The organism is Rhodanobacter sp. C06 (assembly GCF_002001105.1).
GTDB lineage: Bacteria > Pseudomonadota > Gammaproteobacteria > Xanthomonadales > Rhodanobacteraceae > Rhodanobacter_A.
Genome location: NZ_MUNP01000035.1, coordinates 1 through 51,542, shown reverse-complemented (window position 1 = coordinate 51,542; position 51,542 = coordinate 1). Strand labels below are relative to the sequence as shown.

The following is a 51,542-nucleotide window of genomic DNA, read 5'->3' as shown; positions in this document are numbered from 1 at the left end:
CTGTTTGCGCTGGTCAACCTATGGATGGCGCGCGGGATACTGCTGCAACCGAGATAGGGTTGCTGCGTCCGCCGTGGCCTGAAAAGGCTGGCGGCGGCACGAAGAACATGGAATGGGGCTCGCGGGCGGGAGCATCTTGCCTGCCGCTGGCTCAAATACGCGCCGAGAGCATGAGGCGGTGATTGATCAGACCATCCTTAGGGTGACACGGCAACATCACTGAGGGGATCAAGCGATGCGTATCGCCAGCACAGGACATGCCGTGTTTGCCGCGACCCTGGTCGCCCTCGGTATCCTGGGCCTGATCGAGGGCGGATTCACCGTGATATGGCAGCCGGTGTTCGATCACGTGCCGGCCGCGAAGCTTCTGGCCGGTCTCTGCGCCGTGGTTTCGCTGGCATGTGGCCTCGGCCTGTGCTGGCCGCGCTCGACTGCGCTGGCCGCGCGCGTGCTGTTTTTCTATGCGCTGTTGTGGCTGCTGGTGTTCAAGCTGCCGCTGATCGCGCAGGCACCGCTCACGGAAGGTTCGTACCAATATTGCGGCGAGATGGCGGTGATCGTGGCGGCCGCATGGGTACTGCATGCATGGTTCGCCACCGACACAGACCGGCGGCGGCTGGCTTTCGCCGTCGGCGACCGGGGCCTGCGCATGGCGCGCGTGCTCTACGGCCTGGCGTTGATCGCCTTCGGCTTCTCGCACTTCGTCTATCTCAACCTCACCGCTCCACTGATTCCCCACTGGCTGCACGCACCGGTGTTCTGGGCTTACTTCACCGGTGGCGCCTACCTTGCCGCCGGTGCGGCGATCCTCTCCAACGTGCTCGCCCGGCTGGCCGCCAATCTCTCGGCCTTGATGATGGGCTTGTTCCTGCTGCTGATCTGGCTGCCCATGGTCGCCGCCGGCCATATCAGCGCCTTCAACTGGGGCGAGACGTATGCGACCTGGGTGCTGACGGCGGCGGCATGGGTGGTGGCGGACTCGTATCGCGGAATGCGCTGGCCTGGACCTGGCAAGTGAACCTGTCACCCTTCCCCAAGACATCTGGATCGACGCCTCCGCCCATGCCGCCAATCGATTCGACGCAACGCAAGCTGTTCATCGGCATCGCCGCGGCGACGCTGCTGGCCCTGGTCATCGTGATCGCCGACCTGGCGAGCGGCGGTCGTCCCGATCCGCCGGCGCTGCGCGCCGCCGCCACCTTGCTCGATGGCACCTGGCGCTTCCACATCGGCGACGACCCGCGCTGGGCGAACGCCGCTGCCGACGACAGCGCTTGGGAGATGGTCGACATGACCGCCCTGCCGGGCAGCCACGATGGCGACGTGGGCCTGCCCGATTACGTGGGCGGCTGGATGGCGCACGGCCATCCCGGCTACCACGGCTACGCCTGGTACCGGCGCGCGGTGACGGTGCCGGCCGGGCACGCGTCGTGGGACATCCTCGGGCCTACCCTCGTCGAGGACGGCTACGAGCTGTACTGGAACGGCCGGTTGCTGGGTGGTTCGGGCCGGCTCGGGGCGCACCCGCGCGTCGTCGGCACGCGGCCGCTGCAGTTCGCGCTGCCCACCGATGCAGCGGGCAGCCGTGGCGTGCTCGCCGTCCGCACCTACATGGATCCGGGCTCGACGGGCAGCGCCGACGGCGGCGGCATGCACACCGCGCCCATCCTCGCGCCGCGGCCGACCAGCGACGCGCTGCACCACGTGCAATGGCAGCGCACCATCGCCGGCTACATCGTCGAGGTGATCGAACCGCTCGCGATGCTGGCCGTCATGGCCCTGGCGCTCGGCTACCGGTCACGCAGCAGCCGCAAGGGTTTCCTGGTCTTCGCCAGCATCGCGCTCGCGCTCATGGCCGCCCGGCGCCTCAACAATGCCATCACCGCATGGACCGACCTGATGGACCTGACCACCTATGCGTGGCTGGCGTCGGTGATGTGGATACCGACGGTGGCCGCCTGGACATGGGCATGGAACCGCTGGTGCCCGCGTCCGTGGCGCAGCATCGATGTGGCGGCGCTGGCACTGGCGGTCGCCGCGTGCGTCGGCGCCGCAATCCATTCGGCGAGCTGGACCAGCGCCAGCCGGCTGGCATCGATCGCGCTGTTCGTCGTGATCGGCGTGCGCATGGTCCGCAGCGGTCCGATGCGAATCCTCGCGCTCGTCACGCTGGCCGCGGTTGCAGCCGCGCTGTTCGGCGGCGAGCTGCTCGATCCGCTGGCCGTGCCGGGCATCTGGTTTCCGTTCGGCATCGGCGTGTCGCGGACGCAGTACGTCTACGCGATCGCCACTCCGCTGCTGGCCGTGCTGGTCGTGCGGACCTTGTCCTTGCAGAAGGCGCGGCGCTGAGCCCGGAAATCGCCCCCGGCACCTATCCCGCGGGACTCACGGATAGCCGCGGGTGTCGTCCACCTTGATGATCTTCCAGCTTCCACCACTGCGCTGGAGGAAGACCAGCACGCCGACCTTGTCCGTCGAACCCAGCATCACCGGGACGACAGCCACCGTGCCGAGCATGATCGCGGGTTGCGTCACGATGTGCGCCAGCCAGTCGCGCGTGTCGTAGTCCTGCACCTTCAGGAAATAATCGACGCCGCCCGGCGGTCCGCCGCGGCGATAGTCCTCGCGCAACCTGTCCACGGTCTCCTTCGCCACGTAGCGGTAGATATCGGGACTGGCCAGCGGATAGCCGGCATCCGTGTCGTGGCCGATGAACCAGGCGTAGAAGGCGCGCGTCTGCGCCGCCGGATCATTGGCCTTGCCGGCAGCCAGCACGGGCATCGGCAGCAAGGTCGCCGCCAGCATCAGCCATGCGACGAACGCCACGAATAGACGCTTGTTCACTCCGGACCTCACGGGTGGCGATAGACAATGTACGCCGGTCGGGCACTTCGGTACGCGGGGCCGGGATAAAGGCCGTGCAGCTGCTTGAAGTCGGAGACCCAGTTCGCCCCGTCGAAAATGGCCATGTGCCCGGCAGGATGCCCGGGAGCCGGCTGGATCACGACGACATCCCCCTTCTGCGGTACGCCGTGGATCGGCTGGAACCCCGACGCGGCCAGGACGGGGCCATAGTTCTTCGCATAGTGCGTATGCCCCAGCACGACGCCGCCGGCGTCGATCGCCTCCCGGACATATCGCGCGCAATTGCCCGTGCTGTGGCGCCGCGCGTGGTCGTCGGCATGGGTGACGGCTGCGTTCTTGTTCCATGGCATCGGGCGTCCTCCACCAGGCAAGTCTCGAAGAGCTGAGCGTCGAAATCAATTCGTGGGTGAGCAGCAGGACAGTAGCAGCACTACGCTTGAATTGCCCCTGACACCATCTTCGCTTTTTTCTTACTAATTGGAGTTTCGACGAGCTCCGTTAATCCGAGCCGGAGGCCAGGATTGCCCTTAAGCTTTTTGTGGAAATTCCTTATGTATTTATCGAGAATACCAGAGTTACCCACGCAACCTTCGGCTTGCGCCATAATGCCGACCTGCAAAGGCAGGGGAATCTCAGGACCATAACTGCTAATCAATGTATCGAAAGCCTTACCATCAGAGGACGCCGCCAGCGCACTGTTCACGAAAAAAATTTCTAGCATCCGATCTTTAAGATCAGGAGATGAATATAGGTCGACTGAAATTTCGTACAGAGCCGGCTTGAAATAATCATAACCGTAGGCGTTACAAAGTGTACAGGTAATAATACACAACAGCTGAATTTCGCTAAACTCCGCAAGAGGGCTATTTGCGTTTGAATATGCCTCACGCAAAAGCGCGGCAGCTTGACCGATAGCTATTTTGAGCGAAGATTGAATAACAGCATACGGAGTGAGATAAGCGGCAAGCAAGAACCCCGCGTGATTATTGATCTTAAACAGCCTACCAATCTCATTAGGTAACCGGACTTTGTCGAGCTCCTCGATTAACTCAGGCGCATCCCTGCGAAGACCGAACACAAAAAAATATGTCGCTGTCCAATATGGATCGTAGACCTTATCACCAATCTCAAACTTACCTACTCTTTCCAAACCCAAAGCATAAAGATACTCCGCAAAAGTTCGGTGATTAAAAGTCACAGTCTCGTCAAAAGGTGAAACGAAGTACAGTTCGCGCTTTCCAAGCATTTTTTTCGAGACAGAGTTGCAGTCGACCTTGAGGTTCCTTCCCTTAATATAGTTCTCACACATCGACCGCACTTCCGAAGCGGCAATGCGATCCAACGAGTTGTCAATCATCATTCTTGCCACTTGGATGGAAACATTAAGAATTACGTCATACTCCATCTGGGACTGGAGAGACTTGCTCATATCCCATCGACCGAGCACTAGTTCCATGTACTTCGAATACAGCTCTGTCATCGTTGATGGAATCTCTTGGACGTTTTCATCCAAGATTTTCGCCAACAAAATTGCTGAAATCGGCGTTTTTGGCAACGACCTAAACAACTGCGACTTGTCCAAATCTTTACGCAGCTTTTCTGAGGTTGACCTATTTTGACAGACCAGATCGACAAGCTTTACCACCTGCGGAATAGTAAGCTGGGTCATCTCGTATCTATCGAAGCGCTTTTCCACTTCCCGTTCCAGCAATGGGTCCATCAAGGGGCGGGAGGTAACAATAACCCGACACCCCTGTGTTTGAGCCGTGACTTGGACTCTTATTAGCAACTCGAGCCGATCTTCCGGCGAAAGGTCTAGCTCATCCAGCGCATCCAACATGACAACAAAACCAGTAGACGCAGTACATTGACCCAGCCGCGTTCTAACTCGACTCACAATTTTCTCTAAGTCAGCGCCAAACTCGGTGAAAGCCTCTTTCATAGGCATAAGGATGGGCACGAGACCATCTGTATTGAAAACTTCAGGCGAAGCAAGGAGACGAGCAAACTGCCCCAAGGCGGTAGACTTCCCCATACCCATCATGCCTTCGATCAAAAGAAACTGATGAGCTGTAGACAGCGGCCGTAAATCCCGCTTAATCTCTTTCTTCTTTTGGCGCCTAAAATTCTTCCCGACCGACTCGACACGGATAAAGTTGTAGCCAATATCGGCTACATTTTTCGTCGCCACAAGCCCTGTGCCAAAAGCCATCCCCCTGGATTTTTGCTCCACCTCCTCCAAGTATTCCCCAATTTTAACATCGACTTGAGCCCAAAATTGTGGGAAGTACTTATCAATGAGTTCCGATATCTTCTCTCCGCTAAGAAATTTTATGTTTTTATTAGCGTACTTGTGATGTATCACATCCTGGGCATTCGCCGTTATCCCTTCATTGCAAACGACCCATATTTCGTTCAATATAATTGTTTTCTTTCCACCCTCAACTTTCCTCCCCAGCTCACACTCGCCAATTTGACGCTCTATCTCCTGATGTCCTTGTTTGATGGTCCCCGTTTTAACTATAACTCCTATGTAATCGTTGCTTGTCAACGTTTCGTCGAATTTGGTAAGCACGAAATCCGCCCCCATCTCGTGCGGCCCCTGGCGATATTCAACCGAAATGATACTCGGGAGCTTATTAAATAGCGCAGCCAGCACCGGGTGAAAATCTTTAACCTCATCCTTCAGGCTCGCAACTCTCTCGATCTTTTGCTTTTCCATAGCCTTCCCCCAGCGAAGATATTCTCAATAAAAAAGCGGCAGAGCTAAGCCGCCGCTTTTATATCGAATCGTTAGTGAACAACGCTCACCCGCACTTCGAATACCCACAATTCAAGCAAGTCTGGCACCCATCCATCAGCACCAGCGCCTGCGTGTTGCACTTATGGCACAGCGTGGCGCCGGGCGGGAAGCTGCCTGCTTCGGATTCGGCCGGGGTGATCGCGGCTGAAGCCGCTCCTACGGGAGCGGAGGTGCCGGCATCAGAGTTTTTTTTTGCGCTGGCCGCCTCGTAGGCGGCGCGCTTCTCGGCGATCAGCGCACGCTGCGAATCGCTCATCTCCGGGTCGTGGATCAGCCCGATGTTCTTCATGTGCTGCTCGATCACACCGCCGATCTCGGCGACGATGCTGGGCATGTAGACGCCGCCGGCCTTGAAGTAGCCGCCGCGGGGGTCGAACACGGCCTTCAGCTCTTCCACGATGAAGGTGACGTCGCCGCCCTTGCGGAACACGGCGGAGAGGATGCGGGTGAGCGCCACGATCCACTGGAAGTGGTCCATGTTCTTCGAGTTGATGAAAATCTCGAAGGGGCGGCGCTGCTCGTGCTTGGTGCCGGCGTTGAGCACGATGTCGTTGATGGTCACGTACAGCGCGTGCTCGAACAGCGGCGACTTGATCTTGAAGGTGGAGCCGATCAGCGTTTCGGGACGCTCCAGGCTCTCGTGCATCTGGATGACTTCGGCCTGGCGCGGCTCGGCGGCCTTGGCCTTTTCGGGTGCGGCGGCCGGCGCGGCCTTGTCCTCGGGCTTGACGACGTTGTAGCCCTTGATCTTCTTTTCGATCTTGATCGCCATGGTGTGGTGTTCTTCCTGGATGGATGGCGGCGCGCGGCGCGGAGAAAGCACGGCCGGCCCGGCACGAGGCCGGGCCGGCCGTGGCGGGACTTACTTCTTCTTGCGGGCGGCCTTCTTGGCGGCGGGTTTCTTCGCCGACTTGACGCTCGCCTTCTTGCTGGCAGTGGACCTCTTGACCGCCTTGGCGGCCTTCTTCACGGCAGCCTTCTTGGCTGTCTTCTTGGGAGCGGCTTTCTTCGCCGTCTTCTTGCTGCTGACCTTCTTTGCGGCTTTCTTGGCGACTTTCTTCGCCTTGCCGGCAACCTTCTTCGCGGCCTTCTTCACCGCCTTCTTCGCGGTGGCGGCCTTCTTCACGACTTTCTTCGCGGCCTTCTTGACGGCCTTCTTCGCCGTCTTCTTGGCGGCGGCCTTCTTCACGGCCTTCTTCGCCGTCTTCTTGGCGGCGGCCTTCTTCACGGTCTTCTTCGCCGCGGCCTTCTTCTTGGCCGGAGCCTTCTTCGCTGCCGCCTTCTTCGCGGCGGGCTTCTTGGCCGCGGCCTTCTTCGGCGCAGCCTTCTTCTTGGCGGCCTTCTTCGCTGCCTTCTTCGGCGCGGCGGCCGGCATGGCCGGCGCGGGTGCGGCGACCGGAGCGGCGACGACCGGCGCCGCAGGGGCGTCCGGCGTGACGGTGTCTTTCACTTCGAAATCGATATCGATGGACATGCAGGTGTTCCCCTCGGGCAGTGGTCGTTGCTTCGTGGATTCGGGTCAGAACTTGCCGTAATACCCTTCCTTCAAGGCATCGAACAGGTTCGCCGCGGTATGCAGCTCGCCGTCGTATTCCACTTCTTCATTGCCTCGAAGTTCGATAACACTACCGTCCTCCAGTTCGAAGTGGTAGAGGGTGCTCGCAAGGTCGGCCTCCTTCACCAGCACGCCCTGGAAGGCAGCAGGGTTGAAGCGGAAGGTGGTGCAGCCTTTCAGGCCCTGCTTGTAGGCGTAGAAGTAGATGTCCTTGAAGTCTTCGTAGGGGTAGTCGGTGGGCACGTTCGCGGTCTTGGAGATCGACGAATCGATCCACTTCTGCGAGGCCGCCTGGATGTCGACATGCTGCTTCGGGCCGATGTCGTCGGCGGCCACGAAGTAGTCCGGCAGCTTGGTCAGAGGATCGTCGGAGAACGGCAGCGCGTTCGCGTTGATCAGTGCGCGGTAGGCCAAGAGCTCGTAGCTGTAGACCTCGACCTTCTCCTTCGATTTCTTGCCTTCGCGGATCACGTTGCGCGAGTAGTGGTGGGCGAAGCTGGGCTCGATGCCGTTGGAGGCGTTGTTGGCCAGCGACAGCGAGATGGTGCCGGTGGGCGCGATCGAGCTGTGGTGGGTGAAGCGCGCGCCGGTCTCGGCAAGCTCGGCCACCAGGTTCGGCGCCACCTCGGCGACGCGCTGCATGTAGCGGCTGTACTTCGCATGCAGCACGCGGCCGGGGATCGCATCGCCGACCTTCCAGCCGTCGCGCACCATTTCCGGGCGGCGGCGCAGCATGTCGCCGGTGATGACGTAGTCCTTCGCGAGGATGGGCGCGGGGCCCTTCTCCTTCGCCAGATCCAGCGCCACTTCCCAGCCGGCCACGGCCATCTCGCGCGAGACGTCCTCGGTGAACGCCACCGCCTCGGCGCTGCCGTAGCGGTGCTTGAGCATGGTGATCGTGCTGCCCAGGCCCAGGAAGCCCATGCCGTGGCGGCGCTTGCCCATGATCTCGTCGCGCTGCTGCTGCAGCGGCAGGCCGTTGATCTCCACCACGTTGTCGAGCATGCGGGTGAAGATCTTCACCACCTCGCGGTACTCGTCCCAGTCGAAGCGCGCCTTAGGCCCGAACGGATCGCGCACGAAGGTGGTGAGGTTGACCGAGCCGAGCAGGCAGGAGCCGTAGGGCGGCAAGGGCTGCTCGCCGCACGGGTTGGTGGCGCGGATGTGCTCGCACCACCAGTTGTTGTTCATCTCGTTGACCTTGTCGATCAGGATGAAGCCGGGCTCCGCGTAGTCGTACGTGGAGACCATGATCATGTCCCACAGGTGCCGCGCGCGGATGTGGCCGTAGATCTTGCAGGCGACCAGGCCGTCTTCGCGGTCGACGTAGTTCTCGTGGGTGGGCCACTCGCGCCACACCACCTTGGCGGGATCGTCGAGATCGACTTCGTCCTGTTCCTTGACGTGCACCGGGAACACCAGCGGCCAGTCGTGGTCGTGCTCCACCGCCTGCATGAAGCCGTCGGTGACCAGCAGGCTGAGGTTGAACTGGCGCAGGCGGCCATCCTCGCGCTTGGCGCGGATGAATTCCTTCACGTCCGGATGCGACACGTCGAACGTGCCCATCTGCGCGCCGCGGCGACCGCCGGCGGACGAGACGGTGAAACACATCTTGTCGTAGATGTCCATGAAGGACAGCGGGCCGGAAGTGTAGGCACCGGCGCCCGACACGTACGCGCCGCGCGGACGCAGCGTGGAGAACTCGTAGCCGATGCCGCAGCCGGCCTTCAGCGTGAGGCCGGCTTCGTGCACCTTCTCCAGGATGTCGTCCATCGAGTCGCGGATGGTGCCGGACACGGTGCAGTTGATCGTGGAGGTGGCGGGCTTGTGTTCCAGCGCGCCGGCGTTGGAGGTGATGCGGCCGGCCGGGATCGCGCCGCGACGCAGCGCCCACAGAAAGCGTTCGTTCCAGTGCTCGCGCAGCTCGGGCGTGGTTTCCACTTCGGACAGTGCACGCGCGACGCGCTGCCAGGTGCCGTCGATGTCGGCGTCGACCGGTTCGCCGGCCTTGGTACGCAGGCGGTATTTCTTGTCCCAGATGTCCTGCGAGGCGGGCTGCAGCGGGATCGCCGTGGCGGCGTCGCGTTGCAGTTCCGAACCCGTGACTGGCGCACGCGCTGTGCTCATCGGCTTCCTGACCTCCCAGTGCGGCCTTGCGGCCTTGTCTTTTTGACTGCTGTTGTTGAATGGGTCCGCACCATCGGCTGCGGCGCGTGGCGGGCTGGACGCCGCGGCAACGCCATGTTGACCGACTGCCGGACCCGCCCCCTCGAAAGGCGCCACCCCACCAGTGCTTGGCCGATCGCTCGAGAGCGGACACAAGATGTTGTGGTTGCGAATAGATGGCAAGTTACCCCCGGGGAAGCCCGATGTAAAGTGGCGCGAGCGTCGCGACGGCCACGCCGGTTGCGGGGAACCGCGGCGCCTCGCCAGCAGTCGAAGGCGCGCCGATCTTGCATCCGACAGGAGGAGTCCGATGGCATCCCGTCACCCGCGTTTTTCACCCTGGCTGAGCGCCTCGCTGGCGCTGCTGCTCGGCATCGCCCTGCCCGGAGCTAGCCGCGCCGCGATGCCGCCCGCGGTGGATGGCCAGGCGATGCCGTCGCTGGCGCCGATGCTGGAGCACGTGACGCCGGCGGTAGTGAACATCTCCAGCAAGACGCGGGTGCAGGTGCGCAACCCGTACTTCGACGATCCGGTGTTCCGCCAGTTCTTCGGCCTGCCCGCGGTGCCGCGCGAGCGGGTGGAGCAGAGCCTGGGCTCGGGCGTGGTCGTGGACGCGGCGAAGGGTTACATCCTCACCAACAACCACGTGGTGGGCGGCGCCGACGACATCACGGTGACGCTGCAGGGCGGCCGCACGTACAAGGCGAAGCTGGTCGGCACCGACCCCGACACCGACGTGGCGGTGATCCAGATCCATGCGCCGGGCCTGCAGGCGCTGCCGCTGGCCGACTCCTCGAAGCTGCGCGTGGGCGACTTCGTGGTGGCGGTGGGCGAGCCGTTCGGGCTCAGCGAGACGGTGACCTCGGGCATCGTTTCCGCGCTGGGCCGCTCGGGGCTTGGCCAGAACTCGTCGGGCACGGGGGGCTTCCAGAACTTCATCCAGACCGACGCCTCGATCAACCCCGGCAATTCCGGCGGCGCGCTGGTGAACCTGCGCGGCCAGCTGGTGGGCATCAACACCATGATCTTCTCGCCCTCGGGCGGCAACGTGGGCATCGGCTTCGCGATTCCCAGCAACCTCGCCGCCGAGGTGATGCAGCAGCTGATCGCGCACGGCAAGGTACAGCGCGGCACGCTGGGCCTGCAGTCGCAGGACATCACCCCGCGCATCGCGCGCCTGCTGAACCTGGCGCAGGACCAGGGCGTGGTGGTCACCGGCGTGAACGCGGGCTCGCCCGCCGAGCAGGCCGGCCTGCAGCCCGGCGACGTGCTCACCGCGATCGACGGCAAGCCGCTGCGCGACGTGAACGAGCTGCGCAACACCGAGGGCCTGCTGCCGGTGGGCAGCACGGTGAAACTGGGCGTGCTGCACGACGGCAAGACGCGCGAGGTGAGCGCGGTGCTGCGACCGGAGAAAATCGCCAGCCTCGCCGGCGCCAGCCTCGACCCGCGCCTGGCCGGCGTCACCTTCAACGAGCTCAGCGAGAGCCAGCGCAGCCAGGGCATGTACGGCGTGGCGGTGGGCGCGGTGCAGCCGAACAGCCGCGCCGCTGCCGCGGGGCTGAGCGAAGGCGATGTCGTGATCGGCGTGGGCAACCAGCGCATCACCGGCCTGCGCATGCTGCGCCAGCTGGCCGGCGTGCGGCCACGCCAGCTGGTGCTGGTGGTGGCCGACGCCGAGGGCACGCATTACGTATTGATCCAGTAGGAGCGCGCGACTGGGGCTGAGGAATCGCGGCTGAAGCCGCTCCTACAGTCGCTGCGTCCGGCAGCGGCTCGCCCACCGCAACCCCATGCGCCGACGCATGGGGCTTGCATGACGGAACGCACCCGTACAGGCGTGCCTGCGTCGCACAAGCGCATGAACGCGCTTGATGTTTTCTGTTCAGGCCGATGAAATATCCTGCGAGCATCCAGCTCGTGCGCCGGCCGGGATCACGCGCCGCCACCTTGCACCACTTTCCGTCACCCATTCCTGTCGGGGTTCTCCGTCATCATGTCCGTTCGTGCTGTCCGCCTGTTGTCCGCCCTCCTGCTCGGCGCCTGCCTCGTCGCACCCGCCGCCGCCAAGACCACCCACCGCCCGGTCCACAAGACCACCAGCAGCAAGAGCAGCAAGGGACCCACGCTGGTCTGGCGCGGCGACGTGACCACCGCGCACGGCGTGGTCACCGAGATGGCCAAGCTGTGGGAGAAGGAAGGCCACGGCCGCGTCGAGTTGCAGCCGTTCAACACCGCCTCGGGCCTCGATGCGGTGGCCGGCGGCACGGCCGACATCGCCGGCAGCGCGCGCCCCAGCGACGGCAGCCCCGAGGACAGCCGGCTCACCTTTACCCCGGTGGCCTGGGACGGCCTGGTGATGATCACCAACCCGGCCAACCCCGTGCGCAGCCTCAGCCTGCGCCAGCTGCACGAGATCTACTTCGGCAAGATCACCAACTGGAGCCAGGTGGGCGGCCGCGACGCGCCGATCGACCTGTACGCGGTGATCAGCCCGAACGACGGCGTGGAATACAGCCTGCGCAGCCTGCTGTACGGCCGCGGCGACCAGCAGATTTCCGCGCCGCGCCTGTACCTCAACACCAAGGCGCTGCAGGAAGGCATCGCGCTGAACCCGAACGGCCTGGGCCTGTCCACGCTGAGCAACGTGGTCGGCAACCCGAAGCTGCGCACGATTCCGATCGACGGCGTGGCGCCCACCGTGGCGAACATCGCGGACGGCAGCTATCCGCTGTACATCCCGCTGTACCTGGTGACCAACCCGAACAGCCCGAAGACGGCCCAGACCCAGGCCTTCCTCGACTTCCTGCAGAGCGACAAGGCCAAGGCCGTGCTGCGCGACCACGATGTGCTGCCGTACCAGGACGGCATCGGGCTGGTGTCGATGGACCAGGCGCGCCGCGACAAGGTCTATGCCGAATCGACCGCCTCCTCGGCCAAGCCGCCGCTCGCCGCGCCGGGTGCCAGCTACGCCGCGGCCGCCGCGATCGCGCCGACCTCGGAGCGCACGCTGGCCGCACGCGGCGCGCTGGAACAGCGCCATGCCGAAGCCGGGGCCGCCAAGGCAACGGCCTCCGGCGGCGCTGGCAAGACCTACACCGTGGTCAAGGGCGACACCTTGTCCGGCATCGCGCAGAAGAAGGGCGTCAACGTGGCCGAGTTGCGCAGCTGGAACCACCTGAAGAACGACAACATCAAGCTGGGCCAGATACTGCGGCTCAGCGACAACTGAGAGCCTGTTCAAGATCTCCATGGCTCGCGTTGCCTTGAACTCGCCCTGATCGTGCCGATCCGCGCCGTCACGCTCGACCTGGACGACACGCTGTGGCCGGTGCTGCCGGCGCTGGAGCAGGCGGACCGCGCGGTGGACGACTACCTGCGCAAGCACTGGCCCGAGGTGGCTCGCGCCTGGCCGATCCCGGCCATGCGCGAGCTGCGTGCGCAGGTGGCGGCGGAGCGCCCCGACCTCGCCCACGACTTCAGCACCCAGCGCCGGCTCACCCAGCAGCAGGCGTTCGCCGCCTGCGGCATCGCCGACGCACCGCTGGATACGCTGTGGGAGATCTACTTCGCCGCGCGCAACACGGTGGAACCCTGGCCCGACAGCTTGCCTGCGCTGACGCGCCTCGCCGCGCGCTGGCCGCTGGCCAGCCTCACCAACGGCAACGCCGATCTCGTGCGCACCGGCGTGCAAGCCCACTTCGCCCACCACGTGGCCTCGCGCGACGTGGGCGCGGCCAAGCCCGATCCGCGCATCTTCCTCGCCGCCGTCGCGCAGTTCGGCGTGGCACCCGCGGAAGTGCTGCACGCGGGCGATGACCCCGAGCTGGACGTGCTCGGCGCGCGCCGCGCCGGCCTGCACGCGGCCTGGATCAATCGCCATGGCGAAGTCTGGCCCGCCACGTTGGGTGAAGCGCCGGAATTGGCCTTCCATGACCTTGGCGAACTTGCCGACTGGCTGGAACTCCACGCCGTGGCGTGACCCCGTTGGCGCATCGGCGCATCATTGGCGTTTGCGCGCCCCGCGCGACACGTCTGCACGCCGAAGGAAAGCCATGTCCGCCCTGCTCGATCGTTCGTCCGCCCCCCGCCACCTCGTCGCGATCGAGGCCGTCGACGCCCGCCGGCTGCCCGCCGCGCGCAAGCGGCTGGATGCCGCGCAGCGCCGCTGGCTGGACACGAACGGTTTCGATGCCCGGCCCGGCAGCGCGATCCTGCTCGCCGATGCGCACGGCAAGCCCGCCCGCGTGCTGGTGGGCGTGGACGCGGCCCATCCGCTGGCCGCGCTCGCCGCGCTGCCGCTGAGCCTGCCCGAAGGCGCCTATCAGCTCGCTGTCGAGGGTGTGGCGCTCGATCCCGCGCAGGCTGCGCTGGGCTGGGCGCTGGGCGCCTACCAGTTCACCCGTTACCGCAAGGCAAAGCGCGCGCCGGCCACGCTGGCGCTGGACGCCGCCACGCTCGCCGCCGTGCAGCCGCTGGTCGAGGCCACCGCGCTGGTACGCGACCTGGTCAACACGCCCACCGAGGATATGGGCCCCGAGCAATTGGGCGAGGCGATCCAGCACCTTGGCAAGCAGCACAAGGCGAAGGTGCGCGACTGGGTCGGCAAGGAACTGCTGAAGGCGAACTTCCCCACCATCCACGCGGTGGGCCGCGCCAGCCATCGCGAGCCGCGGCTGATCGAACTCAGCTGGGGCAAGCCCGAGCATCCGAAGCTGGTGATCGTGGGCAAGGGCGTGTGCTTCGACACCGGCGGCCTCGACCTCAAGCCCAGCGACGGCATGCGCTGGATGAAGAAGGACATGGGCGGCGCCGCGCACGCGATCGCGCTGGCCGGCCTGGTGATGCAGGCGAAGCTGCCGCTGCGGCTCACCCTGCTGGTGCCCGCGGTGGAGAACGCGGTGAGCGGCAACGCGCTGCGCCCCGGCGAGGTCGTGGTCACGCGTGCCGGCCATTCGGTCGAGATCGACAACACCGACGCCGAAGGCCGGCTGGTGCTGTGCGACGCATTGGCTTATGGCGCGGAGCAACAGCCCGAGCTGATGATCGACTTCGCCACCCTCACCGGCGCCGCACGCGTGGCGCTGGGCCCCGACCTGCCCGCGCTGTTCGGCAACGACGACGCGCTGGCCGACGCCGCGCTCGCCGCGGGCAAGGCAGTCGCCGACCCGCTGTGGCGGCTGCCGCTGTGGCGCCCCTACCGCAAGATGCTGGATTCCTACCTCGCCGACTTCGCCAACGCCGGCCCCTCGCGCCACGCCGGCGCGATCACCGCCGCGCTCTACCTGGAACGCTTCGTGCCGGACGGCCTGCCCTGGCTGCACCTGGACACCTACGCCTGGAACGACGCCGACCGCCCGGGCCGCCCGCGCGGCGGCGAGGCGATGGGATTGCGCGCGGTGTTTGCGATGCTCGAAAAGCGCTACCGCCAGAGCTGACCTTCAAGCCCCCCTCCCGATGGGAGAGGGATACGCCTGCGGGCGTCATGCAGGCACATGACTTTTGGCGATGTCGCAGCACCATCCGAAGTGGCATCGTGTGAAGTCGCCCCCACGCAGAGAAATCGCCCATGCGCCCCACCCTGCTCGCGCTCGGCCTCGCCCTCGGCCTCGGCATCGCCGGTTCGACCCTGGCCCAAGCCACCGCGCCCAGTCAGTCGCCGCTCACCGCACTGACCAAGGACTCCGGCACGCCGATGCCGGCCGAGCAGAAGCGCGTGCACTTCGACCACGCCGAACTGCACATCGCGGTGAAGCCCGCCACGCAGAGCATCGAGGCCAGCGCCACGCTCACCTTCAGCGCATTGGCGCCCACCGACGTGCTGCTGGTGGACCTGGACCGCAACCTGCCGGTGAGCGCGATCAGTGTGGACGGCAAGGTGCTGACCAAGGGTGCATGGAGCAATCCCGAGGGCCGCCTGCGCATCCCGTTGCCGCACGCCGTGGCCAAGGGCGACAAAGTCGTCGCCACCATCGCCTACGGCGGCAAGCCCCACGTGGCGAAGAAGGCGCCGTGGGACGGCGGCTTCGTGTGGAGCCACACCAAGGACGGCCAGCCCTGGGTGGGCAGCGCGGTGGAAGGCGAAGGCTGCGACCTGTTCTGGCCGTGCATCGACCAACCCGACGGCAAGCCGGATCTGGTCGACCTCTACGTCACCGTGCCCAAGCCGCTGGTGGCACCCGGCAACGGCGTGCTGGTCGGCGTGAGCGAACAGGGCAACACGCGCACGTACCACTGGCGCGCCAAGCACCCCACCACCTACGCCATCTCGATCAACGTGGGGCCGTACCAGGAGTTGAAGGGCGAGTACCACAGCCGCTACGGCAATACGATCCCGCTGCACTACTGGTACCTGCCCGGCGAGGAGGCGCAAGCGAAGGCGCTGTTCGCCGAGTTCCCGCAGCTGCTGGATTTCTTCGAGGCGAAGATCGGCCCCTACCCCTGGGGCGACGAGAAGATGGGCGTGGTGGAAACCCCGTACAAGGGCATGGAACACCAGACCATCAATGCCTACGGCAACCACTACGCAAAGGATGGCAGCGGCTTCGACTGGCTGCTGCAGCACGAGTTCGCGCACGAGTGGTTCGGCAACCAGATGACCAACGCGAACTGGGACGACATGTGGCTGCACGAGGGGTTCGCCACCTTGATGCAACCGCTGTACGCGCGCTGGCTCGACGGCGACGCGATGTACTACGCCTGGCTGCACCGGCTGCGAATGATGATCGAGAACGAGTACCCGGTGGTGTCCGGCACGCCGCGCACCGAGGAGGCGGTCTACGACGAATCGCGCGGCGGCCCCGGCCAGGACATCTACAACAAGGGCGCGCTGATGCTGCAGACGCTCCATCACCTGATCGGCGACCAGGCGTTCTACGCCAGCATCCGCGAACTGGTCTACGGCCGGCCCGACCCGAAGCCCGGCAACTTCACGCCGCAATACCGCACCAGCGCCGACTACATGCGCATCGTGGACCGGGTGACCGGCAAGGACTACGACTGGTTCTTCAAGGTGTATCTCTACCAGGCCGCGCTGCCGAAACTCGACGTGCAGCGCCGCGGCGACACCCTGGACCTGCGCTGGCAGGCGCCGCAGAACCTGCCGTTCCCGATGCCGGTGGAGGTCCAGGTGGACGGCAACGTGCACACCGTGGCTATGGAAGGCGGCCACGGCAGCCTCGCGGTGCCTGCCGGCGCACTGGTGACGATCGATCCGCACTCGGTACTGCTGCGCGACGAACCGCGCATCACCGCATTCCAGCAGTGGATGAAGCAGCAACGCAAGGCGGCGAAGCCGTAAACCCGTAGGAGCGCACCCTGTGCGCGATGGCTTTGGCTTCGATCAAATGCCGGAGCATTCGCGCACAGGGTACGCTCCTACAAAAACAATCACCGGTGGGGATAACCGTCAGCCTGTACCGGAGAGAAAGGCGCCGATCCGGCGCAGCCGCTGCCGCAGCGAATGCAGGCCGCGCACCAGCTTCGGCAGCAGCCAGCACAACAGCAGCACGAACAGCGCCAGCAACACCAGCAACACCAGCGGGTGCTTCCACATCAGCCACAGCCCGCCCAGCCAGGTGACGTCCTCGCCCACGCTGGCGGTCCAGTTGCTCACGGGTTCGGGCGAGGTGTTGATCAGCGCACGGCCGCCGCTCTTTGCCAGATGCGTACCCGCGGTGAGCGCGCCGCCGAGCAGGGCTGCCGCCACCTGCGCGCCCGCGCCCGATTCGCGGAACACGCCCCACGCCAGCAGCATGCCCACCGGGATGCGCACGAAGGTGTTCAGCGCGTCCCATATGCTGTCGAACGCGGGCACCTTGTCCGCAAGGAATTCGCCCAGCGCCAGCACGCCGGACACCACCAGCACCCAGGTGTCGGCAAGCGTTACCAGCCCGGGCGGCAGGTGCACCCAGCCCAGCCGCCCCAGCAGGCCGGCCACGAACACCGTGGCGTACAGGCGGAAACCGCTGGCCCAGGCCAGGCCCCCGGCCAGTGCGACGTTCGACAACGGATCCATGGCGACGCTCCCGGCAGGCATCCAACGCGCGAATGGCGACACGCTCGCGCGCTGCTGCAGCGCGGTCAAGCTTCGGTGCGGCAGCAAGACCATGCAGGTTCGCAAGATCATGCTAGGCTGAATGCGGCTCGCGTCCCCACGCCACCGCCTGCAGGAACCGGATGGCCGCCGGCACGGCGAGGGAGCACGGGCCCCTGTCTCGTCTTGTTCCGCTTCACGGGAGACGGACTTCGGGCGACGCCGCATGCCTCGGGGGAGGGCGATGCGGCAGCGTCGCCCGGCGCTCGCGCCGGGATGGCGCGGTCGTCGCAGCTTGTCCGCCGTCGTCACGTATGCACTTCGGGGAGAACGCAATGCAGCAGGTTTCGCGACTCGACCACCCCGCTCCACCCTCCGTGCGATCCGGCCCCGCGCACCCGCCGGTGCGCCCGGGCACGCAATAACGCCGTCGCTCCACGTTCCCGCCGCGCCCGGTGCGCGTCTCGGCGTGCACCGCATTCGCGCAGACGATTCCGCGTGCCGCAATGGCAGGCGGCCCACTGCAGCAACTCATCGGGGAAAGCGCATGAAACATGACATGAACCGCTTGTCGCTGGCCGTACGACTGGCCCTGACCGTCGGCGCCCTCGCCGTGGCCGGCACGCTCCAGGCCCAGGACGCGGCGAACGCCGGCGCCCAGCCATCCGGAACGCAGCAGTCCGACACCCAGCAATCCGCCACGCAGGCGCCGTCCCAGAGCAAGGCGAAGACCCTGCAGGGCATGGTCGTCACCGGCTCGCTGATCCGGCGCGTGGACGCCGAGACCTCCAGCCCGGTGGTGACGATCGATCGCAGCAACATCGACAACTCCGGCAAACCGACCCTGGGCGACGTGCTGCAGCAGTTGCCCAGCATCTCCGGCAATGCGACCAACACCCAGAACAACAGCAACGGCGGCGGCGGCGCCAGCCCGCTGCTGGAAGGCGGTGACGGCGCCGCGCGCGTCTCGCTGCGCGGCCTCGGCGAGACCCGCACCCTGGTGCTCATCGACGGCCAGCGCATGGCCAACCAGGACATCAACATGATCCCGCAGAACATGATCGAGCGGGTCGACGTGCTGGCCGAGGGCGCCTCGACGGTGTACGGCTCCGATGCGATCGGCGGCGTGGTCAACTTCATCCTGCGCAAGGATTACAAGGGCGCCGAGTTCAGCCTCAACGACGGCATCTCCAGCCATGGCGACGGCCAGCGCCGCGGCTTCAACTTCACGGTGGGCGACAGCGGCGAGAAGGGCAACATCGTCGCCGGCCTGAACTACAACAAGTACGACTCGGTGCTGGCGACCAAGCGCAGCTTCTCGGCGCACCAGCTCTACCTGTCCAGCGGCGTGGTCACCGCGGCCGGCTCCGGCACCATCCCCACCGGGCGCATCCAGGTGCCCTCCTCGATCGCCAACCAGTACGGCTGCGCGCTCAAGCCCAACGGCACCGCCTACCTCACCCTGCAGCAGGGCAACGGCAGCGCGCTGGGCGACTACCGCTGCTACGGCGGCGCCGGCGACACCTACAACTACAACGCCTACAACTACATCCAGACCGAGCAGGAACGCACCGACGGCTTCGTGCTCGGCAACTACCAGCTGAGCGACAACCTGAAGTTCTTCGCGGACATGTTCTACAACCGCACCGTGTCCAGCGGCCAGGACGCGCCCGCGCCCACCGGCGTCGGCGACGGCTGGCACGTGCTGTCCAGCAACCCGATCAACCCGTTCGGCGTCACCTTCAGCGCGAACGGGATTCCCGGCGACCCGAACAGCGGCTACGCATTCAACACGCGACTCACCGGCTTGGGCACCCGCCTGCACACCTTCACCACCACCAACGCGCAGGTCATGACCGGACTGCGCGGCAACTTCGGGCAGAGCAGCTGGACGTGGGACGCGATCATCGACTACGGCCACCACAACCGCATCCAGCGCGACTACAACGAGGTCAACATCGCCGCGTTCCAGGCCGCGATCGACAGCGGCGTCAACGTCTTCAACCAGGCCGATCCGTCGGTGACCGCCGCGCTGAAATCCGGCGTCGACACCCCGGTCTACACGATGACCAACAGCATGCGCCAGCTCCAGCTGGACGCCTCCGGCGACCTGTGGAGCCTGCCGGCCGGCACCATGCAGCTCTCGGTGGGCGGCCTGTACCGCAAGCAGACGATGAACTACGACGTGACCAGCGACGCGATCCTCGACATCGCCACCGGCAACTGCCAGATCCTGCAGGAAGCCTGCGGCTCGCCGGGCCGCGGCAGCTACAACGTGAAGGAACTCTTCGCCGAGACGTTGATCCCGCTGCTGAGCAACGTGCCCTGGGCCTACTCGCTCAACCTCGACCTGGGCATCCGCAGTTCCGACTACAGCACCACCGGCACCACCACCAACAAGAAGATCGCCGTCGAGTGGCGCCCGATCGCCGACCTGCTCGTGCGCGGCACGGTGTCCCAGGTGTTCCGTGCGCCGAACCTCGACGAGTTGTACGACGGCTACACGATCGGCGGCCCGGTGCTGTCCGACCCCTGCATCAACCTCACCAGCGGGCAACTGGCGCAGCATGCGAACGCCTGCCAGTACGTGCCGCCGGGCTGGGGCGGCAACCCGATCGCGCAGGTCACGTCGTACTACTCCGGCGCGGTGCCCACCGGCAGTTCGCTGAAGCCCGAGCACGGCAAGTCGGTCGACATCGGCTTCGTCTACAGCCCCTCGGCGCTGCCCGGGCTGTCGAGCAGCCTCGACTTCTGGCACATCTACCTGACCGACATGCTGACGCCGATCACCGCGCAGACCGTGGCGAACTCCTGCTTCGCCAACAACGGCAGCCCGTACTGCTCCTACATCCACCGCTACGACAACACCAGCAAGCTGGCCGGCGCGGTGTTCTACATCAACACCCCGGTGGTCAACCTGGGCAACCTGAGCACCACCGGCGTGGACTTCACGGTCGGCTACCAGATCCCGCACTTCAACCTCGGCAGCGTGAACCCCGGCAATTTCAAGGTCGGGCTCAACACCAGCTACACCTCGACCTACAAGAACGACGCCACGCCGGGCCAGCCGGGCGCCCAGACCATCAACTACGCGGGCACCTACACCCAGCAGTTCGGCAACATCGCGCGCTGGCGCGGCACGGCCACGCTCAACTGGAACATGGGCCACTGGAGCGCCCAGTGGCAGACCCGCTACATCCACCGGCTCACCGACCTCAACGCCGACTTCACCACCGGCGCCAACGCGCCGATGGGCGGCGCGGTATACCACTCGATCCAGCTCGGCTACGCCGTACCGGCGATCCACACCCGCTTCGACATTGGCGTGGACAATCTCAACAACAAGATTCCGCCGCTGGTCTACCAGAACGGCGCGAACTACAACGTGGACACGGCCACTTACGACACCCTGGGCCGCTACTACTGGGCCCGCGCCACCGTGAAGTTCTGACCGCAGCCGCATTGTTCATGCAGTAGGGCGAAGGGCCGCGAGATGCACTCGCGGCCCTTCGCGCATAATTCGTGCAGCGCGCCACGAACCGAGCCGGCATGCCCACCTCGACCATCGAATTCGCCCATGCCATGGCCCGCGCCTGCGACGCGGGCGAGATGGAGCGCGCGATCGCGCTCGCCGCGCAAGCCGCCGGCGCCGGCATGGATGGCGAGGACGTGCTGCTGCTGCTCGGCGTGGCGCAACAGGCCAGCGGGCGCCATGCCGCGGCGGCCGCCACGTTCGAACGCCTCACGCGGCTGCGCCCCGGGGTGTCCGCCTATTGGAACAACCTGGGCGTGGCGCGACGCGAGGCCGGCGATGCGGAGGCCGCCGCCCAGGCGCTGCAACGCGCCGCGGCACTGGCTCCGCGCGACGCCGAGGTGCATTACAACCTCGGGCTGCTCCAGCTGCAGCAGCGCCTCTGGCCGCAGGCGCGGGACAGCCTGCTGGAAGCGGTGCAGCTCGCGCCGGGCTTCGTCGACGCCCGGCTGCAGGCCGCGCACGCCTGCTACGTCTGTGGCGACAACAGCGGGCAGGAGGCGATGTTGGATAGCGCTGCCGACTGGCCGCCGCAGCCGGCGGAACAGGCGCTGCTGCTGGCCTCGATGCTGGCCGTGCTGGGCCGGCCGGACGCGGCCTGGCGCACACTGGATCGCGCGCAGCTGCCGGCTGCGCCCGCGGCCGCAGCCGAAATGCGCCTGCGCATCGCGGCGCAGCGCGCGCTGCTGCACGAGCGCGGCAACCGGCTCGACGCCGCGCATGAGGCGCTGCGGCCCTTGCCGCTGGCCGCGCTGGAAGCGCTGCCAGCGGAGGCCACGCAGGCCCGCATCGATGGCTGGAAGGCGCATGCCGCGCTGGCCATGCGTGCCGGTGCCCACGCGCAAGCAGCCGACTTGTACCGGCGCCTGCTTGCCGCGGCCGGCGACGACGAGACCCGCGCCAACGCCGGCTTCGGGTTGGCGTCGGCCCGCGACAGGCAAGGCGAACGGCACGCAGCCTGGCAGGCGCTGGAAACCGCGCATGCGGCGCAACTGGAGATCGCGCGCGAGATCGTGCCGCAACTGCTCGCGCCGGACAGCCAGCCGCTGCAGCTGCTGCGCCACGACCTCCCGGCCGCCGAGGTCGCGCGCTGGTCGCCGCTGCCCGCGCCGGACGCCGCGCACAGCCCGGTGTTCGTGGTGGGCTTCCCGCGTTCGGGCACCACGCTGCTGGAACAGATGCTGGACGCCCATCCGGCGTTCCGCTCGATGGACGAACGCGCCTTCATCCACGAACTCACCGAGCGCATGGAGCTGGCCGGCCAGCGCTATCCCGCGGACCTCGCCACGCTCACCGCGGCGGAGGCGGACCAGCTGCGCGCGCTCTACGGCCGCATGGTCGCGCGCGTCCTGCCGGACGCGGGCGCGTGCCGGTTGGTGGACAAGAATCCGCTCAACATGCTGTGCCTGCCGATGATCATGCGGCTGTTCCCGCAGGCGCGCATCATCCTGTGCCTGCGGCACCCCTGCGACGTGCTGCTCAGCTGTTACATGCAGTCGTTCCGCTCGCCGGCCTTCATGGTGCTGTGCTCGTCGCTGCCGCGTCTCGCACGCGGCTACGTGCAGGCGTTCGAGCAGTGGCAGCGGCACGTGGCGGTGTTCGCGCCGCAGCTGCTGGAGTGGCGCTACGAGGCCGTGGTCGGCGACTTCGACGGCCACGTGGCGCAACTGGGGCGCTTCCTCGGCATCGCCGACCCCGCGCCGATGGCGCGCTACGCCGAGCATGCGCGCGCCAAGGCCTTCATCAGCACGCCCAGCTACGCCCAGGTCACCGCCGGCATCCATGACCGTGCAGTCGGCCGCTGGCAGGCCTACCGCGAATATTTCGAGCCGGTGCTGCCGCTGCTGCGGCCGACGATAGCCCGGCTCGGCTACACCGCCTGAAACGACCAGGGGCGCCGAAGCGCCCCTGGTCGTCGATATTGCGCGCGAACGCTCAGTGCGTCGCGGCGGTGGAGGCCGCAGCCGCGGGCTTGTCGGCGCCGGCCAGCACGGTGGCGAGGTAGTTGCTGCCGGGCGGCAGGATGACGGCGCCCAGCTTGGGATCGGCCTTCAGCAAGCCGACCTCGTCGGCCACGATGTGCGCGGCCTCGCGCAGTTGGGCGTCGGGTGCCTTCTTGGCGTCCTTTTCCTGCTGCAGCTCGCTCTTCAGGCTGCGCTCGCCGGGGTCGAGGCCGTCGTCCAGCGTGCTGTCCTCGTCCTTGAGGTAGGCGTCGCTGCCGTCGATCGCCTTCTGGCGCGCACGGAAGCTGGCCTGGATCGCGTCCAGCTGCTTGCGCTCGGCCTCGCGCTTGGCGAAGTTCAGCGACACCGTGGTCTTGGCGCGCATCGTCTTGTACTGCGCCAGCTCGTCCAGCATCAGCTTCCACGACGGCGACTTCGCCGCGCGGGCGGCGTGCAGGCTTTCCAGCTGCGGCAGGTAGCCCTTCAGGTCGCCCTCCGGCTTGTAGTCGGCGGGCGCGATGTGCGTCCACGGCAGCGCGTTGTCGTAGGTGGATTCGCCGAAGTCCTTGGCGTCGCCATTCTTCGGGAACTCCAGGTCCGGGGTCACGCCCTTGATCTGGGTGGAACCGCCGTTGATGCGGAAGAATTCCTGCACCGTCATCTTCAGCTCGCCGTACTGCGGCTTGCCGTCGGTGTTCTGGCTGAAGCGGTCGAGGTCGATCAGGGTCTGCACGGTGCCCTTGCCGAAGGTGGGCGTGCCGATGACCAGGCCGCGGCCGTAGTCCTGGATCGCGGCGGAGAAGATCTCCGAAGCCGAGGCGGTGCCGCGGTTCACCAGCACCGCCAGCGGGCCGTTCCATACCGAGTCGGCGTTGTCCGCGCCCTGCACGTCGACCTGGCCGCGCGCGTCGCGCACCTGCACCACCGGACCCTTGCCGGTGAACAGGCCGGTCATCGAGTCGGCCTCGGCCAGCGAGCCGCCACCGTTGTTGCGCAGGTCCACGATCACGCCCTGCACGCCGGCCGCCTTCAGCTCGACCAGCAGCTTGGCGACGTCACGGGTGGCGCTGCGGTAATCCTTGTCGCCTTCGCTGCGTGCGCCGAAGTCGGAGTAGAAGCTCGGCAGGTCGATCACGCCGATCTTGCGCACGACGTCGCCGTCCTTGATGTCGAGGATCTTCTTCTTGGCCGCGCTTTCCTCGATGTTGACCTTCTTGCGCACCAGGCTGATCAGCTCGTGCTTGCCGTCGGGGCCGGCGTCGGCGGGCAGGATCTCCAGCCGTACCGTGGTGTCCTTCTTGCCGCGGATCAGGTTGACCACGTCGTCGAGGCGCCAGCCGATCACGTCGGTGACCGGGCCGCTGTCGCCCTGGCCCACGCCCACGATGCGATCGCCGGGCTTGAGCTTGCCGGACTTCTCCGCCGGGCCGCCGGGCACCAGCGAGAAGATCATGGTGTAGTCGTCGCGCGCCTGCAGCTGGGCGCCGATACCCTCCAGCGAGAGCTTCATCTGGATCGCGAAGTTCTCCGCCTGGCGCGGGCTCAGATAGTCGGTATGCGGATCGGTGGTCTCGGCATACGCGGTCATGAAGGTCTGGAACGCGTCCTCGCCATCCAGCTGCTTCAGGCGCTCGATGTAGTTGGTATAGCGCTTGGTCAGCGTCTTGCGGATCTCATCGTCGCTCTTGCCCGCGAGCTTGAGCCGCAGCCAGTCGTTCATGGTGCGCTTGCGCCACAGCTCGTCCAGTGCCGCGTCGTCCTTCGCCCAGCTGGCGTTCTTGCGGTCGTAGTCGTAGCTCTCGTCGCCGTCGAAGCTGAAGCCGTCCTTGAGCAGGCTGCGCGCGTAAGTCATGCGCTGCACCGCCCGTTCGAGGAACTTGTTGTAGATGTCGAACGGCGCGCTGAGGTCCTGGTTCCAGATCGCGTCGTCCAGCTTGGTCTTCAGCGGCGCGAACTGGTCCATGTCCTGCTGGGTGAAGAACACCTTGTCGCTGTCGAGCAGCTTGAAGTAGTCCTTGTAGATCTTCGCCGACATCGCGTCGTCGAGCGGCTGCGCGTCGTAATGGAAGCGGGTGAGGAAGCGCGCCGACAGCTGCGCCGCCTGCGCCTGGGTGGCGGTGGGCTTGAGCGGCCACACGGCCGCCTTGCGGTTGCCGCCGGCGCCGAGGTCGGCGGCCGACTGCGCGTAGGTGCAGGTGACGGTCAAGGCCAGCAGCAGGGCCAACGCGGGACGGAAGGTCATGGGGATGGCGACTCTCGGGAGTTAGGCGACGCCGGCCGCGTGGGCCTGCAGGTCGGCGTGGTAGGAGGAACGCACCAGCGGGCCGGAGGCGACGTGATGGAAGCCCATCGCCTCGCCCTCCCTGCGCAGGTCGTCGAATTCTTCGGGCGTCCAGTAGCGCACCACCGGGTGATGGTGCGGCGTGGGCTGCAGGTACTGGCCGATGGTGATCATCTCGACGTCGTGGGCGCGTAAATCACGCATCGTCTCGATCACCTGGTCCATCGTCTCGCCCAGGCCCAGCATGATGCCGGACTTGGTCGGCACGTCGGGATGCTGCGCCTTGAAGCGCTTGAGCAGGTCCAGCGACCACTGGTAGTCGGCGCCCGGACGCACTTCGCGGTAGAGGTGCGGCACGGTTTCCAGATTGTGGTTGAACACGTCCGGCGGGAAGTCCTTCAGCACTTCCAGCGCGCGCTCCATGCGGCCCTTGCCGCGGAAGTCCGGCGTGAGGATCTCGATGCGGATGTCGGGGCTGGCGTGGCGCGTGGCGCGGATGCAGGCGGCGAAATGCTCGGCGCCGCCGTCGCGCAGGTCGTCGCGGTCCACCGAGGTGATCACCACGTACTTCAGGCGCATGTCGGCAATCGTCTGCGCCAGGCGCGCCGGCTCCAGCGGATCGGGCGCGGCCGGCCGGCCATGCGCCACGTCGCAGAACGAGCAGCGCCGCGTGCACACCTCGCCCAGGATCATGAAGGTGGCGGTGCCCTTGCTGAAGCACTCGTGGATGTTCGGGCAGCTGGCTTCCTCGCACACTGTCACCAGCGCGTTCTCGCGCAGGCGCGCCTTCAGCTGCTGCACGGCGTTGCCCTGCGGCAGGCGCACGCGGATCCAGCTCGGCTTGCGCAGCGTGGGCACCGCGGTGTCGAAGCCGGCGCGGTTCAGCGCGATCTTGTCGTTGCCCAGCTGCTTGTCGCCCGCGGGCGCGCCGCTGACGACGCTGATGGGGATGGTCTTGCTCGGGGAAACGGAGACGTCGCTCATCTATCTCGGCTCAGACCGCCGCGCGCGCGGGCAGTTCGGGGATCACGGGGGCGGCAGGCTCGGCGCGGAAACCGAACTGGCGGCAGAACTCCTCCACCAGCGCATCTTCCACCTCCGCCAACCGCGACGGGCCGCCCAAGTCTAGCACCTGGGTCACGGCCAAACCCTTGTAGCCGCAAGGGTTGATGCGATGAAAAGGCTCAAGGTTCATGTTCACGTTGAAGGCCAGCCCGTGGAAGCTGCAGCCGCGGCGCACGCGCAGGCCCAGCGCAGCCACCTTGGCGTCGGCTACGTAGACACCCGGCGCGCCTTCGCGGCGTGCGGCAACGATATTCCAGTGCGCCAGCGTATCGATGATCGCCTGCTCGATCCGGTTGACCAGCTCGCGCACGCCCAGCCCGGCGCGGCGCAGGTCGATCAGCGGGTAGCCCACGATCTGGCCGGGGCCGTGGTAGGTGACCTGGCCGCCGCGATCCACCGGGATCACCGGAATCTCGCCCGGCGCCAGCACGTGCTCCATCTTGCCGGCCTGTCCCAGGGTGAACACCGGGTCGTGTTCCAGCAGCCAGAACTCGTCCACCGTGTCGGCGGTGCGGTTATCGGTGAACGCGCTCATCGCCTGCCATGTCGTCGCGTAGGGCTGGCGGCCGAGACGACGGATCTTGAGCGGCAGGGACATGGCGAAACCTGGCAAAACAGGAAGGGAAAAGATGCGGCCGGCCGGCGGAAAGCCAAGGGCGGCGCGGCGGCCGTCCTGCCGGTCACGGCCGGCTCGTCACAACCGGCTCGTCACATCGTGTACCGGATATCCGGGTCCGCCCGCAGCACCGCGTGCGCGCTGTCGTACTGCTCGCGGTCGGTGCAGCGGAAGCTCACCGTGACCGAGACGTAGTTGCCGCCACCGGAGTGGCGGTGCTTCACCGTCTCGTGCAGCACGTGCAGGCCGGCGCGCTCCAGCAGCTGCGGCACGCGGGTGGGTAGCCCCGCACTGGCGTTGCCCACCGCGGTGATCTCGAACTCGCCGGGAAACTGGAAGCCCTTGCCTTCCCGCTTCGCCTGGCTGAAATCGATCTCGTGCATCACTTCGTGCCCGTCGCCGCGGCCGGCGCGGGCGCGTCGACCTTCTTGTTGCCGTGGAACCACAGCAGGATCGAATCCCACAGCCGCGAGAAGAAGCCGCCCTGCGGCGCGTCGTTCAGCGCGATCAGCGGCACGCTCTGGATCGGCTGGCCGTCCAGCGCGATGCGCAACGTGCCCACCTGCTGGCCCTTCTTGAACGGGGCGATCAGGGTGGAAGGAATGTCCATGGTGGCCTTGAGCTGGTCGTACTGGCCGGTCTTCACGGTCACCAGCACCGGCTCGGCCACGCCGATCGGCAGCTGGTTCGCCTCGCCCTTCCACAGCCGCGGAGTCACCAGCGGCTTGCCGGCGTCGTACAGCTTGTGCGTCTCGTAGAAGCGGAAGCCGTAGTTGAGCAAGGCCATTGCCGCGTCGGCGCGGCCCTTGTCGGTGCTGGAGCCCATCACCACCGCGATCATGCGCTCGTCGCCGCGCTTGGCCGAGGCGGCGAGGCAGAAGCCGGCGGCCGCGGTGTGGCCGGTCTTGATGCCGTCCACGGAAGGATCGCGCCACAGCAGCGCATTGCGGTTCTGCTGCTTGATGCCGTTCCACTCGAACTCCTTGATCTTGGAGATCGCATAGTCCTCCGGGAAGTCGTGGATCAGCGCACGCGACAGCACCGCGATGTCGCGCGCGGTCGAGTAGTGGTCGTCCACCGGGTAGCCGGAGGCGTTGGAGAAGTGCGTGTTGACCATGCCCAACTGCTTGGCATAGGCGTTCATCAGGTTCGCGAACGCATCCTCGGAGCCGGCGGTGTGCTCGGCCAGCGCGATCGCCGCGTCGTTGCCGGACTGGATGATCATGCCCTTCAGCAAGTCGTCCAGTTCCACCTTGCTGTTGAGCTTGAGGAAGCTGGTGGAGCCGTCGGTGCCGCCACCGCCGCTGCGCCAGGCGTGCTCGCTGATGTTGACCTGGTCGCTGTTGTGGACGCGGCCGTTGGCGATCTCGGCGGAGACCACGTAGTCGGTCATCACCTTGGTCAGCGAGGCCGGCGCGCGGCGCTCGTCGGGGTTCTTCGAGGCGAGGATCTGGCCGGTGGCGTAGTCCATCAGCACCCAGCTCTGCGCATCCACGTCCGGCGGCGGCGGCACCGGCATCGCCGGGACCACCGGGCGCGGCACCGTGGGCACGGGATGCGACGGCGCCGGCGGCGTCTGGGCAACGGCGGTACCGGCCACCAGCGCGGCGACGGCGAACGGGGTCAGGATGCGGCGGAGAAAGCTCATCGTGGTCTGTGGTCCGAAATAGGTTGCAACACGGCGCCGGCGGACGCCGCCAATGGAAAAACACCGCTCAGTCTACCGCGACCTGCGGCCGCGGCAGCCCCATGCCCTCGATGCGGGCGGTCACCTGATCGGCGCGATCCACGCCGTCCAGCGGGCCTACCCGCACGCGGCGAATGGTGCGGCCGTTGACCTGAACCTGCTCCACCTGCACCGGCGCGAAGTTGGCCTGGCGCAGTTGCGCGGCCACCCGCTCGGCATTCGCCGGATCGGAGAACGCGCCCACCTGCAGGTAGATGCCCGGCGATCCGGCGTCGGCTGTGACCGTGTGCGGCGCCGGCGGTTCCCCGCCCGGAGCGGACGGATCGATGCCCTGCACCTCGACCAGCCCGGTGCCCTTCGGCCAGACGCCGATGCGCACCGCGGCGGCATAGGACAGGTCGATGATGCGGTTCTCGTGGAACGGCCCACGGTCGTTGACGCGCACGATCACGCTCTTGCCGTTCGCCAGGTTGGTCACCCGCGCGTAGCTCGGCAGCGGCAACACCTTGCTGGCGGCGGTGAACTGGTACATGTCGTAGTCCTCGAGGTTCGAGGTCTTGTAGCCGTGGAACTTGTTGCCGTAGAACGAGGCAATGCCACGCTCGTCGTAGCCGCGCGCGCTGGGCAGCACGCGATAAGTCTGGCCCAGCACGGTATACGGCGACTTGTTGCCGTACAGCGAGCGTGGCTCGGCCTTAGGCACCGGCTCGGGCAAGGTGGCGATGAAGGCCGGCGGCGCGCCGGTGGGCGAGCTGTCGGTCTTGTCGCCGTAGCGGCGGTCCTGCGGCAGGCTGGTGTCGTCGCCACGGTGGAACCAGCCGTGGCGCGTGCCTTGGCTCTGGCTCTGGCCTGCCACCGTCGACCCGGCGGGCCGGGTGGCGTGACGACCGCCGCAGGCGCTCAGCGCCAAGGCCGCCGCCAGCAGCGCCAGGCCGCGCCAGAACCTCATTGCACGCGGTCCGCGCTGCGCACGCCGTCCATGATCGCCTGCGCCAGCTGGTTCACCGCCATCGCGTACATCGGGCTACGGTTGTAGGTGGTGATCACCTGGAAATTGTTGAAGGTGAACCACTGCTCCGGACCGCTCAGCCCATCGAGCGTGAGCAGGCTGGTCGGCTCGCCCGGATTCAGGTGCTGGAACGGAGCGTAGCCCCAGGCTTCCAGTTGCTCCAGCGGCCACTGCGGCTTCGCCTGCCAGTCGCCCAGCGGCTTGGCTGCGCCGTCCGGCTGCGCGCGCGCCGCCACCGGACCACCATCGACCCAGCCGTGCTTCGCGAAATAATTCGCGACGCTGGCGAGGATGTCGGGCAGCGAGTTCATCAGGTCGATGCGGCCGTCGCCGTCCGCGTCCACCGCATAATCACGGATGCTGTCGGGCATGAACTGGCCCCAGCCCTGGGCGCCGGCGTAGGAGCCGGCGAGCGTGTCCAGCGGGCCGGCGAGGTGGTTGTCCGGCAGCTCCAGCAAGGTCTTCAGCTGCTGGCGGAAATACTTCGCGCGCTTCGGGTAGTAGAAACCCAGCGTCACCAGCGCATCCAGCACCTTGTACTTGCCGGTGTTGCGCCCGTAGGACGTCTCCACGCCGAGGATCGCCACGATGTACTGTGGAGCCACCCCATACTGCTTGCCGATGCTTTCCAGCAGCGCGCGGTGCTCGCGGTAGAACGCCACGCCGTCGTCGATGCGTTGGGGGGTGAGGAAGATCGGCCGGTACGCGCTCCACGGCTTGGACTCGGCCGGGCGGTTCATCGCGTCGATGATGCTTTGCTGCAACTTCGCCTGGTCGAGCAGCGCGTTCAGCGCGACGGGATCCTTGCCGGTGTCGCGCGCCACCTCCTGCACCAGCGCGGATTGGCCGGGATGCGTGTCGGCAAACACCGGCATCGACGCGACGATCAACAGCAGGACAAGCGGAAACAGGCTGCGGAAACGGCGCGTCACGGCATTCACGGGCATGGCTTGTATCGGCATCGGCAACGATTGCGCCGAAGCGTAGCATGCACTTCGATGACATGATCTTTGCGACCATCCTTGGTCGCGAAGATCACACGGGCGGCCATCCATGGCCGCACTACTCGGGATTCATTGCGATCGTCCCTGATCGCGAAGATCACACGGGCGGCCATCCATGGCCGCACTCTTCAATCGTGCCGCTTGCGGTGCGCGTGGATCGACATCAGCATGCCGAAGCCGGTCAGCAGGGTCACCGCCGAAGTGCCGCCGTAGCTCACCATCGGCATCGGCACGCCCACCACCGGCAGCATGCCGGAGACCATGCCGCCGTTGACGAACACGTAGACGAACAGGCTCATGCCGATCGCGCCGGCGAGCAGGCGCGAATAGGTGTCGCGCGCCTCCATCGCGATCCACAGGCAGCGGCCGATGATGAAGGCGTACAGCGCCACCATCAGGCACACGCCGACCAGGCCGAACTCCTCGGAGAACACCGCGAAGATGAAGTCGGTGGTGTGCTCGGGAAGGAAGTCCAGCCGCGACTGCGAGCTGTGCATCCAGCCCTTGCCGAACACGCCGCCGGAGCCCACCGCGATCTGCGACTGGATGATGTGCCAGCCGTTGCCGAGCGGATCCGATTCGGGATTGAGCAGGGTCAGCACGCGCTCGCGCTGGTACTGATGTATGAAGGGCAAATGCCAGACCACTGGCACCATCGCACCCGCACCACCCAGCAACAAGCCGATGCGCCACCAGGCCATGCCGGACAGGAACAGTGCGAACGCGCCAGCCGCGGCCACCAGCAGCGCCGTGCCCAGGTCCGGCTGCCTGGCGATCAGCACGGCGGGGATCGCGATCAGCACGCCCACCACCGCGATGTCCTTCCAGCCCGGCGGCAGCTGGCGTGGGTGCAGGTACCAGGCCGCCATCATCGGCATGGTGAGCTTCACCAGCTCGGAAGGCTGGAAGCGCATCACGCCGAGGTTCAGCCAGCGGTCGGCGCCGCGCCCCTCGCCCAGCACCGCCACCACCACCAGCAGCAAGGTGCTGCCGGCATACAGCCACGGCGTCCAGTTGCGCAGGGTCGACGGCGGGATGCGCGAGATCAGCAGCAGCAGCGCGAAGCCCAGCACGAAGCGCACGGCCTGACCGCCCACCAGCGCAACGCTGCCGTCGGCGGCGCTGTACAGCGTGGCCAGCCCGACCATCGACAGCAGCAGCAGGCCCGCGGCCAGCGGCAGGTCGATCCGCGGCCGGGTCAGCACGCGGCGCAGCAGGCGCCGCATCCGCACTTGCAGCAACTCGATCATGGCGGCGTGTCCTGCGTCGACGCTTCGGCCGGCTGGTCTTCCCCGCTCGAAGCGGGTGGCGCCGGCGCGGTTGGCGGAGCTCCCACGGACGGCAAGCCTCCCGGTGGCAGCGGCGTGTCCGGCGGCGCGTCCGGCTGGGTGGCCAGCCAGGCGTCGAGGATCTTGCGCGCGATCGGCCCCGCCGAGGAGGCGCCCCAGGCGCCTTCCTCCAGCACCACCGCCACCGCGATGCGCGGATCCTCGGCCGGCGCGAACATCTCGAACCAGGCACGGTGGCGGCTGGCGAGGTAGGCGAGGCTCTTGTTCTCGTTGTAGGCGTCGGTGCGGCGCGAGTAACGCTCGGCGGTGCCGCTCTTGCCCGCGATGGTGTACGGGAAACCCTTGCCCAGCCCATAGGCGGTGCCACGCGGATCGTTCACCACCATCTGCATGCCCTGCTCCACCGCCTGCCAATTGCCCTGGCTGGTGACCAGCGAGGGACCGCTGGGCGGATTGGCCAGCGGGATCTTCGGCTGGTCCACGCCGGTCTGCGTGGCCATCACCAGTCGCGGCGCGTACGGCGTGCCGCGCCCGGCGAGGGTGGCCAGCGCATGCGCCAGCTGCAGCGGGGTCACCGCCCAGTAGCCTTGGCCGATGCCGGCGATCACCGTTTCGCCGGGATACCACGCCTGCTTGAAGCGCCTGGCCTTCCATTCGCGCGAGGGGAGGATGCCGCTGGCCTCGCCGTCGAGGTCGATACCGGTGGGCTTGCCGAAGCCGAACTTGCCCATCCACGCGCTGAAGCGGTCGATGCCCATGTCCAGCGCAAGCTTGTAGAAGTAGGTGTTCACCGACCACATGATCGCGGTGCGCAGGTTCACCGTGCCGAAGCCGCCGCGGCGGTCGTCGCGGTAGCCGCGCGACTGGCCGGGGATGTAGAACGTGCCGGTGGAGAGCACGGTGTCCTGCGGCGTGCGCAGGCCCAGCTCCAACCCGCCCAGCGCGACGTACGGCTTCACCGTGGAGCCCGGCGGATACACGCCGCGCAGCGCACGGTTCAGCAGCGGCTTGTCCGGCGCGCTGGTCAGCGCGTCGTAGTCGGCGTGGCTGATGCCGTCGACGAACAGGTTGGGATCGTAGGTGGGCACGCTGACCATCGCCAGCACCTGGCCGTTGCGCGGGTCGATCGCCACCGCCGCACCGGGCTTGCCGTCGAAGGCGGCTTCCGCGGCTTTCTGGATGCGCACGTCGATGCTGAGGTAGACGTTCCGGCCGGGCGTGGCGGGATGCGTCTGCAGCACGCGCTGGGTGCGGCCGTCCGCATTCACCTCGACCAGCTCGTAGCCCGGCGTGCCGTGCAGCACGTCCTCGTAGGAACGCTCGATGCCGATCCGGCCCACGTGGGTGGTGCCCTTGTAGCGCGAGGGGTCGAGCCGCGCGAGGTCGTCCGCGTCAATTCGCGAGACGTAGCCGATCACGTGCGCGAACAGCCCGCCGAATGGATAGCGCCGGTTGAGGTAGGGCACCACGTCCACGCCGGGGAAGCGCCAGCGGTTCACCGCGAAGCGGTCGATCTCGTCCTCGGTGAGGCGCAGCTTCAGCGGCACACTCTCGAAGCGGCGGCTCTGCTTGAGCTGCTTGTGGAACGCGTCGAGGTCGTCCTGGCCGAGCGGGATCACCCGGCCCAGCTGCGCCAGCATCGCGTTCATGTCCTTGACCTGCTCGGGCACCACCTCGAGCCGGAACGCGGGCACGTTGTTCGCCAGCAGCACGCCGTTGCGGTCGTAGATCAGGCCGCGCGCCGGCGGGATCGGCAACGGCTTGACGCGGTTGTTCTCCGAACGCGTGGCGAACTCGTCGTAGCGCTCCACCTGCAGGAACACATAGCGGCCGATCAGCCCGGCCAGGCCCAGCAGGATCAGCACGAAACCGGCCACGGCGCGGCGGCGGAACAGCTCGCCCTCGCTGCGTGCATCCTTGATCGCGCGTCGCAGCTTCATGTCACCGGCCCACGTCTCATTGGATCGTGTCTCATTGGATCCGCAAACGCGCGCGCAAGTCGTCCAGCAGCAGGAACAGGAACGGCCACAGCGCGGCGCCCACGAACGGGGCGATCCACCAGCTCGCCGGCGGCACCGGGGTGCCGGACAGCACCCGCACCACCAGCAGCAGGATGCGGTCGTTCAGCAGCAGGGCCAGCACCGCCAGGGTCTGCTGCCACATCGGGAAGAAGCGCAGCCGCGAGCGGAAGCGCAGCACGATGAACACCAGCGCGGTGAGGCGCAGCGCCTGCTCGCCCAGCAGCACGCCGTCGAACAGGTCGGCGCCCAGGCCGAGCAGGAAGGCCAGCCCCAGGCTGACGCGATCTTCCGACTCCAACGCCCAGTACAGCAGGACCAGCGCGGGCCAGTACGGCTTGAACGGCTCCAGTACCGCCGGCAACGGCACCAGCATCAACAGCAGCGCGAACACCAGCGTGCCGATGAACCACCACAGGGACAGGCGCTGGCGGTTCATGGCGTGCTCCCGGCCGATGCGGGTGTCGTGGTGGTGGCGCGCGGCGGTGGCGAGGCCGGCTGGCCCGCCGCCGGCGTGGCGGTCGGTCCGTTGGCGGCGCCCGGCGCAGGCGCCAGCGCCGTCGGCGGACCGGCCGGCACCGCCGGCGCGGGCGGGCCATCGGGCTCGGCCTGGTCGTGCAGCAGCAGCACGTCCTCGCTGCGATCGAGATCGGCCGCCGGCTGCACCTGCGCCACGCGGAACATGCCGGAGGGGCTCGGCGCCACCGCGAGCACCTTGCCCACCGGGAACCCCGGCGGGAAGCGCCCGCCGAGGCCGGAGGTGAGCAGCCGGTCGCCCGGCCGCACATCGGCGGCCAGCGGGATGTTCGGCAGCACCATGCCACTGCCGTCGCGCGCGCCGTAGGCCACCGTGCGCAGGCCGGAACGCTCCACCACCACCGGGATCGCGTGCGCCGGATCGGTCACCAGCATCACCACCGACGTGGTCGGCAACACCTCGACCACCTGGCCCATCACGCCGTGCGCGTCGATCACCGGCTGGCCCGGCTTCACGCCGTCGCGGGCGCCGAGGTTGAGCACCAGCCGCTGCTGCCAGGCGCCCAGGTCCACGCCCACCACGCGCGCCAGCTGCACGTTGATGTCCAGGCTGTGCCGGGTGTCCAGCAGCTCCTTCAGCCGGTGGTTCTGCTCGGCCACGCCGGCCATGCGGTTGAGCCGCGCATTGGCCAGCAGCAGGTCTTCGCGCAGGCGCTGGTTCTGCTCGGTGAGCAGCTTGCGGTCGGCGAACGCCACGCTGAGCGTGCGCATGCCGGCGCTGGGCAGGTTGGCCAGCCGATACACCGGCTCCACCACCGCCGACGCCGCATAGCGCACGCGCCACAACCAGCCGTTGCGATGGTCGAGCACCATCAGCACCATGGCCAGGGCGAGGTAGACGATCAGCCGCAGCGTGCCCGCGGCGTTGCCGGCGAACAGCGGCGAGGACTCATCGCGGGCGCGCGCCATCGTGGACGCGACTTATTCGGGCGCGAAGAAGTCGCTGCCGTGCTGGTCGATCAGCTCCAGCGCCTTGCCGCCGCCGCGCGCCACGCAGGTGAGCGGATCGTCCGCCACCTGCACGTGCAGGCCGGTTTCCTCGGAGATCAGGCGGTCCAGGTCGCGCAGCAGCGCGCCGCCACCGGTGAGCACGATGCCGCGCTCGGCAACGTCGGAGCACAGCTCCGGCGGGGTCTGCTCCAGCGCCGACTTCACCGCGGCCACGATGCCGGCCAGCGGCTCGTGCAGCGCCTCGAGGATCTCGTTGGAGTTGATCGTGAACATGCGCGGCACGCCCTCGGCGAGGTTGCGGCCGGAGATCTCGATCTCCCTGACCTCGCTCTGCGGGAACGCGCAGCCGATCTCCAGCTTGATCCGCTCGGCGGTGGACTCGCCGATCAAGGTGCCGTGGTTGCGGCGCACGTAGTTGATGATCGCCTCGTCGAAGCGGTCGCCGCCCACGCGCACGGACTGCGAGTAGACGATGCCGTTCAGCGAGATCACCGCCACCTCGGAGGTGCCGCCGCCGATGTCCAGCACCATCGCGCCGCGCGCCTCGTGCACCGGGATGCCCGCGCCGATCGCGGCGGCCATCGGCTCCTCGATCAGGAACACGTCGCGGGCGCCGGCGCCCTCGGCCGATTCCTTGATCGCACGGCGCTCGACCTGGGTGGAGCCGCAGGGCACGCAGACCAGCACGCGCGGGCTGGGCCGCAGCAGGCGCGACTTGTGCACCTGCTTGATGAAGTGCTGCAGCATCGCCTCGGTCATGGTGAAGTCGGCGATCACGCCGTCCTTCATCGGGCGCACCGTGGCGATGTTGCCGGGCGTGCGGCCCAGCATGCGCTTGGCGTCGCTGCCCACCGCCGCAATCGCGCGCGGGCCGCCCGGACCACGGTCCTGGCGCACCGCCACCACCGAGGGTTCGTTCAGCACGATGCCCTGGCCACGCACGTAGATCAGCGTGTTGGCGGTGCCGAGATCGATGGAGACGTCGTTGGAAAAGATCCCGCGAAACTTCTTGAACATAGGTTCGCCGCGCGCCGGCCTGATTAAAAAATAAGCTCACCAGTCTAGTCAGCGTGCCCGGCGCGCGCAACCGGAAAGACGTTAAGAAAGCCTTGTGCGACGCGGTTTGCCGCACATTCCGGCGCTCCCGCCCGCGCGCGACGCGCCCGCCGCGGATTCGCCATGAACGTCCGTTCACGATACGATGCGAACCTTTGGCCGGATCCGCAGGATCCGGTCCGGTCAGCCGCGATGCGCGGCATTCCTACAGCTCGGGGCACTCACGCAACCATGTCTGCCGTCATCTGCGGATCGCTTGCCTACGACACCATCATGGTGTTCCAGGACCAGTTCAAGAACCACATCCTGCCCGACCAGATGCACATCCTGAATGTGTCCTTCCTGGTGCCGCGGATGCGCCGCGAGTTCGGCGGCTGCGCCGGCAACATCGCCTACAACCTCAAGCTGCTCGGCGGCGACCCGCTGCCGGTGGCCGCGGTGGGCCAGGACTTCGCGCCCTACCGCGCGCACCTGGAGAAGTGCGGCATCCGGCTCGACCGCGTGCGCGTGTTCGACGACCAGTTCACCCCGCAGTGCTTCATCACCACCGACCTGGACAACAACCAGATCACCGCCTTCCACCCCGGCGCGATGTCCAGCGCGCACGACAACCACGTGCGCGAGATCCCCGACATCGACATCGGCATCGTGGCCCCGGACGGGCGCGAGGCGATGCTGCAGCACGTGGACGAGTTCGCCGCGCGCGGCGTGCCCTTCATCTTCGATCCCGGCCAGGCGATGCCGCTGTTCAGCGGCGACGAGTTCCGCGCGATGATCGAAAAGTCCACCTACGTGATCGTCAACGACTACGAGTCGCAGCTGCTGCAGACGCGCACCGGCTGGAGCGCTGAGGAGATCGCCGGCCGCGTGAAGGCCTACGTCGTCACGCTGGGCCCGCGCGGCTCGCTGATCCACGCCGACGGCACCACGCACGAGATCCCGCCCGCGCACGAACGCCAGATCGTCGACCCCACCGGCTGCGGCGACGCGTACCGCGCCGGCCTGATCTTCGGCATCCTGCGCGGCAAGGATTGGCCCACGGTGGGTCGCATGGCCTCGCTGATGGGTGCGCTCAAGGTCGAGCACCCCGGCACGCAGAACCAGCGCTTCGACTACGCGCAGTTCGCCGCCGCGTTCAAGGAACAGTTCGGCTACGCGCTGGATTGACCGGATCGCCGTGTGGGAGCGCACCCTGTGCGCGACGGCTTCCGGCTTCGATCAAACACCAGAGCATTCGCGCACAGGGTGCGCTCCTACATCGGTTTTCAGCCAGGCGTGAACGCGCAGGCGGCCTGCACCGCCGCTTGCCAGCCGCGATACAGGCGCTCGCGTTCCGGCGCGGGCATGCGCGGCTCGAAGCGCCGCTCCATCTGCCACAGCTGCGCGAGCTGCCCGCGGCTCTCCCAGAAACCCAGCGCCAGTCCGGCCAGGTAGGCCGCGCCCAGCGCCGTGGTCTCCTGCACCCGCGGTCGCAGCAGCGGCACGTCCAGCAGGTCGCTCTGGAACTGCGCGATGAAGTCGTTGGCGATCGCACCGCCGTCGCAGCGCAGTTCCTTCAGCGGGATGCCCGCATCCGCCTCCATCGCCGCCAGCACGTCGCGCGACTGGTAGGCCATCGCCTCCAGCGCCGCGCGCACCAGGTGCTCGCGGCGGGTGCCGCGGGTGAGGCCGAACATCGCGCCACGCACCTCGCTGCGCCAGTACGGCGCGCCCAGCCCCACGAAGGCCGGCACCAGGTAGACGCCGTCGCTGGAGGCCACGTTCTCGGCCAGCGCCTGCGAATCGGCCGCGGTTTCGAGCATACGCAAGCCGTCGCGCAGCCACTGCACCACCGCGCCAGCCACGAAGATGCTGCCTTCCAGCGCGTATTCGACCTTGCCGCCGATCTCCCAGGCGATCGTGGTCAGCAGCCCGTGCCGTGACGGCACCGCCTGCGCGCCGGTGTGCATCAGCATGAAGCAGCCGGTGCCGTAGGTGTTCTTCGCCATGCCCGGCTCGAAGCAGGCCTGGCCGAACAGCGCCGCCTGCTGGTCGCCGGCGAGGCCGCCGATCGGCACCGCGGCGCCGAGGAAGCGCGCGGGATCGGTGTCGCCGTAATGTTCGCTGCACGAGCGCAGCTCGGGCAGCATCGCGCGCGGCACGTTGAACAGGCGCAGTAGCTCGTCGTCCCATTCGCACCGGTGGATGTCGTACAGCAGGGTACGCGCGGCATTGCTGGCGTCGGTGACGTGCAGGCGACCACCGCTGAGGTTCCATACCAGCCAGCTCTCGATCGTGCCGAACAGCAATTCGCCGCGCTCTGCGCGCGCCTGTGCACCGTCCACATGGTCGAGAATCCAGCGGATCTTGCTGGCCGAGAAATACGCGTCGATCAGCAAGCCGGTCTTCGCGCGCACCGTCGGCTCGCCGCCGTCCGCCCGCAGGCGTTCGCAGATCGCCATGCTCTGCCGCGACTGCCACACGATCGCGTGGTGCACCGGCTGGCCGCTGCGGCGGTCCCACACCACGGTGGTCTCGCGCTGGTTGGTGATGCCGATGCCGGCCAGCTCGGCCGGCTCGACCTGGCTGCGCGTGAGCAGTTCGGTCACCGTTACCAGCACGCTGGCGAGGATCTCGCGCGGATCGTGCTCCACCCAGCCGGGCTGCGGATAGATCTGCGCGAATTCGCGCTGCGCCATGCCCGCCACGCGGCCGGCCGCGTCGACCAGCATCGCCCGCGTGCTGGTGGTGCCCTGGTCCAACGCCAGGATGTATCGCTTCGCCACGGAACACCTCGCCGTCGATGCCCGCACGAAGATTAGCAACGAAGCCGCCAGGTCGCTCGCGGCCACGCATGGCCGCGAGCTGGAAAAACGCTTACCAGGTACGCACGTCCACGATGCTGGCGGTGAAGCTGCTCATGTCCGGCTGGGCGCGGAACATGCGGCCCAGGTCGAAGTTCACCGTGTCGCCGGGGGCGATGTTCGAGGTGCCGGCCGGCCAGGCCTGCTTGCTCTGCACCACGTTGCCCGAGGCGTCCTTGATCTCGATGCGGATCTGCGCGGCCGACGCGGCGGTGCAGTGGTTGACCAGCTCGCCGCGCAGGCTGAGGCGGGCGCCGGCCGCAGCGGGCTTGAAATCCTTGATCGCGAAATCGGCAGGCGCGCAGGTGGCGTGGGCGGCCAGCGGGGCCAGCAGCAGGACGGCGGCAGCAACGAGGGCTTTCATGGAATCTCCGGAAACGATGGGGAGGGAACCGCCGTGCGGATGCAGGCGGATGCCACCGGTATCGACCGCACTGCCTGGAGCTTTAGCGCCTCGCCACCACCGGCTCAAGTTCCCCGCCCCGCGGCCGATGCCCCGGATACGTGCGCAATCGCGCCCAAGTGGGAGACCGAAGCTCATGAAAGTATTGCTAGTTTCCACGGCCTTGTTGCTGGCTCCGTTGGCCGCTCACGCCGCCTGCTCCGCGCAGGACTTCGCGATCCAGGATTTCAAGCCGGCGCTAAACAGTGCCGGCATGTCGACGCGCATCGCCTTGCGTGGCGAACTGGCCAACCATTGCGCCAACGCCGCCGCCGCGCAGATCCGCGTCGAGATCAAGGACGCCTCGGGCAACGTGCTGGAGAGCAAGCAGGCGTGGCCGGCAGGCACCTCGAACATCGCCCCCGGCGACAAGGTCGACTTCGACCTGGGCCGCATGTTCCGCTTTCGACCCGGCATGGAATCCTTCACGGCCAGCGTGGTCGACGTGCGTACCTGGTAAGCGGCCACCCATCCCGGCGCCAACGCGAAAGGCCCCCCGCGGGGGCCTTTCGCATTGGTGCATCCGACCCGCCGCCGAGCGGCGCCCCCAGCCGGCCAGCCACTGCCGGGCCGGCAGCCGATCGTCAGTGCAGCACGAACAGCTTGTCGAAGCCGGCCACGCGCAAGGTGCTGCGCAGCTCGCCGGAGGCGTTGACGATGCGGATGTCGGCACGGTCGGCGCCGGCGTGCTCGCGCAGCAGCAGCAACATGCCCAGCGCCGAGCTGTCCATGCCGGCGACCTCGCCCAGGTCGATCACGTAGCTGCGCGCGGGCTTGCCTGCACCGAGGCAGGCGTCATGGAAGTCGCGATGGATGCTGAAGTCGAAACGCTCGCCCAGCTGCAAGGTGAGGCAATCGAGTTCGGGGTCGTGGTGGACGATCATGGTGCCATCCTCAGAAGAGTTCGATTTCGCCGGCTTCCATCGAGTTCTGCAGCGCCGGGCCACGCGAGCGCAGGCGCGCCTTCTCGCGCTGGATCGCCAGCCGGCTGCGCACGCGCTGCGAGCGCTCGGCCAGTGCGTCGGCCTCCAGCGCGGTGCAGGCCAGCTCCTCGATGTCGCGGGTGCATTCGGTGGTGACATCCTGCAGCTCGGTGAGCCGGGTCCGGGTCTGCGTGATCAGCTGGCGCAGGATGTCCTCGAACTGCAGCGAGCGCACGGTGGTGGAGACATCGCTGCCGAGGCCGCGGCTGATCTCGACCACCTGGTCGGCGACCTTGCTGCTGCGCGCGTCGCTCTCGGTGACGTGGGCGGTCATCGCGTCGATGCCGCCCTTGGCCGACAGCGCCACGTTGAGGTCCTGCGAGGCCATCGCGCCGATCAGGCCGCGCAGCTGCTCCATTGCCGTGCGGGCGCGCTCGACATGGCCGCCGATGCGCTCGTTGAGCTGGTTGGAGTTGCTGGCCAGGTTGCGGATCTCGCCGGCCACCACCGCGAAGCCGCGGCCGGATTCGCCCGCGCGCGCCGCCTCGATCGCGGCATTCAGCGCCAGCAGGTTGGTTTCCTCGGCAATCGTGTTGACGTTGCGCAGCAGGCCGAACACCGCGTCCATCTCCTTCGCCATGCCGTCGATGCGGTAGACGATGCGCAGGCTCTCGCGCGACATCTGCACGATCATGCCCACGAAGTGCTCCAGCAGGTCGCCGGTGCGCGCGGCGAAATCCTGCACGGAGACGCCGCCGTCCTGCACGTCGATGATCTGCTTGAGCAGCGACTGCTGCAGCGCGGTCTTGTTCGACAGGCCGTCGAAACCGCCGCCCAGTTCTGACACCGCATCGCGCAGCAGGTCCAGGCCCTGGTGCAGCTCGCGGGTGGCGTGGCCCAGCTCGTCGACCAGCGCGCTGCGCACGTCCTCCAGTGCCTCGCGCACCGGCTCGCTGCTCGCGGGCGCGGCGACGACGGGTGCGGCCGGCAGTTCGGCGCGAGTGGCGAAAGCCCACGTCGCGGTGAGCGCGAGCACCAGCAGCGGCGCCAGCCAGGCCGGATGCCACAGCAGGCTCAGCAGCAGGGCGACGGCACTGGCGATCCAGCCGGCCAGCGGACGTCGGAACAGGGAGGCGGGAGTGAATGACATGATCCGTATTCCGCGGTCAGGCGCAGACGGCGCCGGGTTGAATGTGGCGGGCGAGCGCGAGCAGGCGCGCCGCGATGTGGTCGACCGGCAGCATCTCCGGCGCGGCACCGAGCTTCCAGGCGGCGCCGGGCATGCCCCACACCACCGAGCTGGGCTCGTCCTGCACCAGGGTCGCGGCGCCGGCCTGGCGCAGTTCGAGCAGGCCGCGTGCGCCGTCGTCGCCCATGCCGGTGAGCAGCGCGGCGATGGTGGCCGCGCCGGCGCTGGCCGCCAGCGAGCGGAACAGCACGTCCACGCTGGGGCGGTGCCGGTTCACCGGCGGGCCGTCGTGCAGGCGGCAGACGTACTTCGCGCCGTCCCACATCACCAGCAGGTGGTGGCTGCCGGGCGCGATGTAGGCGTGGCCCGGCTGGATCGGCTGGCCGTCGCGCGCCTCGCACACGCGCATCGCCGAGCAGCGGTCCATGCGCGCGGCGAACGGCCCGCTGAAGGCGGCCGGGATGTGCTGGGTCACCAGGATCGGCGGCGCGTCCGGCGGCATCGCCTCCAGCACCACGCGCACCGCCTCGGTGCCGCCGGTAGAGGCGCCGATCGCGATGATCGGGCTGCCGCCACGGCTGCCCGCGGTCTGCGAGCGCGGCAGCACCGCGTCGGCGGAAAGCCGCGGCGCCACGTCCAGCTTGCGCACCGTGGTGCGTGCGCGCGGCTTCGCCCGCGCCGCCTGCTTGACCTTGGCGCAGATCTCCAGCGCGCTGTCGCCGAAGCTGGACGCGAGGTCGCTGCTCGGCTTGGCGAGGAAATCCACCGCGCCCAGCTCCAGCGCGCGCAGCGTCACGTCGGCCCCTTCCGTGGTCAGCGACGACACCATCACCACCGGCATCGGCCGCAGCCGCATCAGGTTCTCCAGGAAGGTGAGGCCGTCCATGCGCGGCATCTCGACGTCCAGCGTTAGCACGTCGGGGTCGAGCTGCTTGATCTTCTCGCGGGCGATCAGCGGGTCCGCCGCCGTGCCCACGACTTCGATGCCCGGGTCGCAGGCAAGCATGGTCGACATCAACTTGCGCACCAGGGCGGAATCGTCGACTACCAGTACGCGCACTCTTTCCATTGCTCACCTTGGCCATGCGGGCCCGTCGCCGAAGACGATGGCCCGGTCGATGCCGCGCCGGCGCCCGGCGTCAGAACAGCTCGACCTCACCCTTTATCGGATCGTTTGCCAAACGCTTGAGGTAGCCGCGCTCGTCGGCCACCAGCGCCACGTCGTCGCTGCGGCGCAACTGGCGCACGCGCACCCGGCCGCTCAGCGGGAAAAACTGCACCTGGCGCGGGTACACGTCGCCCAGGTCCTCGGCCACCAGCGGCAGCCGTTCGGCGGCGATGTAGCGGCGCACGAAGTCGATGTTGCGCTGGCCCACGTCGCTCATCTGCGCCAGCACGCGGCCGCCGCCGAACACCTTCACCCTGAGGTCCGTGCGCTGCCCGCCGGCCTTCAGCACCGCGTTGATCAGCTGTTCCATCGCGTCGCTGCCGTAGCGCGCCGCGCGCCCCACGGTGGACGACCAGCCGTCGCTGGCGCCGCGCGGCTCGGGCAGCATGAAATGGTTCATGCCGCCAATGCCGCGGACGGGGTCGTGCACGCAGGCCGCCACGCAGGAACCGAGCACGGTGCTGACCAGCTCGTCCTGCGCGCCCACGTAGAACTCGCCCGGCAGCACCTTGACCACCATGCAGTTCTGCGCGGGATCCCAGAACCGGCGCAGGTGCTCGAAGCCGGGCATGGCCTCGGGCAGGGTGGGCGTGGCCCGGCGCTCGGCTGTGCGTGCCAGCATCAGGCGCGCTTCCGGTAGACGGTGCGCCCGATCAGTTCGAAGTCGTCGTTGATGCCGTGCAGCGACTCGGAATGGCCCAGGAACAGGTGGCCGCCCGCCGGCAGCAGCGCGGCGTAGCGGCTGAACAGCCGCTGCTTGGTCGGCTGGTCGAAGTAGATCACCACGTTGCGGCAGAAGATCGCGTCGAACGGCCCGCGCATCGGCCAGTCGTGCAGCAGGTTCAGCGGCTGCACGGTCACCAGCTCGCGCAGCCGCGGATGCACGCAGGCGTAGCCTTCGTACTCGCCGGCGCCGCGCAGCAGCCAGCGGCGGCGCTCCTCGCTGATGCCGTCCAGCTTGTCCAGCGGATACACGCCGTTGCGCGCCGTTTCCAGCGCCTGCGGCGACAGGTCGGTGGCGAGGATCCTCGCGTCGACGCCGGTGGCGCCATGCTTCTCCAGCGCCTCGGCCAGCACCATCGCCAGCGCATACGGCTCCTCGCCGCTGGAACAGCCGGCCGACCAGATCCTGAGCCGGTCGCCGTCGCGGCGCTTGTGCACCAGCCACTGCGGCAGCAGCTCGTTCTCCAGCAGCTCGTAATGGTGCGGCTCGCGGAAGAACGCGGTGACGTTGGTGCTGATCGCGCTGGCCAGTTCGCCCAACTCGCCGTTCGGATCGCTGCGCAGCAGCGCGCAATAGGCGGCGTAGTTGGGCAGGCCCAGCGCACGCAGGCGCCGCGCCAGCCGCCCCTGCACCAGCTGGCGCTTGTGTTCGCCCAGCGCGATGCCGCAGTGCTCGTAGACGAAGTCGCGCAGGAAGCGGAACTCCGCCTCGCCAAGCAGGGTCGTGCCGTCGCCCGCGGGTGCCGCATCACGCTTGATCGCACCGGCGGCGACGGCCACGCTCAGAACTCCTTCCAGGCGCCGGCATCCGCCGCTTCGGCGGCCATCGCGCGCGGCGGCGCCTTGCGCACCGCGGCGAACACCGCCTCGGTGGCCTTGGCCACTTCCTTCGCGCGCGCCGGCGGCACGTCCGCCGCCGCGGCATCGCCGGCGAGACGGAAGAAGCCCACCTGGCTGGTCAGGTCGCCGGCCTGCTCCTGCATGGCGCGGGCGGCGGCCGAGGCTTCCTCGACCAGCGCCGCGTTCTGCTGGGTCATCTCGTCCATCTGCATCACGGCGTTGTTGACCTGGTCGATGCCGGCCGACTGTTCCTGGCTGGCTGCGGCGATCTCGGCCACGATGTCGGTGACCTTCTTCACGCTCTCGACGATGTCGGCCAGCGCCTTGCCGGACTGGTTGACCAGCTCCGAACCGCTGCGCACCTTCTCCTCGCTCTCGGCGATCAGGCCCTTGATCTCCTTCGCCGCGCCGGCACTGCGCTGCGCCAGGTTGCGCACCTCGCTGGCCACCACCGCGAAGCCGCGTCCCTGCTCGCCGGCGCGCGCCGCTTCCACCGCGGCGTTCAGCGCCAGCAGGTTGGTCTGGAACGCGATCTCCTGGATCAAGCCCACGATGTCGCCGATCTTGCGGCTGGAGGCATCGATCTCGGCCATCGCGACGATCGCCTTGCCGGCCACCTCGCCGCCGTGCTCGGCCTGCTCGCGGGCGCCGCGCGCCAGCTGGTTGGCGTGGCTGGCGTTCTCCGCGTTCTGCTTCACGGTGGAGGTCATCTCCTCCATCGACGAGGCGGTTTCCTCCAGGCTGGAAGCCTGTTCCTGCGTGCGCTGGCTGAGGTCGTCATTGCCGCGCGCGATCTGCTGCGCCGCGCTCGACACCGCATCGGAACCCTGGCGCACCTCGCCCACGATCGCCGCGAGGCGCTCGTCCATCACCCGGAACGCGTCGAGCAGGCGGCCCAGCTCGTCCATCCGCTTCACCTTGATGCCGTGACCCAGCCGGCCTTCGGCGATCGCGTGCGCCACCGTCACCAGGCGCGCCAGCGTGCCACTGATCGAACGCACCAGCAGGGTCGCCACCAGCAGCGCGAAGATCAGGCCGCCGGACAGCGTGACCAGCACCAGCGCCCGCACCACGCCGTAGCGGCTGACCTGGGTCTGGTAGACCTGCTTCACCTCGTCGCCCTGCGCCCGGATCAGCTTGTCGAGCGCGTCCAGCCGCATCATCAGCGACGGGCGCACTTCCATCTCCAGCAGGTCGCGGGTGCCGTCGTCGTTCTGGCCGAGCGCGTCGTAGACATCCTTCAGGCTGCTCGCGTAATCCGCGTCGGTGGCGCGATAGGCTTTGTACTTCGCCGCGATGTCTGCGCTCAACGGCATCCCCGACAGCTGCTTGTTGGCCGCGGCGATCTCCTTCTGGATCTTCTCGGACTCGGCGACCTTCTGCTTCACTTGGTCGGCCTTGCCGATCACGTCGGCCGCCTCGCCCAGCACGACGAAGTTCATCAGCGACTTGGAGCGCAACTCGCCCATCAGCTGCGCCGGCACCATGGCCTCCTCGTAACTGTGGCGCATCCCCTCGTTCTGCCAGGACATCACGCCCAGGCCCACGCCGGCACCCGCCACCAGCATGATCGCGAGCAGCGCGAAGGTGCCGATCAGGCGGGCCTTGACCGACAAGGTGGAAAACTTGGCGAAACGCGCAGTGAATTTCTTGATGTTCATCGTGATTCCCGAATCAGGCGGCAACTTCGACTTCGCGGACGGCCGGCAGCGCGGCGTCCAGCGTTTCCACGTCTTCCGGACGCATCAGCTTCTCCACGTCCAGCAGCATCAGCATGCGTTCGGCATGGGTGGTCAGACCTTTGAGGTAGCGGGTGTCGACGATCGCGCCCATGTCCGGCACCGGCTTGACCGTCGCCGGATCGATGTCGACCACGTCGGACACCGCGTCCACCACGATGCCGAACAGGCGCTCGGCCACGGCCACCACGATCATCACCGTGTTGTCGTCGTAGCTCTCGCGTTCCAGCCCGAAGCGCAGGCGCAGGTCCAGCACCGGCACGATCGCGCCGCGCAGGTTCAGCACGCCGAGCATGTACGCGGACGCCTGCGGGATGCGGGTCACCCGCGACCAGCCGCGAATCTCGCGCACCGCCAGGATGTCGACGCCGTACTCCTCGCCGGCCAGGCTGAAGGTGAGCTGCTGCACGGTGGCTGCCGTGCCTGCGTGGTGTTCGTGCATGGATCGTCTACCTCGTGATGGGCGCCTGTGGGGCGCCCGGCCTCGGTCTTGTATCGGCCCGGACGCGGCGGACTTGAGCGCACCACCGGAGGCAAATACGCGAAAACGCGGCCCAGCGAACGGCTGCCTGCGCAGGTCGGGATTCATCCCGGCCCTTCACCCACGGAGTGCGTTGTCGGGATGAATCCCGACCTACGGAAGGCTGCATCGATCCGGGCAAGGAAACGCTCAGGCCGCCTTGCCGCGCCGTCCCAGCCGCACCACGCCGCCCACGTCGACGATCAGCGCCACCGAACCGTCGCTGACGATGGTGGCTCCCGACACGCCCTGTACCTGCTGGTAATGCTTCTCCAGCGACTTGATCACCGCCTGCTGCTGGCCCACCAGTTCGTCGACCAGCAGGCCCACGCGCTGGCCGCCGTCCTCGACCACCACCACGATGCCGCGCTCGATCGCGGTGACCGCGTCGGCACAGCCGAAGGCGTGGTGCAGGCGGATCACCGGCAGGTATTCGTCGCGGAAGCGGAACACCTCGCCGCCGCCGGCGGTGCGGCGCACGGCGTCGGCCGGCAGGCGCAACGATTCGACGATGGAGATCAGCGGCACGATGTAGCGTTCGGCGCCCACCGTGGTGACCAGACCGTCGATGATCGCCAGCGTCAGCGGCAGCGCGATGGTGAACACACTGCCCTGGCCGGCCACGCTCTTCACGCCCACGCTGCCGCCGAGGTCGCGCACGTTGCGGCGCACGACGTCCATGCCCACGCCGCGGCCGGAAAGGTCGGTGGCCTGGGCCGCGGTGGAGAAGCCGGGCTGGAAAATCAGCTCGGCCACCTCGTCGTCGCTCAGCGGCTGGGTGGCCGAAACCAGCCCTCGCTCCACCGCCTTGGCGCGAATGCGTTCATGACTCAGGCCGGCGCCGTCGTCGCTGATCCGCACGATGATGTTGCTGCCCTCGTGGTGAGCGTCGAGCGTGAGCGTGCCGGTTTCCGACTTGCCCGCGGCGCGGCGCTGCTCCGGCATTTCCAGGCCGTGGTCGATCGCGTTGCGCACCAGGTGCACCATCGGATCGCCGATCTTCTCCAGTACGGTCTTGTCCAGCTCGGTGTGCTCGCCGTGCAGCTCCAACCGCACCTGCTTGCCGAGCTTGCGCTCGAGGTCGCGCACCAGGCGCGGGAAGCGGTTGAACACGCTGCCGATCGGCAGCATGCGGATGCGCATCACGCTGTCCTGCAGCTCGCGCGTGTTGCGTTCGAGCTGGGCTAGCCCCTCGCGCAGCCGCTCCAGCTGCGAAAGATCGAAATGCTCGCCGATGTCGCTGAGCATGGACTGGGTGATCACCAGCTCGCCCATCATGTCGATCAGCGCATCGACCTTGTCGATGCCCACGCGGATCGAGCCGCCATCGGTGTGGCCTGCACCGCTCGCGACGGTGGCCTCGCGTGCCGGCGCCGGCGTTTCCGCAGCAGGCGTCGCCGCTGCGACCGGCACCGGCGTCGCCACGACGGCTTCGGTCGCGGCCGCGGCCAGCGGCGCGATGGCGAGTTCGCAGTCGCCGTCCAGCCAGTCGAACACGGCGTCGAGATCCGCGCGCGCCACCGCGCCGTGCAGGCGCAGCTCCCAGCCGAGATGGCACTGGCCAGGATCGAGCGCGGCGAAGTCCGCGGGCGCGGATTCGGTCACGAAGGCGCGCAGCACTTCCAGCCGGCCCAATGTCTGCAATTCGTTGAACACGCGGAGGGGATCGTTGCCGGTCTGCAGCAGGTGCGGCAGCGCGACGAAGCGGATCGCCCAGCCGGTGGCCGGCGCGGCCGACGCCTGCACCGCGGCGGGCGCCGGCGCGCCCGCGACCAGCTGCGCCAGCTCGGCGCGCAGCGCCTCGCTGCCGGCGTCGGCCGCGGGCTGGCCGCGACTGGTGCGGTCCAGCATGCCGCGCAGGCAGTCGAGCGAGCGCAGCAGCAGGTCGATCAAGCCGGCATCCACCGCGCGGCGTTCGCTGCGCACTTCCTCCAGCAGCGATTCGGCCACGTGGGTGAACGCGGCCATGTCGGCGAAGCCGAACGTCGCCGCGCCGCCCTTGATCGAATGCGCCGCGCGGAAGATGGTGTGCACCAGCTCGTGGTCGGTCGAGCCCGAGTCCAGCGCCAGCAGCGCCGCCTCCATCGCGTCGAGGCCTTCGTGGCTTTCCTCGAAGAAGGTCTGGTGGAACTGGCTGAGATCAACCGTGGCCATCGATGCCCCTTAACCCAGCACGCGCTTGACGGTGGCCAGCAGCTGCTCGGGGTCGAACGGCTTGACCAGCCAGCCGGTGGCGCCGGCGGCCTTGCCTTCCATCTTCTTCTCGGTGTGCGACTCGGTGGTGAGCATCAGGATCGGCACGCCCTTGTACTCGGGCTTCGCGCGCAGCGCGCGCACCATGCTGATGCCGTCCATCACCGGCATGTTGACGTCGGCCAGCACCAGGTCGAACGCGCTGCCGCCGGCCGCATCCAGCGCCAACTGGCCGTTCTCGGCCTCGGTCACCTCGTGGCCCGCGCCGCGCAGGGTGAAGGCCACCATGCCGCGCATCGAAGCCGAATCGTCTACCGCGAGAATCTTTGCCATGCTGCCACCTCGTTCAGGCCGGCCGGGCGGCCGGCAGTTCCAGAATCTTCGCCAGGCCCAAGAGCCCGGCCGCGTCGTTCAGGGCCGCACTGCTGCCGCGCCAAGCCAGCGTGCCGCCGCGACCGTCCAGCGCGCGGCGCAGCAGCACCAGCAGCTGCAGCGCGGCGGTATCCACACGCTCCACCTGGCTGCCGTCGAGCTCGACGGCGCCGCCCGGCAACGCCGCCACCAGTTCGGTGTGCAGCGCCGCCAGGGTGGCCATGCGGCAGTCCGGCGGCAGCACCACCGCCTCGCCTGCCGCCTGTTCGCCGTCCCGTTTCGCCGCCCGCTTGCCGGCCATGCCCATCGCTCCGTTCGCGCCCGTTGGCGCCGACTGCTGGGCTTATCGGCCGCGCTGGTGCACGCTTTAGGCCCGTTTGCCGTTCCGGTGACGTCGCCTCAAGTTCGTGCGAAAACGGTCGATGTCCTCCGGGACGAGTCCGCTCTCGACGCTACCCTCCACGTGCAGGAATCCGCTTGATCATCCAGCCGACCAGCCTTGCCGCCCTGACCTGGGCCGGCGCCGCCTCCGGCAGCGCCGCGCCCAGCTGGCGCATCGGCAGCGTGCTGCTGGCGCGGCCGCTGGGCGTGAATGCGCAGGGTCTGCAGGTCCTGCAGATCGGCACGCTGACGGTGGAGGCCGACGTGGCGGGCGGACAGCTGCCCGCGCAATTCCAGGTGCGCGTGCTGAGCCTGGGCGCCCAGCCGCAACTGGAGTTGCTCGCGCAGCCGACCGACCCCGTGCTGCAACGCGCCCTGCGCGAGCGCCTGCCGCAACAGAACGGCTACGCGCCACTGCTGGCCACGCTGGACGCGCTGGCCCAGCGGCCGGTGCTGCGCCAACTGCCGCCGGAGCTGCGCAACGCGCTCGCCCTGCTCGAACAGGCGATGCCCAGCCCGGCCGAGGTCACCCGCGGCGAAGGCCTGCGCGTGGCGATCGAACACAGCGGGCTGTTCCTCGAATCCCTGCTTGCGCGTCCGCCGGGCCAGCCGGCGCCCCTACTGCAGGACGACTGGAAAGGCGCGCTGCTGCGCCTGATCGCCCTGCTCGACCGTCGCGCGCCGGCACCGGCTACGCGGAACACCGGCGACACCGCGCCCCCCATGCTGCAGCGCGGCCTGCAGGCGCAGCCGCGCGCGTCCTTGCCGCCATCGCTGCTGGCGGGCGACGAAGTGGAGCCACTGCTCGATCGCCTGCAAGGCGACGTGAAGGCCGCACTGGCGCGGGTCGAGGTGGCCCAGCTGGAGTCCGCCAGCGGCCCGCTGCCGGCGTGGATGATCGAGATTCCACTGCACGGCGTGGACGGCCGCGACGTGCTGCAACTGCAGCTGGAATACGCCATCGACACCGGCGACGGCAGCCGCGGCTGGAACCTGGGCTTCGCGCTGGACCTGCCCGCGCTGGGCGCAGTGCAAGGCGAACTGCAGCTGCGCGAGCCGCGCCTGTCGGTGCGACTGTGGGCCGCGCAGGCCGATACCGTGCAACGGCTGGAGCGCCAGTTCGGCGCGCTGCGCCAGCGCCTGGCCGCCTGCGGCCTGCTGCTCGACCAGCTGAGCTGCCAACACGGTTTGCCCGAGCCGCCGAACCGCTACAGCGCCGTGCTGCTGCAGGCCACCGCATGAGCACGCCGACATGAACCCGCCGACTTCTCCCCCCACGCGCCGGGTCAGCCTGCGCCTGTCCGCCCCCGGCAGCGGCGAGACTCGCGCGTTGCCGCCCGAGTCTCTGGAAAGCCTGCGCGCCCGCGCACAGGCACTGGGCCTGCCGCTGCATCCCGATCCGCAGATCGCCGCCCTCTTGGCCGGCCTGCGTCTGCGCGACGACGTGCCGGTGCTGCTCTACGCCGCGGCGGCCTCGGTGCTCGCCGCGGTCTACGACGCGGCGGAAGAGCAGGGCTGATTCATGCCGCCGGCGTGCGCATCGCGAGAATCAGGTTCCGCCTCGTCACGCGACAGTCCGCAACATGCGACCAGCTGCCCGGCATCCGCGCGTTCGCGCGCGAGTTGTCTGGCCAGCAAGTGAACTTGGAACCGTTCTGGAACCCAAGCTGTAGCAGGCTGTTGAGAAACCTCCGCGCGCCGCCGCGGTCATAGACGTTCTCAATCACTGACCGCCCGATCCGATGCGCAGCCCCGACGTCCAGCAGCTTGGCATGTTCTCGTATGTATCGGTCGAAG

45 protein-coding genes are annotated in these 51,542 nt (G+C 67.8%); 13 read left to right on the top strand and 32 right to left on the bottom strand.

The genetic code is table 11. The annotated features are described in order from the left end of the window. Positions 1–262 precede the first annotated feature (262 nt). Both B0E52_RS04600 and B0E52_RS04595 read left to right on the top strand, forming a co-directional pair. On the top strand, positions 263–1,018 hold the full coding sequence (locus B0E52_RS04600) for a DoxX family protein (RefSeq protein WP_139351583.1): 756 nt from the start codon (positions 263–265) through the stop codon (positions 1,016–1,018). Positions 1,019–1,062: 44 nt separating this feature from the next. Next, positions 1,063–2,349: a glycoside hydrolase family 2 gene (locus tag B0E52_RS04595; protein WP_077482209.1), complete on the top strand. Its 1,287-nt coding sequence runs from the start codon at positions 1,063–1,065 to the stop codon at positions 2,347–2,349. Positions 2,350–2,385: 36 nt separating this feature from the next. Here the strand turns inward: B0E52_RS04595 and B0E52_RS04590 are convergent, their stop codons facing one another. The 6 genes from B0E52_RS04590 to B0E52_RS04565 form a co-directional block, all read right to left on the bottom strand. Further along, positions 2,386–2,844 (bottom strand): DUF3828 domain-containing protein, encoded by a 459-nt coding sequence (locus B0E52_RS04590; protein WP_217316664.1) that lies wholly within the window; start codon positions 2,842–2,844, stop codon positions 2,386–2,388. 8 nt (positions 2,845–2,852) lie between these two features. Next, positions 2,853–3,215, bottom strand: a complete 363-nt coding sequence (locus tag B0E52_RS04585; RefSeq protein WP_077482208.1) for a CHAP domain-containing protein — start codon at positions 3,213–3,215, stop codon at positions 2,853–2,855. An 80-nt stretch (positions 3,216–3,295) separates the two neighbouring features. After that, positions 3,296–5,587: an NACHT domain-containing protein gene (locus tag B0E52_RS04580; RefSeq protein WP_077482207.1), complete on the bottom strand. Its 2,292-nt coding sequence runs from the start codon at positions 5,585–5,587 to the stop codon at positions 3,296–3,298. An 85-nt stretch (positions 5,588–5,672) separates the two neighbouring features. Beyond that, positions 5,673–6,440 carry an NrdJb gene (locus B0E52_RS04575; RefSeq protein ID WP_077482206.1) on the bottom strand — a complete coding sequence of 256 codons (768 nt, stop codon included), beginning with the start codon at positions 6,438–6,440 and terminating at the stop codon, positions 5,673–5,675. 90 nt (positions 6,441–6,530) lie between these two features. Beyond that, on the bottom strand, positions 6,531–7,142 hold the full coding sequence (locus tag B0E52_RS04570) for a hypothetical protein (RefSeq protein ID WP_077482205.1): 612 nt from the start codon (positions 7,140–7,142) through the stop codon (positions 6,531–6,533). Positions 7,143–7,187: 45 nt separating this feature from the next. Continuing rightward, positions 7,188–9,350, bottom strand: coding sequence for an adenosylcobalamin-dependent ribonucleoside-diphosphate reductase (locus B0E52_RS04565; protein WP_077482204.1), 2,163 nt, complete (start codon positions 9,348–9,350; stop codon positions 7,188–7,190). Positions 9,351–9,699: 349 nt separating this feature from the next. Here B0E52_RS04565 and B0E52_RS04560 point away from each other — a divergent pair, with 349 nt between their 5' ends. From B0E52_RS04560 to B0E52_RS04540, 5 genes are all read left to right on the top strand, one after another. Next, the gene (locus tag B0E52_RS04560) at positions 9,700–11,097 is read left to right on the top strand and encodes a Do family serine endopeptidase (RefSeq protein ID WP_077482203.1); all 1,398 of its coding nucleotides are present in this window, start codon (positions 9,700–9,702) and stop codon (positions 11,095–11,097) included. 288 nt (positions 11,098–11,385) lie between these two features. Next, the gene (locus tag B0E52_RS04555) at positions 11,386–12,621 is read left to right on the top strand and encodes a substrate-binding domain-containing protein (RefSeq protein ID WP_077482202.1); all 1,236 of its coding nucleotides are present in this window, start codon (positions 11,386–11,388) and stop codon (positions 12,619–12,621) included. A 51-nt stretch (positions 12,622–12,672) separates the two neighbouring features. Further along, positions 12,673–13,371: an HAD family hydrolase gene (locus B0E52_RS04550; RefSeq protein WP_077482201.1), complete on the top strand. Its 699-nt coding sequence runs from the start codon at positions 12,673–12,675 to the stop codon at positions 13,369–13,371. A 73-nt stretch (positions 13,372–13,444) separates the two neighbouring features. Then, entirely contained in the window at positions 13,445–14,827 is a 1,383-nt protein-coding gene (locus B0E52_RS04545) for a leucyl aminopeptidase family protein (RefSeq protein WP_077482200.1), read from the top strand. Positions 14,828–14,958: 131 nt separating this feature from the next. Beyond that, entirely contained in the window at positions 14,959–16,689 is a 1,731-nt protein-coding gene (locus B0E52_RS04540) for a M1 family metallopeptidase (RefSeq protein ID WP_077482199.1), read from the top strand. Between the two features lie 108 nt (positions 16,690–16,797). Here B0E52_RS04540 and B0E52_RS04535 read toward each other — a convergent pair whose 3' ends face one another. Further along, positions 16,798–17,406, bottom strand: coding sequence for a DUF4126 domain-containing protein (locus tag B0E52_RS04535; protein ID WP_077482214.1), 609 nt, complete (start codon positions 17,404–17,406; stop codon positions 16,798–16,800). Positions 17,407–17,971: 565 nt separating this feature from the next. Between B0E52_RS04535 and B0E52_RS04530 the strand changes: the two genes are divergently transcribed. Both B0E52_RS04530 and B0E52_RS04525 read left to right on the top strand, forming a co-directional pair. Then, entirely contained in the window at positions 17,972–20,875 is a 2,904-nt protein-coding gene (locus B0E52_RS04530; protein ID WP_077482198.1) for a TonB-dependent receptor, read from the top strand. A gap of 98 nt (positions 20,876–20,973) precedes the next feature. Beyond that, complete coding sequence (locus tag B0E52_RS04525; protein ID WP_077482197.1) at positions 20,974–22,839, top strand: sulfotransferase; 1,866 nt, start codon at positions 20,974–20,976, stop codon at positions 22,837–22,839. A 52-nt stretch (positions 22,840–22,891) separates the two neighbouring features. Here the strand turns inward: B0E52_RS04525 and B0E52_RS04520 are convergent, their stop codons facing one another. The 12 genes from B0E52_RS04520 to B0E52_RS04465 form a co-directional block, all read right to left on the bottom strand. Further along, positions 22,892–25,141, bottom strand: a complete 2,250-nt coding sequence (locus B0E52_RS04520; RefSeq protein ID WP_077482196.1) for a carboxy terminal-processing peptidase — start codon at positions 25,139–25,141, stop codon at positions 22,892–22,894. 21 nt (positions 25,142–25,162) lie between these two features. Continuing rightward, positions 25,163–26,164, bottom strand: a complete 1,002-nt coding sequence (gene lipA, locus B0E52_RS04515) for a lipoyl synthase (protein WP_077482195.1) — start codon at positions 26,162–26,164, stop codon at positions 25,163–25,165. A gap of 10 nt (positions 26,165–26,174) precedes the next feature. Beyond that, positions 26,175–26,843 carry a lipoyl(octanoyl) transferase LipB gene (lipB, locus tag B0E52_RS04510; RefSeq protein ID WP_077482194.1) on the bottom strand — a complete coding sequence of 223 codons (669 nt, stop codon included), beginning with the start codon at positions 26,841–26,843 and terminating at the stop codon, positions 26,175–26,177. A 110-nt stretch (positions 26,844–26,953) separates the two neighbouring features. Continuing rightward, entirely contained in the window at positions 26,954–27,244 is a 291-nt protein-coding gene (locus tag B0E52_RS04505; RefSeq protein ID WP_077482193.1) for a DUF493 family protein, read from the bottom strand. Then, positions 27,244–28,509 (bottom strand): D-alanyl-D-alanine carboxypeptidase family protein, encoded by a 1,266-nt coding sequence (locus B0E52_RS04500; RefSeq protein WP_077482192.1) that lies wholly within the window; start codon positions 28,507–28,509, stop codon positions 27,244–27,246. Before B0E52_RS04500 ends, B0E52_RS04505 begins: the two co-directional genes overlap by 1 nt. A gap of 67 nt (positions 28,510–28,576) precedes the next feature. Further along, positions 28,577–29,497 (bottom strand): septal ring lytic transglycosylase RlpA family protein, encoded by a 921-nt coding sequence (locus tag B0E52_RS04495; protein WP_077482191.1) that lies wholly within the window; start codon positions 29,495–29,497, stop codon positions 28,577–28,579. Then, complete coding sequence (mltB, locus tag B0E52_RS04490; RefSeq protein ID WP_077482213.1) at positions 29,494–30,504, bottom strand: lytic murein transglycosylase B; 1,011 nt, start codon at positions 30,502–30,504, stop codon at positions 29,494–29,496. Before mltB ends, B0E52_RS04495 begins: the two co-directional genes overlap by 4 nt. Positions 30,505–30,689: 185 nt before the next feature. Then, positions 30,690–31,811, bottom strand: a complete 1,122-nt coding sequence (gene rodA, locus B0E52_RS04485; RefSeq protein WP_077482190.1) for a rod shape-determining protein RodA — start codon at positions 31,809–31,811, stop codon at positions 30,690–30,692. Next, the gene (gene mrdA, locus B0E52_RS04480; protein WP_077482189.1) at positions 31,808–33,790 is read right to left on the bottom strand and encodes a penicillin-binding protein 2; all 1,983 of its coding nucleotides are present in this window, start codon (positions 33,788–33,790) and stop codon (positions 31,808–31,810) included. The genes rodA and mrdA overlap by 4 nt, the downstream gene beginning before the upstream one ends. Before the next feature lie 31 nt (positions 33,791–33,821). Further along, entirely contained in the window at positions 33,822–34,307 is a 486-nt protein-coding gene (mreD, locus tag B0E52_RS04475) for a rod shape-determining protein MreD (RefSeq protein WP_077482188.1), read from the bottom strand. Next, positions 34,304–35,314, bottom strand: a complete 1,011-nt coding sequence (gene mreC, locus B0E52_RS04470) for a rod shape-determining protein MreC (RefSeq protein WP_077482187.1) — start codon at positions 35,312–35,314, stop codon at positions 34,304–34,306. Before mreC ends, mreD begins: the two co-directional genes overlap by 4 nt. Positions 35,315–35,326: 12 nt before the next feature. Beyond that, the gene (locus tag B0E52_RS04465) at positions 35,327–36,373 is read right to left on the bottom strand and encodes a rod shape-determining protein (protein WP_077482186.1); all 1,047 of its coding nucleotides are present in this window, start codon (positions 36,371–36,373) and stop codon (positions 35,327–35,329) included. Positions 36,374–36,643: 270 nt separating this feature from the next. Between B0E52_RS04465 and B0E52_RS04460 the strand changes: the two genes are divergently transcribed. After that, the gene (locus B0E52_RS04460; RefSeq protein ID WP_077482185.1) at positions 36,644–37,579 is read left to right on the top strand and encodes a carbohydrate kinase family protein; all 936 of its coding nucleotides are present in this window, start codon (positions 36,644–36,646) and stop codon (positions 37,577–37,579) included. 98 nt (positions 37,580–37,677) lie between these two features. Here the strand turns inward: B0E52_RS04460 and glpK are convergent, their stop codons facing one another. Both glpK and B0E52_RS04450 read right to left on the bottom strand, forming a co-directional pair. Further along, the gene (glpK, locus tag B0E52_RS04455; RefSeq protein WP_077482184.1) at positions 37,678–39,177 is read right to left on the bottom strand and encodes a glycerol kinase GlpK; all 1,500 of its coding nucleotides are present in this window, start codon (positions 39,175–39,177) and stop codon (positions 37,678–37,680) included. Between the two features lie 91 nt (positions 39,178–39,268). Next, entirely contained in the window at positions 39,269–39,619 is a 351-nt protein-coding gene (locus B0E52_RS04450) for a hypothetical protein (RefSeq protein ID WP_077482183.1), read from the bottom strand. A gap of 175 nt (positions 39,620–39,794) precedes the next feature. On the opposite strand from B0E52_RS04450, the gene B0E52_RS04445 reads away from it, so the two are divergent. Beyond that, positions 39,795–40,157, top strand: a complete 363-nt coding sequence (locus B0E52_RS04445; RefSeq protein ID WP_077482182.1) for a hypothetical protein — start codon at positions 39,795–39,797, stop codon at positions 40,155–40,157. Between the two features lie 124 nt (positions 40,158–40,281). On the opposite strand, the gene B0E52_RS04440 is transcribed toward B0E52_RS04445, so the two are convergent. The 10 genes from B0E52_RS04440 to B0E52_RS04395 all read right to left on the bottom strand — a co-directional run bounded on the left by B0E52_RS04440 (position 40,282) and on the right by B0E52_RS04395 (position 49,665). Further along, complete coding sequence (locus B0E52_RS04440) at positions 40,282–40,581, bottom strand: STAS domain-containing protein (protein ID WP_077482181.1); 300 nt, start codon at positions 40,579–40,581, stop codon at positions 40,282–40,284. A 10-nt stretch (positions 40,582–40,591) separates the two neighbouring features. Then, entirely contained in the window at positions 40,592–41,770 is a 1,179-nt protein-coding gene (locus B0E52_RS04435; RefSeq protein ID WP_077482180.1) for a methyl-accepting chemotaxis protein, read from the bottom strand. Positions 41,771–41,786: 16 nt separating this feature from the next. Further along, the gene (locus tag B0E52_RS04430; protein WP_077482179.1) at positions 41,787–42,878 is read right to left on the bottom strand and encodes a chemotaxis response regulator protein-glutamate methylesterase; all 1,092 of its coding nucleotides are present in this window, start codon (positions 42,876–42,878) and stop codon (positions 41,787–41,789) included. 70 nt (positions 42,879–42,948) lie between these two features. Then, the gene (gene cheD, locus B0E52_RS04425) at positions 42,949–43,599 is read right to left on the bottom strand and encodes a chemoreceptor glutamine deamidase CheD (RefSeq protein WP_077482178.1); all 651 of its coding nucleotides are present in this window, start codon (positions 43,597–43,599) and stop codon (positions 42,949–42,951) included. Further along, entirely contained in the window at positions 43,599–44,480 is an 882-nt protein-coding gene (locus tag B0E52_RS04420; protein ID WP_139351582.1) for a protein-glutamate O-methyltransferase, read from the bottom strand. Before B0E52_RS04420 ends, cheD begins: the two co-directional genes overlap by 1 nt. A 2-nt stretch (positions 44,481–44,482) precedes the next feature. After that, on the bottom strand, positions 44,483–46,201 hold the full coding sequence (locus B0E52_RS04415) for a methyl-accepting chemotaxis protein (RefSeq protein ID WP_077482177.1): 1,719 nt from the start codon (positions 46,199–46,201) through the stop codon (positions 44,483–44,485). 13 nt (positions 46,202–46,214) lie between these two features. Beyond that, entirely contained in the window at positions 46,215–46,721 is a 507-nt protein-coding gene (locus B0E52_RS04410; RefSeq protein ID WP_077482176.1) for a chemotaxis protein CheW, read from the bottom strand. 228 nt (positions 46,722–46,949) lie between these two features. Next, positions 46,950–48,953, bottom strand: coding sequence for a chemotaxis protein CheA (locus tag B0E52_RS04405; protein ID WP_077482175.1), 2,004 nt, complete (start codon positions 48,951–48,953; stop codon positions 46,950–46,952). 9 nt (positions 48,954–48,962) lie between these two features. Further along, entirely contained in the window at positions 48,963–49,325 is a 363-nt protein-coding gene (locus tag B0E52_RS04400) for a response regulator (protein ID WP_077482174.1), read from the bottom strand. A gap of 13 nt (positions 49,326–49,338) precedes the next feature. Then, a complete protein-coding gene (locus B0E52_RS04395) occupies positions 49,339–49,665 on the bottom strand; it encodes an STAS domain-containing protein (RefSeq protein WP_077482211.1) in 327 nt (108 codons plus the stop codon). A 176-nt stretch (positions 49,666–49,841) separates the two neighbouring features. On the opposite strand from B0E52_RS04395, the gene B0E52_RS04390 reads away from it, so the two are divergent. Together B0E52_RS04390 and B0E52_RS04385 are read left to right on the top strand one after the other, a co-directional pair. Continuing rightward, positions 49,842–50,987, top strand: a complete 1,146-nt coding sequence (locus tag B0E52_RS04390) for a flagellar hook-length control protein FliK (RefSeq protein WP_077482173.1) — start codon at positions 49,842–49,844, stop codon at positions 50,985–50,987. A 10-nt stretch (positions 50,988–50,997) separates the two neighbouring features. Next, on the top strand, positions 50,998–51,264 hold the full coding sequence (locus B0E52_RS04385) for a flagellar biosynthesis protein (RefSeq protein WP_077482172.1): 267 nt from the start codon (positions 50,998–51,000) through the stop codon (positions 51,262–51,264). A 1-nt stretch (position 51,265) separates the two neighbouring features. Here the strand turns inward: B0E52_RS04385 and B0E52_RS18615 are convergent. Further along, positions 51,266–51,542: hypothetical protein (locus B0E52_RS18615; RefSeq protein ID WP_217316663.1), on the bottom strand; the 277-nt coding region annotated here is incomplete at its 5' end.

Coding starts and splice junctions, on each gene's coding strand:
- B0E52_RS04595 (WP_077482209.1), top strand. CDS start 1,063: ATGCCGCCAATCGATTCGACGCAACGCAAGCTGTTCATCGGCATCGCC.
- B0E52_RS04585 (WP_077482208.1), bottom strand. CDS start 3,215: ATGCCATGGAACAAGAACGCAGCCGTCACCCATGCCGACGACCACGCG.
- B0E52_RS04580 (WP_077482207.1), bottom strand. CDS start 5,587: ATGGAAAAGCAAAAGATCGAGAGAGTTGCGAGCCTGAAGGATGAGGTT.
- B0E52_RS04575 (WP_077482206.1), bottom strand. CDS start 6,440: ATGGCGATCAAGATCGAAAAGAAGATCAAGGGCTACAACGTCGTCAAG.
- B0E52_RS04570 (WP_077482205.1), bottom strand. CDS start 7,142: ATGTCCATCGATATCGATTTCGAAGTGAAAGACACCGTCACGCCGGAC.
- B0E52_RS04565 (WP_077482204.1), bottom strand. CDS start 9,350: ATGAGCACAGCGCGTGCGCCAGTCACGGGTTCGGAACTGCAACGCGAC.
- B0E52_RS04560 (WP_077482203.1), top strand. CDS start 9,700: ATGGCATCCCGTCACCCGCGTTTTTCACCCTGGCTGAGCGCCTCGCTG.
- B0E52_RS04555 (WP_077482202.1), top strand. CDS start 11,386: ATGTCCGTTCGTGCTGTCCGCCTGTTGTCCGCCCTCCTGCTCGGCGCC.
- B0E52_RS04545 (WP_077482200.1), top strand. CDS start 13,445: ATGTCCGCCCTGCTCGATCGTTCGTCCGCCCCCCGCCACCTCGTCGCG.
- B0E52_RS04540 (WP_077482199.1), top strand. CDS start 14,959: ATGCGCCCCACCCTGCTCGCGCTCGGCCTCGCCCTCGGCCTCGGCATC.
- B0E52_RS04535 (WP_077482214.1), bottom strand. CDS start 17,406: ATGGATCCGTTGTCGAACGTCGCACTGGCCGGGGGCCTGGCCTGGGCC.
- B0E52_RS04530 (WP_077482198.1), top strand. CDS start 17,972: ATGAAACATGACATGAACCGCTTGTCGCTGGCCGTACGACTGGCCCTG.
- B0E52_RS04525 (WP_077482197.1), top strand. CDS start 20,974: ATGCCCACCTCGACCATCGAATTCGCCCATGCCATGGCCCGCGCCTGC.
- B0E52_RS04520 (WP_077482196.1), bottom strand. CDS start 25,141: ATGACCTTCCGTCCCGCGTTGGCCCTGCTGCTGGCCTTGACCGTCACC.
- lipA (WP_077482195.1), bottom strand. CDS start 26,164: ATGAGCGACGTCTCCGTTTCCCCGAGCAAGACCATCCCCATCAGCGTC.
- lipB (WP_077482194.1), bottom strand. CDS start 26,843: ATGTCCCTGCCGCTCAAGATCCGTCGTCTCGGCCGCCAGCCCTACGCG.
- B0E52_RS04505 (WP_077482193.1), bottom strand. CDS start 27,244: ATGCACGAGATCGATTTCAGCCAGGCGAAGCGGGAAGGCAAGGGCTTC.
- B0E52_RS04500 (WP_077482192.1), bottom strand. CDS start 28,509: ATGAGCTTTCTCCGCCGCATCCTGACCCCGTTCGCCGTCGCCGCGCTG.
- B0E52_RS04495 (WP_077482191.1), bottom strand. CDS start 29,497: ATGAGGTTCTGGCGCGGCCTGGCGCTGCTGGCGGCGGCCTTGGCGCTG.
- mltB (WP_077482213.1), bottom strand. CDS start 30,504: ATGCCCGTGAATGCCGTGACGCGCCGTTTCCGCAGCCTGTTTCCGCTT.
- rodA (WP_077482190.1), bottom strand. CDS start 31,811: ATGATCGAGTTGCTGCAAGTGCGGATGCGGCGCCTGCTGCGCCGCGTG.
- mrdA (WP_077482189.1), bottom strand. CDS start 33,790: ATGAAGCTGCGACGCGCGATCAAGGATGCACGCAGCGAGGGCGAGCTG.
- mreD (WP_077482188.1), bottom strand. CDS start 34,307: ATGAACCGCCAGCGCCTGTCCCTGTGGTGGTTCATCGGCACGCTGGTG.
- mreC (WP_077482187.1), bottom strand. CDS start 35,314: ATGGCGCGCGCCCGCGATGAGTCCTCGCCGCTGTTCGCCGGCAACGCC.
- B0E52_RS04465 (WP_077482186.1), bottom strand. CDS start 36,373: ATGTTCAAGAAGTTTCGCGGGATCTTTTCCAACGACGTCTCCATCGAT.
- B0E52_RS04460 (WP_077482185.1), top strand. CDS start 36,644: ATGTCTGCCGTCATCTGCGGATCGCTTGCCTACGACACCATCATGGTG.
- B0E52_RS04450 (WP_077482183.1), bottom strand. CDS start 39,619: ATGAAAGCCCTCGTTGCTGCCGCCGTCCTGCTGCTGGCCCCGCTGGCC.
- B0E52_RS04445 (WP_077482182.1), top strand. CDS start 39,795: ATGAAAGTATTGCTAGTTTCCACGGCCTTGTTGCTGGCTCCGTTGGCC.
- B0E52_RS04440 (WP_077482181.1), bottom strand. CDS start 40,581: ATGATCGTCCACCACGACCCCGAACTCGATTGCCTCACCTTGCAGCTG.
- B0E52_RS04435 (WP_077482180.1), bottom strand. CDS start 41,770: ATGTCATTCACTCCCGCCTCCCTGTTCCGACGTCCGCTGGCCGGCTGG.
- B0E52_RS04430 (WP_077482179.1), bottom strand. CDS start 42,878: ATGGAAAGAGTGCGCGTACTGGTAGTCGACGATTCCGCCCTGGTGCGC.
- cheD (WP_077482178.1), bottom strand. CDS start 43,599: ATGCTGGCACGCACAGCCGAGCGCCGGGCCACGCCCACCCTGCCCGAG.
- B0E52_RS04415 (WP_077482177.1), bottom strand. CDS start 46,201: ATGAACATCAAGAAATTCACTGCGCGTTTCGCCAAGTTTTCCACCTTG.
- B0E52_RS04410 (WP_077482176.1), bottom strand. CDS start 46,721: ATGCACGAACACCACGCAGGCACGGCAGCCACCGTGCAGCAGCTCACC.
- B0E52_RS04405 (WP_077482175.1), bottom strand. CDS start 48,953: ATGGCCACGGTTGATCTCAGCCAGTTCCACCAGACCTTCTTCGAGGAA.
- B0E52_RS04400 (WP_077482174.1), bottom strand. CDS start 49,325: ATGGCAAAGATTCTCGCGGTAGACGATTCGGCTTCGATGCGCGGCATG.
- B0E52_RS04395 (WP_077482211.1), bottom strand. CDS start 49,665: ATGGCCGGCAAGCGGGCGGCGAAACGGGACGGCGAACAGGCGGCAGGC.
- B0E52_RS04385 (WP_077482172.1), top strand. CDS start 50,998: ATGAACCCGCCGACTTCTCCCCCCACGCGCCGGGTCAGCCTGCGCCTG.